The sequence below is a fragment of the Shewanella sp. SM101 genome, assembly GCF_025654465.1.
GTDB lineage: Bacteria > Pseudomonadota > Gammaproteobacteria > Enterobacterales > Shewanellaceae > Shewanella > Shewanella oncorhynchi.
In genome coordinates this window covers 1-57,671 of record NZ_JAKKRH010000010.1, presented here as the reverse complement: position 1 = coordinate 57,671, position 57,671 = coordinate 1, and the positions used below count along the sequence as shown (strand labels likewise).

Below are 57,671 nucleotides of genomic sequence, written 5' to 3'. Positions count from 1 at the left end.
CCCAATGAAACCAGGTATCCACCCAACATACGCTATCATCACTGCAAACTGTACTTGTGGTAACGTTATCAAAGTAAACTCTACTGCTGGTAAAGATCTGCATTTAGACGTATGTGGTGCTTGTCACCCATTCTACACTGGTACACAAAAAGTTGTTGATACCGGCGGTCGTATCGACAAATTCAACAAGCGCTTCGCAGTGCTTGCAAAGAAATAATTGCGATTGCAATGTTTCTAGAAAAGGCGCCTATGGCGCCTTTTTGCTTTTTGTTATTCGTCGATTTTCTTTATTCCGCTTATTCTACATATCTAGCTGGTACGACTTCACTCAATAAATCGTCAACTTATTCTGTATTGAGAGTTCAAGTGTATAATTCGACTTATTTATAGCAATTAACTATAAGATAAATATGCTAGTCGCCATATATTGTAATTTAACCAACATTTTTGAGATTAAGTCGCTACAACTAGCGCAGTAACTACAAAATATATGTTTGTTTCCTACAAAACATATTAAGAAATGCAGCTTTATTATAGGAGATAAGTTTATAAAACTAAGCTTAGAGGGTCTATTTGGCGGCTAAAGTGAAATTTATGAATCTCTTATTTATAAATTCCCCTTATTGGCGTATCTTACCCCGACCAGCCAGACTATTGACATCACCCTTTGGTGAGACTAGATGTGTGTTGGTAGGTCTTACTCTCATAAATTATAAATGTCGCATTTCAGGATTTTAAAATGTCAGATATTCGTCAACAAGCACTCGATTATCATGAATTTCCCATACCAGGCAAAACCGCAGTTTGCCTTACCAAACCCGCCGAAACGAGTCACGATCTCGCCCTAGCTTATAGCCCAGGTGTGGCTGAGCCAGTACGCGAAATCGCTGCAGATCCTGACAATGCGTATCGTTATACCAATAAAGGTAATACGGTTGCCGTGATTACCAATGGTACGGCTATCTTAGGTTTAGGGAATTTGGGCCCTTTGGCTTCTAAACCTGTAATGGAAGGTAAAGCATTATTGTTCAAGCATTTTGCGAATATCGATTCGACAGATATTGAGATTACGCATAATACGCCTGAGGAATTTATCAATACTGTTGCTGCTATTGCTGACACTTTTGGTGGTATCAATCTTGAAGATATTAAAGCGCCCGAATGCTTTGTTATCGAACGTGAATTGATTGCTCGTTGTAAAGTGCCAGTATTTCATGACGATCAACACGGCACGGCAATCGTGACCGCGGCGGGTATGATCAATGCGCTGGAAATTCAAGGCAAGTTGATAAGCGACGCGACTTTTGTGTGTATGGGCGCGGGTGCTGCTGCCATCGCTTGTATGACTATGCTGGTAAAATGCGGTGCGAATCGCGCCAACATTTACATGCTAGACACTAAAGGTGTTATTCATTCTGGCCGTACAGATCTTAATGAATATAAAGCACTATTTGCGAATGATACCGAGAAACGCACGCTTCTTGATGTTATTAAAGGCGCAGACGTATTTTTAGGTCTATCAGGTCCTGACGTCATTGGTGCAGAAGAAGTCGCGCTGATGGCCGATAAGCCAGTGATTTTTGCGTGTTCTAACCCAGATCCTGAAATCAAACCTGCACTTGCTCATGCAACGCGTAGTGATTTGATCATGGGTACGGGTCGTAGCGACTATCCAAACCAAGTCAATAATGTATTGTGTTTCCCATTTATTTTCCGTGGTGCATTGGATGTGCGTGCGTCTTGCATTAATGATGAGATGAAAATTGCGGCAGTTCATGCAATTGCTGCACTGGCGAAAGAGCCTGTGCCTGCGAGTGTGTTGAAGGCTTATCCTAATGTGACTTCACTGAGTTTTGGCCCTGAATATGTGCTGCCAAAACCTATGGACCCACGTTTATTGCCAAATGTTGCCCGTGCGGTTGCACAAGCGGCTATCGACTCTGGTGTGGCTGCGATCACCACTTTACCTAAATACGCCGACTAGGCTAAAAGTGGTAAAAACATTAAAAAGAGGCTAATTAGCCTCTTTTTTGTTTTTAAGTGGACATTAAAGTCACAGCGTCTTAGTTGCCTTTTAGGTTATGCTACTGAATAATCAACGGACAACTTTTGTTGAACTTCTGTTAAAATCGCACAAATAATTATAATAATCCTGCAGGATAGCGGATAGATGAAATTCACCCGAATGTTAACTACAAAATTAACCAGCTTTTGGTTAATGTCATTAGCCGCTATCGCCTTCGTATTTTTGCTGAGCGCTATGATGAGTTTCGTGCAGCTGACCTATAAATTTCAGCAGCAAAAAGTAGCTGAACTCGAAACTATGTTAGTCGATCAGTTCCAACACCAACCTGATTGGGAGTTAGAGGCTTGGCTACCGCCTATGCTGCTTGCTTACAATGCCGTTAATTTTCGGTTGACCTTGAAAGATGAAGTGTTATTTGCCTATGAAGGCAACCTTTCTACGCAAAATGCGATGGTGTATGACCATGTGCTAGAGCCGACATCTGGCTTGCGTATGCAGTTAACCTTGACTCAGCCCTTTGAACATTACACTTTCAGTTGGTATGAAATTCTGATTTTGTTGGTCGGTATCTTAGCCGTGGCTGCCTTAGTGCGTTTTGGTTATTTATGGTTTTCACAGCAGCTCGATGGCATTGAAGAATTAGCCTTACGCAGTCGATTGATTCTGCAAGGTAAGTATGAGCAAGCACTCGCTACCCCTGGAAATGGTAAACCAAGGCTGATTAACCGTGCTTTGACTAAGTTGTTAGAAGAGTTACAAGACGCTCAAAAGGAGCGGGGGCGTTTCGACAAATTCATCCGTTCTAATACCTTTCTCGATGCGGAAACTCGCATTGGTAACCGACTCTTTTTGAATAATCGTCTCGACGCCCTTAGTCATAATCAGGCTATGCTTGCCCACGGGGTAATCTATTTATTAGAAATGGATGATCTGGATTTATTGCAGCAATCCCAAGGTGAAGCAGTGACGAAAGAGCTATTAAACTCGACTGTTAATGCGATAAGTCAATTACTGCAAACTCAAGCTAATAGTATTTTTGCCCGTCGCTCCCATAATCAATTTGCCATAGTCGTGCCGCAAATCTCCTTAATTGAAGCGGATCAATTTGCCAGCAAGTTACTCAAGATATGTCTAAGCCAGCCTTTGCCTGATGTTGAGAATCGCGATAACTTTTTCCACCTCGGATGCGCTTATTTTACCGCCGGCGATAATGCGGCTCAGTTAATTGAAGAAGCTGATATGGCTTTGAGGGCGGCACAATTACAGGGTAATAGTAATTGGTTTATGTACGACAAAGGCGCGATTGATGAAGAATTTGCCAAAGGCTCAGTGCGTTGGCGAAGCTTTTTAGAAAACGCGTTAGTGCAGCGGCGCTTTTTTCCCTTTAGCCAACCCATAATCGACTCTGATGGTAATGAGCACCATAAAGAGATATTTACGCGGGCTCGGGATAATCAGGGGGCGTTAATCCGTGCCACACTCTTTATTCCTATGGCGAATAAATGTGGCTTAATGCCACAGGTCGAACGGCAAATTATTGAGCGGGTATTGTTATTATTGTCGAATGAATTAGCAGACGGCGTATCGAATGCTCAAACAATTAATAAATCAGCGCCACAGATATACAGTATTAATCTGAGTTTGGATTCGCTAATGAGCCGAGCCTTCACTCAATGGCTAAAAACGACGCTATTAGAATATCGCCATTTAACCACGCGACTGATTTTCGAAGTGTCTGAAGATATCGTTATTCAACATCAAGAAAAGTTGCAGCCTAAATTAGATATGATCCGTAAAATGGGCGCGAGATTATGTGTCGATCATGTGGGTCAGCAGGTTGTTGGTACTTATTACATTCGCGAATGCCATTTTGATTTAATTAAGTTACACAGATCCATTGTGCGTCATATTCATTTACGACCAGAAAACCAATTATTTATCCGCAGTTTGATTGGCGGTTTATATCGAACGGAAGTACAAGTCTGCGCCGAAGGGGTAGAAGTCTTTGAAGAGTGGCAGACACTGCAAATCCTCGGTGTTGGCGCAGCGCAGGGAATGTATTTCAGTGAACCCATAGAGGCTAAGTAAGGGAAGTTCAGTGTTTGGGTGATTAATGTCGTCTTAGAGACAAATAGATCCTATTATTCACGTATTTATCTATAAAATACGAGCATTTGCGGCTAAACTAGCCAGTGCCAAAAATATGACGTTTGCGGTTTTTATTCTGTATCGAGCAGGTCATAGGTCAAGGAGCACTGGAGAGTGGAGTGACAGGAAGTTTGTGCGAAAGAGACTACTCAAGCTTTTAAATTCAGTTGGTTATAGGCATCTTTATGGAAAAAAGTCTTATAGGTCGATTAGCCTTTTGGCAGAAGAGAACAGAACCGACTAGCCTTGGTGTCTATGTCTGCGCCGATAAATTATGGGTTTACGCACCTGCCCAAAAAGAAAATGCTGAGCAGTGGCTACCCTTTGAGCTGAAAGATGATCACTGGTCATTGGCGTTTGCTGCTGTGGCTAAATCCTTTCCCAATGCACAGTTACAGCTGATTTTGGCTTCAGGCCTTTATCAATTACTGCTGACCGATAAACCGAATGTCGATACTGTCGAATTATCCCAAGCCTTGCTATGGTCAATTAAAGACATGGTCACGCTACCTGTACCGCAAATCCATTTGGATTACTTTGAGTCACCCATTCCGAGTAATAAAATCAATGTTGTGGTGGTGGATAAAGCTAAGTTAGTGAGCATGGTGCAGGCCATTCATGAACAAGATTTACAACTTTTCGGTATTAGTATCGAAGAGTTAGCCGTAACTAACCTATTTAATGATGACAACCAAGCGCGTCTGGTAGTAAGCCATAATCCCGGTCAAGAATTGCTACTGACTGTGGTTAAGCAAGGTCAGCTGTATATGCAGCGTCGCGTGCGTGGATTTACTCAATTGGATAAGACTCAAGCGGATGAGTTAAGTTATGGCATGGCAGACAATTTAAGCTTAGAAATTCAGCGTTCTATGGATTATTTTGAAAGTCAATTGAGACAGGCTCCGGTATCTTCTATCGAACTCCTCGCCGATGGTGCCGTGGATACTTTAGCTAAGTTAGTCTCGGCAAACTTCAATCAAGCTGTGAATGTCATTGATAAAAGCTGTGTTGGCGCGCGAATGGCGGGATTAGCCTTTGCTGAATTTTATCGAGGTACAGAGTGATTAAATACCGAGTCAATCTTTACACTCCTTCATTATTGCCCCCGAAGCAAAGATTAACCTTTGCGCGTTTAAGTGCTTACGCCTTGGTTTTTGCGATCTTATTTGCGGTTTTAGGTGGTTATATCTACTGGCAAGTCAGTGAGTTACAACAGGCCCAGCAGTTGGCTGCCCAACAAAAGCAGCAATTCGATACCCAAAAACAGGCATTAGAAGCACAAATTGCTGCGCGTAAACCCGATGCCGATCTTGTTGCGCGAGTCGATTTAGCGGAACAACAGTTAGAGTTGAAGCAATTACTCATGGGAGAATTGAGTCTTAGGACTTCTTTAACTAGCCGTGGTTTTGCGCCAGTTCTTAAAGATTTAGCCGTCGTGTCGGATGCGAGTGTTTGGCTTAGTCATATCGTCATTAATGAGCAAGATTTTATGTTCGAAGGTTTTGCCGACCATCCTCAAAGCATTCCGCAGTGGATTGGCAAACTCAAAACTACGCAGACTTTAAAGGGGCAAGCTTTCTCGTCGATGAGCATGGATCGCGGTGAAGATAAACCTTTGGCCTTTACCTTGAAAAGCGATAACAAGGAGGAAGCCGCGCAATGAAGCAAAAGTTAGCCCAATTAGGACAACAGTTTGATGCGCTAAGTCGCCGTGAGCGAGTGTTGATCTCAGTCGCCATTCTGGCCGTGGTCGGCATGCTGAGTTATTTACCCTTAGAGTCCCTGTGGAAAACCCATGTGGCTGTTTCACAACAGCTAAAAGCTTTAGAGCAGGAAAACGCGATTTCGGCTCAGCAGGTTGACTTGTATCAGCAACGTTTAGCGTTAGATCCCAATCAAGATTACCAACAGCGTTTAGTGTTGTTGCAGCAACAAAATCAAGCCCTAGATGCCCAGCTCGATGAGCAGATGGTGGATATGGTGCCGGCTGACTATATGCCGCAGTTGCTGGGTAATTTACTAGGACAAGTGCAAGGGATTAAATTAATTAAGTTTATGTCGATAGCGCCCATCCCTTTGTTACCCGTGGGTGAAGAGAAAAAACTCAATCTATATAGCCATGGTATTCGCTTAAGTCTAGAGGGCGATTATTTTTCTGTGTTGCGCTTTGTTGAAGCCGTTGAGGCCATGCCAGATAAACTTTATTGGAAGCGTCTCGACTATAAAGTCGCAGAATATCCAAAAGCGACCGTTGAGATTGAACTTTATACCTTGAGTATTAATAAGGACTTCATCAGTGTCTCTAAATAAGTCTTATATTATCAGTGTGTTGTTATTGGTTAGTAGCCCTATGGTGTCTGCTGAATCGCTGCGCGACCCGACTTTGCCCGGTAAAGGCTTTGCTGTGCAGGGTCATGCGAGTCAAACGCAGGATCAGGCGCTTGTACTTAACAGCATAGTAAGCTCAGGAAACACGGCTTATGCTGTGATAAATAACAAGATATTGTCTGTTGGCGACAGCGTTCAGGGGCTGAGTATCGTTAAAATTACCCCCACTTATGTATCGCTGTCCGATGGACGGAAATTGACATTGTTTCAAGCAATAACAGAGAGATAGGGAATACACCTCAGATGAAAGCGATTAAATACTTTACACCTCTGCTCTCACTTTGCCTTGTGGCGTGTCAGACCACAAATAGGCCACAGCCGGAGGCGAGTAAGGCAGAATTAGCGGCCTCAATGGCGACGGCAACGGCATCAACGACGCCACCGTCTGCGACTATGCCGGACGCGGTTCAGCGGGAATTGAATTCAGGCGCATTGCTATCAGGTTTGACCCCCACATTGGAAACTGAGCGTCGTTTCGATGTATCAGCCCACGATGTTGATGCTAAAGTATTTTTTCCAAGCTTAGTCCAAGGTACACCACTGAGTGTCGCCGTACATCCTGACGTGCAAGGTACGATCTCATTATCCCTTAAAGGTGTGACGTTAACTGAAGCAATTCAAGTGGTTGAAGATATCTACGGCTACGAAGTGAGTCGCGAAGGGCGCATCCTAAGAGTGTTTCCTGCTGGGATGCGTACCGAGACGTTTCCGCTGAATTATCTCTATATGGAACGCGATGGCTTATCTGTGACGTCAGTGAGTTCAGGACGGATTTCGGATAGCAATAATTCCAATAGTAATTCGAACAATAACAATTCAAACAATAGCGGCTCGAATAATAACAATAATTCGAACAGCAGTAATGGCAATAACTCGAGCAGTAATGGCGGTAGCGATAGTAGCAACGGTACTTTTATCCGTTCGCGTACTAAGACAGATTTTTGGGGGGAGTTGAAAGAGACATTATCCTCGATAATCGGCGAAACAGGTGGCGGTCGTCAGGTTGTTGTTACGCCGCAGGCGGGTTTAGTGACCATTCGTGCTTTTCCTAGTGAATTACGTCAAGTGCGTACTTTCTTAAATTCCGCAGAAAGTCATTTGCAGCGCCAAGTGATTTTAGAAGCGAAGATCCTCGAAGTCACCTTATCCGATGGTTATCAGCAAGGTATCCAATGGGATAATGTGCTGGGACATGTTGGCAATACGAATGTGAATTTTGGAACATCAGCGGGCCCTGGTTTAAACGATAAAATCACCTCGGCGATTGGTGGTGTGACCTCGCTGAGTATTAAAGGTTCTGACTTTACGACCATGATCAATCTGTTAGATACCCAAGGCGATGTGGATGTATTGTCTAGCCCAAGGGTGACTGCATCGAATAACCAAAAAGCGGTGATCAAAGTCGGTACTGATGAGTACTTTGTCACCGACGTTTCATCGACCACAGTTGCGGGTACAACGCCTGTGACCACTCCACAAGTCGAGCTTACGCCATTTTTCTCGGGCATTGCCTTAGACGTTACGCCGCAAATTGATAGTGACGGTAATGTGTTATTGCACGTGCATCCATCCGTTATCGATGTGAAAGAGCAGACTAAAGACATCAAAGTGAGTGACGCTTCGTTGGAGCTACCTTTAGCGCAGAGTGAAATTCGTGAGTCTGATACTGTCATCCGCGCCGCCTCCGGTGACGTAGTCATCATCGGTGGCTTGATGAAGAGTGAAAACATTGAAGTGGTATCGCAAGTGCCTTTGTTGGGTGATATTCCTTTCCTAGGTGAATTGTTTAAAAATCGTAGTAAGCAGAAGAAGAAAACTGAGCTGATTATTCTGTTAAAACCTACGGTAGTTGGCGTTGATACCTGGAAAACTGAGCTACAACGTTCTAAGACCTTATTAGATCGTTGGTATCCGGAGACAAAGTAAGCTTCTATGTATCAGAAGCATTTTGGCCTAAGCCAAGCCCCATTTTCACTGACACCCAATACCGGATTTTTTTTCGGCCTGTCGCCACATGTGGAAGCCTTGCAAGTGTTGCAAACCGCGCTGCAAACGGGCGAAGGCTTTATCAAGGTGACAGGGGAAGTGGGGACTGGCAAAACGTTGATTTGCCGCAAGCTTATCAACGAGTTGCCGAGTCAGTTTCATTGCGCATATTTGCCTAATCCTTATCTCACTCCTACTGAATTACGTTGGGCGGTAGCGAGTGAGCTGGGCCTTAAATACACCAGCAATATCGACCAGCAGCAACTCACTGGACTTATTCAACAGCAGCTTTTAGCCTTGAGCGCCCACGGGCACGCCATCGTATTGGTACTCGATGAAGCGCAGGCATTGCCGGACGACAGTCTTGAGGCGCTGCGGTTATTCACTAATCTGGAAACCGAGACACGCAAATTATTACAGGTAGTGTTATTTGGGCAACCCGAGCTCGATGACAGGCTTAAACGCCAAGAATTTAGGCAATTAAGACAGCGTATTACTTTTAGCTACAACCTTCGCCCACTGACATGGGATGAAACCGACGCTTATATTCGCCACCGATTAGCTATCGCTGGGCGTGCGGGCGAACCACTCTTTACATCACGGGAAACACGTCAGATAGCCTATGCGTCCCGAGGGATCCCCAGATTGATCAATATTCTTGCCCATAAAGCCTTGTTATTGAGTTTCGGCGAAGGCGCTACTCGTGTGCAAACCTCCCACGTTAAAGCCGCAATTCAAGACACCGAAGATGCGAGTGTTCGCCGATTATTATCGTGGAAATGGTTGCCTTTTTTCACTTTGATGACAGTGGCTTTCGGTTTGGGATTACAACACTTTTTCAGGGGTGTTGTATGAGCGTGATCAACAAGATGCTGCAGGATCTCGACAAGCGTCAGCAGGGGCATGAGCTCAGCAACGTGGCTCAGCCACAGGTGCAATATTTAGCTCGCAAGCGGGCTCCGTTTAATGGGCTGCTGCTCTGTGGTGTGTCATTGCTATTCGGTGGAGGCGCGGTTTATGGCTGGCAATTATTCACAGCAAAGCCTGCAGAAGCGACTATTTCGGCTCAAACAAATGGGCAAAATGAATCTACTCAGACTCAAATCGAGTCTGTTCAGATAGACAAGATTACCTCGAGACAGTCTCCAGCAAGCGTCGATGTCGTCGAAGAACCGCTTAAAGTTGCGACTACGCAGGAGTTTACGACTAAGAATGAAGAGCTTGAACCCAGTGTCGACGACGTTGTACTTAATCAGCCGCAAGAATTTGAATCAGAACATGATGTTGAACAAGAGTCACAACGGCAACAAGATGAGAGCTCAGTACTCGCAGATGACCTAGTCAATACGTCAAGCGAGCCAAGCCATTCACAGTCAAATCGTGTGACATCGAGTGTGCGAAGCGCCGAGGTCACTGCTGCCGCACCCTCTGCATTAATGATGTCAGAACGTGCCAGTGTTGCCGCCGATAATGAACTTAACGCGAGCAATGAGCTTAAAGTACAAGAAGTTAAAGCTGATGCAGGCACTAATCGACTCACGCCCCAACAGCAAGGGCAAATGGCGATTACTGAGGTGGAGTTGACCCCAAAGCAGCTGGCGCAAAAGCGGTTTACCTTAGCGAGCGAGGCTGAAAGGGATGGCAAACTCAAAGATGCCATTAGTTATTATGAGCAAACATTAGGCTTTGATCCCAGCATGCATGAAGCGCGCAAGCAGTTAGCTGCGCTGCATTATGGGCAAGGTCAATTAGCCAAAGCCAGTGAAGTGTTACAGCAAGGCATGCTGTTATTCCCACAGCAGTTAGACTTTGCCTTATTGCTTGCTCGGGTTCAGCAAGCCTCTGGTCAGGCTGATCTCGCATTAGTGACGTTAGCCAACATACCTGACACGCATTCACTGGCGAGACAAAAGTGGATGGCACAATCGGATTTGGCGCAAAAGTTAGGACAGTTTTCGTTGTCAGAACAAGCCTATAGACAATTATTGCAACAAGAACCTCAACAGGCTAAATGGTGGATGGGGCTGGCCTATGCGCTCGATTCGCAGCAACAATTTCCTCAAGCACGCCAAGCCTATCGGACTGCTTTAGGCCATAGAGGCTTATCGGCGCAAGCGAGTGCCTTTATCGAACAACGTTTGACTCAGCTAGGAGATAGCCAATGAAACCCAGATTAAAAATGCGTTTGGGCGATCTGTTAGTTCAAGAAGCCATTATTACTGAAGCGCAGTTGCAACAGGCGTTGGCTGAGCAGCGCAATACGGGCAAAAAACTGGGTCGTACTCTGATTGATTTGCAATCGATTACTGAACATCAGTTACTGCAGTTCTTGTCGCAACAATTGAATGTGCCTTTGCTGGATATCAGTAAAATGCCAATCCCAGCGGAAGTGGTGCATCTTATTCCTGAGGTGCAAGCACGACGTTTCCGCGCTTTAGCGGTTGAAGACAGGGGCGATAGCGTATTAGTTGCAATGAGCGACCCCGCGGATTTGCAGGCGCTCGATCACCTCGAAATGCTTATCGCACCTAAGCGTTTGAAGTTAGCGGTAGCGCCCGAGCAGCAACTGCTGCAAGCGTTTGATAACTTATATCGCCGTACAGACCAAATTGCCCAGATCGCCGGTAAGCTCGAAGAGGAATACGCCGCCGATGAGATGTTCGATTTAGCCAGCCTCACGTCGGGTGACAGTGACAATGAAACCACAGTGGTTAAGTTGCTGCAGTCGATTTTTGAAGATGCGGTGCAAATGCGCGCCTCGGATATTCATATCGAACCCGGTGATAAAGCCTTACGTATTCGCCAGCGTATCGATGGTCAGCTACATGAAACGATTCTGAATGAAGTTAATATTGCTGCGGCTTTAGTATTACGACTTAAGTTGATGGCAGGTCTCGATATTTCCGAGAAACGTTTGCCGCAGGATGGTCGTTTCCATATGGAAATCAAAGGTCATCATATCGATGTGCGTATGTCGACTATGCCGATTTACCACGGCGAATCTGTGGTGATGCGTTTACTCGATCAATCAGCGGGTTTATTGACCTTAAACGAAACCGGTATGCCGCCTGCTATTTTGGCGCGTATTCGTAAACAGATTAAACGTCCCCACGGCATGCTACTGGTCACAGGTCCAACGGGTAGCGGCAAAACGACCACCTTGTACGGTATTTTGAGCGAGCTCAATACCGCCGACCGTAAGATCATCACGGTCGAAGATCCGGTCGAATATCAATTGCCGCGGATCAACCAAGTACAAGTTAACCATAAGATTGGCTTAAACTTTTCAAATGTATTACGCACCACCTTACGTCAAGACCCCGATATCATCATGGTGGGGGAAATGCGTGACCAAGAAACCGTGGAGATTGGTCTTAGGGGCGCATTAACGGGTCACTTTGTGCTATCGACCTTGCACACCAACGATGCGGTCACCAGTGCGCTGCGTTTACTCGATATGGGCGCCGCCAGTTATTTGGTCGCCAGTGCCTTAAGGGTGATTATTGCCCAGCGTTTAGTGCGCCGAGTCTGCCATAACTGTGGGGTAGAGTATCAACCGACACCGCAGGAAAAAGCCTGGCTGAGTAGTGTGAGCCATAAAGATTTTACCCATGCGAACTTTAGAATCGGTACAGGCTGCCAGAGTTGTAACGGCAGCGGTTATCGTGGCCGTATTGGTATTTTTGAGATCCTCGAGCTCGACGAAAAGATGATCGATGCGATGCGTACCGGTAATCCGCAGGATTTCGCCAGAGCCGCGTTGCAGAGCCCTAACTTTACCCCGCTCGCCGAGTCAGCGTTGCAATATTTGAGCGAAGGCATGACGACCATTGAAGAGGTGGCTAAGCTGGTAGAGGACGTGAGTGAATCTCAGATACCTTTGTCGAAGGATATTATTAGCCAACAAGGCGTTGAGGCGTAATTATGCCGATTTATCAATACCGTGGACGCAGTGGTCAAGGTCAATCCGTTACGGGACAATTGGATGCCGCGTCGGAAAGTGCCGCTGCTGACATGCTATTGGCGCGTGGCATTATCCCCCTTGAAGTCAAAGTCGCCAAAGTGGCTAAGTCGTTCTCACTGACTAAGTTATTTGGTGGCAAAGTCGCGTTAGAAGAATTACAGATTTTTACCCGACAAATGTACTCCTTGACCCGTTCTGGCATTCCTATTTTGCGGGCGATTGCAGGCTTATCTGAAACGGCGCATTCCCAGCGAATGAAAGATGCGCTTAATGATATTTCTGAGCAGCTCACCGCAGGGCGACCCTTGTCATCATCCATGAATCAACATCCCGATGTGTTTGATTCTTTGTTTGTTTCTATGGTGCACGTGGGGGAGAACACGGGTAAGTTAGAAGATGCCTTCATTCAACTTTCAGGTTATATCGAGCGTGAGCAAGAGACGCGGCGACGAATTAAATCGGCCATGCGTTATCCCATGTTTGTATTGATTGCGATTGCGCTCGCTATGGTGATCCTCAATATCATGGTGATCCCTAAGTTTGCCGAGATGTTTTCTCGCTTTGGCGCCGACTTGCCGTGGGCGACAAAAGTGTTGATTGGTACATCAAATCTATTCGTGAATTATTGGGCGCTGATGTTGGTGGCGCTGATTGGCACTATCATTGGCATTCGTTACTGGCACCATACGGAAAAAGGTGAGAAGCAGTGGGATAAGTGGAAGTTACACATTCCCGCCGTAGGGTCGATTATTGAGCGTTCGACGTTAGCCCGTTATTGTCGCAGTTTCTCTATGATGCTCAGTGCGGGCGTACCGATGACGCAGGCCTTAAGTTTAGTGGCCGACGCGGTAGATAATGCCTACATGCACGACAAGATAGTCGGTATGCGCCGTGGCATAGAGTCTGGCGACTCTATGCTGAGGGTATCGAATCAGAGCAAGTTATTTACGCCACTAGTGCTGCAAATGGTGGCTGTGGGGGAAGAAACGGGGCAAATCGATCAATTACTCAATGATGCGGCAGATTTCTATGAGGGTGAAGTAGACTATGATTTAAAGAACCTCACCGCGAAATTGGAGCCAATTTTGATCGGTTTTGTGGCCGTGATTGTCTTAGTGTTGGCCTTGGGGATATACCTGCCAATGTGGGATATGCTCAATGTGGTCAAAGGCGGTAAGTAAGCGATATGGATAATATTTATTTCCTATCTTATACGTGGGACTGAGGTTAAATGCAGACTCAGCAAAAGGCTGAAAGCGATCTATTACGTATCTATGGACGTATGATCGCCATTGGAATTGTGTTGGTTATCATGGCGGTGATCGGAGCTAAGTACTTTTTTACGCTACCGCAAATTGCGGCTCGTGGATTGGAAGTGGAACACGCTCGTTTTTTAAATGTGCTGGTGATGGTGCGTTCCCAGTGGTTGTCTTTGGGTAAGCCGGCGCAATTGCAGTTGAACTGGGAGGTATTTGATAATCCCTCCCTAGAAACTGAGTCGAGTGTTGTCGATATCAATGATTTAGGATGGCCACAACCTAAGCACTTAAATGCTCAAGGCTGCCAAGATTTGTGGCAACAGTTAATGGGCGCTGAAACTGATAATTTAGGTCTAGAGGCGGATTATTTGGCTAAGGATAATAGCTGTCACTATCGGTCTAAAAATGGCGATAGTTTAGGCTATCAACTGAACTCTGGCAGGGTCATTTTTTTGACTGCTCCGTAAAATATTGTTAACTCAATGGCTTTTTAAAATTGATTTAACTGTTAGAATAAAATTTCTGAGGTCTGGGGACATATATATGAAAACTAAGCAAACAGGGTTCTCATTAATCGAACTTGTGATTGTGATTGTGATTTTGGGTTTACTCGCCGCAACTGCGATCCCACGATTCTTAAATGTCACCGATGATGCTGAAGATGCCAGTGTTGACGGTGTGGCGGGTGGTTTATCGACTGCAGTTAGCTTTGTGCGTTCTCAATGGGAAGTCGATGGGCGTCAAAATAGCAGCGTTATCCTCGACGGTAACACAGTAAATGTCGATACACGTTTTGGCTATCCAACGGGAACTTCAGTAACCAGTGCGACAGCTATGACAAATGCCAGTTGCCAAGAAGTGTTTAACACTGTGTTGCAGAGTGCTCCACGTAACGTATTATTTAACCAAGATGCACGTAATCAACGTTATACCGCTCGTGTTATTAACGCCGCAGGCGGCAGTGCTAACTCAATTACTGGTGCAGTCGTCGCAGGTTTAGATTTATGTGTTTATCACCAAGTGGCTTCACTGGTGCTAAATCAAACGAATGGTGTACCCACTCCTGCCCCTGATTTAACAACGGTAGGTGCTAAGGGAATAGTGTATAACCCAGGCACAGGCAGAGTATTAAGCTTCACCCAAACACCATTTGTACCATAGGCCGTAATTAATAGTTTTATTTTGTTCATGTTTTAAGTAGCTTAGTTTAAAAGTAATCGAGTCTAAAAGTGACTTAACTTAATTAGTACTCACACGAGTACTCACTTAGAAAGAAAGGTAGTTTTATATGAAAAGACAACAAGGTTTTACCTTAATTGAATTAGTCGTAGTGATCATTATCTTAGGTATTCTTGCTGTCACAGCGGCACCTAAGTTTATTAATTTGCAAGGTGATGCCCGTGCTTCTGCAATCCAAGGTATGAAGGGGGCTATTCAAGGTGCAAATAGCTTAGTTTATTCAAAAGCAGCATTAGCAGGTAAAGAGACAAAAGCAACTGATACATTGGATATCGCAGGTACTAGCGCAACTACCGATGATGTCGCCATTGTTTATGGTTATATGGATGCGACTAAAGCGGCCTTAGAAGCTGGCATGGATGTTAAATTTGATGCTGGTACAAGCCCCACTGCTACTGGTTCAAATGATTGGGTTATTAATGTTGATACCACTGCCAAAACTGCAACTATATGGCAACGTGGCGCACCTGCCGATGTCGCTTCTCCTGCAGCAAGCTGTAAGATTGTATATCAAGCACCTGCTAGTGCTGGCGCTTTACCAACGATTACTCTTACAGATAATGGTTGTTAATTTGAATTATGGAAAAAGGCCTGCCTAGCAGGCCTTTTTTTTAGGTAAAATGCAGTTCTTACAGGATTTTAAAGAAATGAGTCCGCCAAGGATTTGCTGACATTTATTTGCGTTAATCATACCGTTGGCAGAAACTGAACCTAGCACTTGAAATCAGCAATTAACCCGAGCGATGCTTAACTTCTCTATGTCAAAACAGGCCGGATTTACCTTAGTCGAATTAGTGACGACCATCATCTTGATTTCAATTCTTGCTGTGGTTGTACTGCCTCGCCTGTTTACCCAGTCTTCCTACAGCGCTTATAGCCTACGTAACGAGTTCATTAGCGAGCTGCGTCAAGTACAGCAAAAAGCGCTCAATAATACTGACAGGTGTTTTCGTGTAACTGTTTCTGGCACTGGTTATCAAGTGAGTCAATTCTCTGCCAGAAATGGAGCAGCTTGTTCTGGTACTGAATTATCGCCAAACCCGCTTTATACCCAAGCTTTTCAAGGTGGTGCTCAATTAGTGCTAGTAAGCCCTAACAGTACTAACAGCAGCAACTTCAGCCTCGATTTCGATATCGATGGTAGCACTTCGTTGGCTTGTAATGGGCAATGCATTAATGTGATTGCTAATGACACTGTGATGATTAACGTCTCCAGCGAGGGTTATATTTATGCGAATTAATCCTCTACTGTTTTCAATAAAAAAATCAATAAAAGCATCCCAAAAAGCCAAACCACAGCAGGGTTTTACCCTTATCGAATTAGTGATTGGCATGTTGGTGATTGCCATTTCGATAGTGATGCTAACCAGTATGTTATTTCCACAGGCGGATCGTGCGGCTAAGACTTTGCATAGAGTGAAGAGTGCCGAGCTTGCTCATTCGGTGATGAATGAGATCTGGGGCAAGCGTTACGATCAAAACACTAATGCCAATGGTGGTACGCCAGCCTGCGGTAGTCCACTTGGAAGCAATTGTTCCATTTCCTTGGGTCCTGAGGTGGGTGAGAGTCGTAACGACTTTAACGATGTGGACGATTACAACGGCTTAAATGAAACCGCGACTATGCTCAACTCAACCCAAACCTATGCAAATGCTTATCCTAACTATCGCTTAAGCGTCACCGTTGCTTATGGCGCAGTGTCCAATACTAAGCTAGTGACGATTAATGTGACTACGCCCGACAACGAAGTGATTACTTACAATATGGTGAGGAGTAATTACTGATGGCCTCACCTTTATCTACGGTTAATAAAAAATCCACACTAGGTTTTACCTTGGTCGAGATGGTCACCGTTATCTTGATTCTGGGGATTCTTGTGGTCGGGGTGAGTAGCTTTATTATTTTTGGTACGCGGATTTTTGTGGAGTCGAGTTCAGTCGATCAGGTACTCAGTCAGAGCCGTTTTGCCGTTGAGCGAATGACCCGTGAGCTACGTAGTGCTTTGCCCAACAGTGTGCGTCTTAATAGCGATTCGCTGACCTATCAATGTGTTGAATTTGTACCGATCGAGGCCAGCACGACTTATCTTGCTATGCCAATTATCCCCGCTGCGGCCGCGAGTACTGGCATAGTTATTCTAGATAATACCGCGAGTGCGATTCGCGTGAATCAATTCGCTTGGATCTATCCCTTGGTTGACGCCGATGTGTATAGCAGCGCGAGACAAAAACGAGCACAGATTAAAACACCTCCTCTGACCTTGGCTAATCAAGTGACACTGACTTTTACTGCGCCAACACGTTTTGCCGAAGCATCACCACGACAAAGGATCTATTTTGGTTCGAGTCCTGTGAGCTATTGCTTTGAAAAGGGGGCAAGCGGTAATGATTTGCAAATAGTGCGTTATGCTGGTTATAACTTTAATACCGTTCAACCAAATCCAGCCACTATGGGCACGGGCGTGCTAATGGCGCAAAGTGTGGCAAATGTTTTAAATAATGGTGCTGATTTACCGCTGATTTTAACGCCATCTAGCCTAGTGAATAATGCCATGGTGCATTTACAACCGCGGTTTAATGTAAATGGTGAGACGTTCCAATATCGACATCAAGTGCAGGTGATCAATGTCCCTTAATTCACATTGTCGCTCGGTAGGGCGTAACTCAGCATCCAGATCATCACTATCAAGATCGTCCTCTCACGCTCTGCCTGCGCGTCAACACGGCAGTGCATTGATTATTGGCGTATTTGTGATCACTGTGATGTTTCTACTGGCGTCAGCCCTGATCAATATTGTGCAGGATGGGGATACTGGATTAACCCAAGAGGTGTGGGGGACTCGTGCCTTTGCTGCCGCGAACAGTGGCGCCGATGCCGCATTGGCAACATTGTTCCCATTAAATGGTTTAGTTGGCATTTGCCCTGCAACGAGCACTTGGAATCCTCCTAATGTAACCGGTTTCCATGCCTGCACTGTGACCTTGACGTGCAAAGCCTATGCGGTAGGTACAACCACCCAATATCGAATCAACAGTAAAGCAGTATGTGAAAGCGGCGAGACCCGTGTTAGCCGACAAGTTGAGGTAGAAGCTCGTGGGAATTAATCTTTTTTATCGTGCCATATTGGCAGCACTTATCTTGAGTTTTCCCTCGTCAGTGATGGCATTCGACCCTATTGACCAGACTGTTATTTTTGCCAAGGTTGCTCAAGGACACCATGGTGATAATTCTAATGTATGCCATCAAATATCATCGGCACAGCTGATGATAAACGGTAATGGCATCATTAATGGTACTGGTGGTGCTAGATTAGATTATTGTTCGAGTAACGATGGCAGCGGGCTTGCTGATAACAGTTGTGATAACGGGTCTGGTGGAGTGCGAAAATGTACTATTGATGGCAGTGATATTCGAGGGTTAAATTTAACTGGGAACAACGCTTTTTTATCGAGTAGCGGCGCTGGTGGCGGTTATGGTTCTTGTAATACTGGCGAGCAATTAACGCTTGGTGGTAATGGGCAAAGTCAGTTTAGCAATGTTTCGCTTTATTCTGCTTGTACTCTGACTCTATCGGCAACTCAAAATGAGTATCGATTTAACGCTATCGCTATTGGGGGTGGCGCGACACTCGTTTTACCTGAAGGGGACTATTGGGTAGATAGTTTTACTTTGAATCAAGATGCTAAGGTGATTTTGCAAGGCAATGTCCGCATTTTTATAAAGCAACAGTTTGAATTAAATGGCAGTAAATTCAATGAAAATAATGCTGCTTCTGCTCTTATTATCGGTTATAGCAATATTCAGCTAAATAGTGATGCTGTACTCAATGGGCGAGTTTATAGCGATGCAACATTAAGTCTAAATAATAACTCGATTATCAATGGCCGAGTCACCAGCCGTTATTTGGTTATGAGTAGTGGTCGTATTAATGATTATGTACCGGTATTACAGTGTTTTAATGACACTTTCTCCCAAAGTGCATTAAGTAGTGATTGGGTCGTTTCCCGTAGCAGCGGCACTTTTACTCCATCTATTCGGAGTGGTCGATTACGCTTAACCGAAGCTAAATCTGACCAATCTACGGCATCTACCTATCAAAGACTCTTTCCTGGAAAAGCTAACTTAGTGGAGATCCAGTTTGATCACTATGCCTATGGTGGCAATGGTGCCGACGGCATTGCGGTGGTGTTATCGGATGCTTCTATAACGCCGCAGCCTGGCGCCTTTGGCGGTCCATTGGGTTACGGTTATAAACCTGGTATTAATGGGTTCGCGGGTGGTTGGCTTGGGTTTGGTATTGATGAGTTCGGTAACTTCTCTGGTGAAGGCGGTAGTTCTAATGTCGGCCAGCGACGCCAGTCCGTTGCGGTTCGCGGTTCGGGTGTCGGCACGTCAGGGTATAATTATTTACGCGGCGCTTGTAGTAATGGCACTACTAATACGAACGGTAGTTGCTTATCGCCTGCGGTAGACGGCAATAATGTGTCGCCTGCGCACAGGTATAAAATCACAATTGATTCGCAAGCCGCGAATCAATCTATTGTGAAAATTGAGCGTAATACAGGTTCTGGTTTTGTGACTTTAGTTCCCGCATTTAACGCCGCAGCACAAAATGGTCAGGCGGCCATTCCAAGTGATTTTTTATTGTCTTTAACGGGCTCAACGGGGGGCTCAAATAACAACCACGAAATCGATAACGTGCAAATTTGTGCGTTAAAATCGAATCCTATTGGTGCTCAGATCGATCATTTTGAGTTTGATCATACGGGTCAAGGTCTGACCTGTAATGCTGAGACGGTAACGATTAGAGCCTGTGCAAATGCGAGTTGTAGTCAACTCTTTACTGCACCTCTTAGCGCAATCTTATTACCTGATTCTGCGGCAGATGGCGTATGGGTTGGCGGTAATCAAGTGAGTTTTAGCGGTGGCACGGCGCAACTGCAACTGAGGCGAAATACTCCCGGTGTAGTGACTTTAGGCGTGAAGGGCTCTAATCCCACCACTAAACCATTAAGCAAAACCCTTTGTAGAGTTGGCTCAGGATCCTTGAGCGAGAATGCTTGCTCACTGACTTTCGCCGACAGTGGGTTTATCTTCGACGTGCCCGATAAATTGGCCAATAAACCTATTAATGTGTTGGTCAAAGCTGTGAACAAATCCGATGAGACTCAGCAGTGTGTTCCAAGCTTCCAAAGCCAGACCAAAACGCTGAATTTCTGGAGCAGTTACCAAACGCCAAGCGCGCCTATCTCGTCTAAAGCCGTCACCATCAACAATACGGCAATTGGCACCTCGAGTGCCTTGCCTACGGCGGTGAACCTGCTGTTTGATACCAACGGACAAGCAAGCATTTCAGTCAATTACCCTGATGCAGGTAAATTACAATTAGATGCAAAATATACAGGTACTGGTGATGAACAGGGCTTAGTCATGGCAGGTTCAGACCAATTTGTCAGCGTACCAGCGGGATTGTGTGTTAAGCCTGTAGATGCCAATGCTAGCTGCTCAAGCGCGAATATGACGTGTAATGTTTATCGTAAAGCGGGTCAAACCTTTGGCATGACAGTACAAGCGATGGCATGGGAAAAAGATGGCGATCCGGACTTTTGTTCGGGCAACTTACCCACGCCTAACTTTAGTGATGCGCAGATGAAGCTTGCCAGTAAAGTCGTTGCGCCAAGCATTGCCAACGGCGGACTTGATGGGGCGTTAGGCGTGGCATCCTACAGCCACTCGGCACAGGCCAATAATCTCAATACCTTAACTAATCAGACGATTAGCGAAGTGGGGGTATTCCAAATTGCGGCGCAGGCGAGTCCTAACTATTTAGGGACGGCAAGCAGCTTAAATATTCCAATTGGCTATTCTGCTAATATTGGCCGTTTTGTGCCCGATAGATTTTTAGTCAGTAACGTATCGGTCATACCTGCCTGTGGCGGCTTTAGCTATATGGATCAGCTGTTCCCTATGTCGATGGAGCTCAGTGCTTTAAATATCGCGGGGGATATAACGAAAAACTATTTCCCGCCATTTTCCCTCGCCACTGCCAAATTAGTGGGAGAAAACAACAATAATGGTGTCGATTTACAGAGTCGCTTAAGTGCCTTACCTATAAAGGCTGATAGTTGGAATCAAGGTGTGGCGATGGTCGATGCTTCTTACCAAGCTAACTTTAGTCGGGTGACCCCAAATGTGGCGACGAATCTGTATCAGGATGGCCCCTTCGAGCTGCTCGATATTGGCGTGCAATTGATGGATAACGATCCCCGGCCGAATGGGCTTTACAGCTATGTGGCCTCACCAGACATGGATGCGGCATCTACAGGCACTTGCACTAACTGTAATGCTAAGAAAATCAGCACTCAAACCCTCCGTCATGGCCGTGTGGTGATGGATAACACCTATGGCCCTGAGACAGAAATACTGCGTATGCCGACTCGGGCCGAATATTGGAATGGCAGCAGTTGGGCCTTAAATACTGCCGATAACTGCACAACGGCAGTGTATGCTTTGGGTTCGAAGGTTGATCATTCCGCTCTGGGTTACAATTTTGATCCCGACTTAGTGGTGGGACAAAGTGTTGTGCGTTCTGGCGGGACTGCAACATTCCAAGCTGGCCAATTTGAGTTGCTCTGGCAAGCCGTTACAACAAGTGGGTTGCCATACCGCGGCCAAGTGACGGCGCCCTTGGATGTGTCGACATGGCTAGAATGGTACTGGAATTGGAATGGCGTATCACCAACAGCGGTCACTGAACCGCGGGCAAGTGCGTATTTTGGTCGTTATCGAGGGCATGACAAAATAATCTATTGGCGTGAGGTAAACTAATGTGAGTTATTTCTCTCATTAAATTGAACTCAGGCTTTCCCTTGAAATGGGCTGCCATTTCACTTATTGGAAGTCGACGAAAACGCTTGTAACAGATTCTAAATGCAATGCCTTAGTTTGATATTTGTTGCTGAATTGTGTGTTTACTCGTTTTTTGTTGCTGATATTTTCGTCAATAAACAGTATTTTCCGCTTAAATACTGTTTTTTACGTGGCGATTTGAAAAAAAATCACTTCATTAGCGATTGTTAACCTCCTCGGTCTTGTGGAATCAGGGTGGCATTGATAAAGTTAGCTGATTTTTCTTTTCTTCTGACTCCACAGAATACAGGCTAGTTACATGTTTAAGAAGCTACGCGGCATTTTTTCTAATGATCTATCGATCGATTTGGGTACAGCTAACACATTAATTTATGTTCGTGGCGAAGGCATAGTCCTCAATGAGCCTTCTGTTGTTGCTATACGTGGTGAGCGTAGTGGCTCCGGTCAGAAATCTGTTGCCGCGGTCGGCACAGAAGCTAAACAAATGCTAGGCAGAACGCCTGGCAATATCCAAGCTATCCGCCCAATGAAGGACGGTGTTATTGCAGATTTTTATGTGACGGAGAAAATGTTGCAGCACTTTATTAAACAAGTGCACAACAATAGTTTTTTTCGTCCAAGTCCACGCGTGCTTGTGTGTGTGCCCGTTGGTGCTACTCAAGTAGAACGCCGTGCGATTCGTGAATCAGCCATGGGCGCTGGTGCTCGCGAAGTGTATTTAATTGAAGAACCAATGGCAGCTGCGATTGGTGCGGGTTTACCCGTATCTGAAGCGACCGGCTCTATGGTGGTGGATATCGGTGGTGGTACCACTGAAGTCGCGATTATTTCACTTAATGGTGTAGTGTATTCGTCTTCGGTACGTATCGGCGGTGATAAGTTTGATGATGCGATCATCAACTATGTCCGCCGTAATTACGGGAGTTTGATTGGTGAAGCCACGGCTGAGCGTATCAAGCACACTATCGGCACTGCTTATCCTGGCGATGAAGTGCTCGAGATCGAAGTCCGCGGCCGTAATTTGGCAGAAGGTGTACCTCGTAGCTTTACACTGAACAGCAATGAAATTTTAGAAGCCTTACAAGAGCCATTATCTGGCATCGTAAGTGCTGTGATGGTGGCGTTAGAACAATCTCCACCAGAATTAGCTTCAGATATTTCTGAGCGCGGTATGGTGTTAACTGGCGGCGGCGCTTTATTGCGTGATTTAGACCGTTTATTAATGCAAGAAACCGGAATTCCTGTAATGGTGGCGGACGATCCATTGACCTGCGTAGCACGTGGCGGTGGTAAAGCCCTCGAAATGATTGATATGCACGGCGGCGATCTGTTCTCCGAAGAAACCTAATTTAACTTCGGTATGGGGCGGTTAATCACCGCCTTAGCTTTCCTATGAAGCCAATTTTTGTTCGTGGTATTTCAAACCAATTCCGTCTGACACTGGCAATTATTTTGTCGGTGGCTTTGCTCGTGGCTAATCATCGCCTCGATCCTGTACGGCAATCGTTATCCTCTTTTTTTAGTCCATTGCAGTATTTAGCGAGCGTGCCCGGTGTTGCGCTTGACTGGTCGTCTGAAAGTTTTGCCACCCGCAATATGTTAGCGTTGCAAAATAAAGAGCTGCTCAGGCAGCAACTGCTGATGAGTGAACGCTTACAGCGTTTCGAACACTTACGCCAAGAAAATGAACGTTTACGCGCACTGTTGGGCTCACCAGCCTACCTTGATTCGCGCAAAATGGTGGCTGAAGTATTGGAAGTTGCTAGCGATCCTTTCCATCACTATGCGGTGTTAAACCATGGTTCACGCAGTGGTGTATTTGTTGGGCAGCCTGTAGTCGACGCCCAAGGGGTTGTTGGCCAAGTGGTACAAGTCAGTGAAATGACCAGTAGGGTGCTATTGCTCTCCGATGTATCACACGGATTACCTGTGCGTATCACCCGTAATGATGTGCGCCTTGTTGCCAATGGTACGGGTGAGTTAGATGAAATAGAGCTGCGCCATGTGGCCAAGAGTACTGACATTCGTGTCGGCGATTTGCTGGTCACCTCAGGTTTAGGGAATCGTTTCCCGGAAGGTTATCCGGTCGCGCGGGTAATGGAAGTGTTGACTGAAGATGGTCAAAGTTACGCTCGAGTTACCGCCCAGCCTTTAGCGGCTTTAGATCGTATTCGTTATTTATTGTTGATTTGGCCATCCCCCGATTCTGGTGTGACTTTACCGAGTCAGCCTACCGTGTCTGCTGCGGATCATTCATCGAGCGATAATGTACCAAAAGCAGATAGCGCTGTTCCTGCTGGCGGAAGTGTCACGCCAGCAGAGGCTTCTAAACCTGTGACCGCGCCTGCGACCAAATCGTCAACGGAAACCACTCCTCCTGTGGCTGAGGTGCATTAATGAGTTTTCAGGCCGCCAATGGGCGCTTTATTGTTTGGGTGACATTATTTATCGGCGTGATCAGCCAGATCATGCCTTTGCCAAGTGCTGTTGATGCTTGGCGTCCAGACTGGCTATTAATGATTGTTCTCTATTGGTCTATCGCATTACCCCACAGATACAACATCTTAACCGCATGGGTTTTAGGCCTAGTATTAGATATTTTATTGGGAGCCACCTTAGGTGTGCGCTCTTTAGCCATGTCTTTGGTTATTTATATCGCTATCTTGCATTGCCAGCGTTTGCGAAACTTCCCTCAATGGCAGCAGTCGTTAGTGATCATGCTACTGATTTGTATTTATCACTTAGTGATTTACTGGGTGGAATTTGTGATGCAAGAGGCTGTTTTCAAAACAGATCTATTTTTACCTGCGATTTCAGGATTAGTGATCTGGCCTTGGATATTTTGGATTTTACGTCGGGTTCGACGTCATTATAAGGTTCGTTAACTGTGGATTTAGTTTTAGCTTCAACTTCGCCACGTCGCAAAGAATTATTGGCACAGATTGGATTCGGTCGTCCTGAGTTTAGTTTCACGCAAGTGGCACCTGATATTGATGAAACTGTGCAACAGGGCGAAGCGCCAAGGGATTATGTACGACGTTTAGCCGCTGAAAAAGCCCAAGCTGGACTGGCATTATGCGCAGATATGTCACAGCCTGCAGTATTAGGTTCTGATACTATCGTAGTGCTTGAAAATCAAATCTTAGGTAAACCGCTGGATGTGGCCGATGCTAAGCAAACGCTCAGTGAACTGTCTGGCCGAACGCATACTGTGATGACGGCTGTGGCACTGACCTACAAAGCAGGCGAGTCTGACTCAACCTTAAAAACCTCAGTGCGCTTAGTCGAAACACAAGTGCGTTTTTGCGTTTTATCGGCAGCTGACATTGAGGCTTATGTGGCTTCAAAAGAGCCCATGGATAAGGCGGGCAGTTATGGCATTCAAGGGCTCGGCGGTTGCTTTGTGGCTGCAATTGAAGGCAGTTATTCTGGCGTTGTAGGTTTACCTCTGGTTGAAACGCGTGAGTTGTTAGCCGAAGTTGGCTTTATTTAACTGCTGCTGGTTGCTTATATTGCGATTTTGGCTTGAGGTTAGAATGAACCTTATTGGCGTTTAGGGCTCTGAATCGAGTACTCCAATGACGTTGACCTTGTTCCTTTATTCGGTTTTCATGCTTAGAGAGTTTGTAACTTCGATTAATTAATCTAGTTTCCCGAATGGGGTGAGTCGTGAATACCAGTCGCTTAAATCCAAATAAAATACAGCGCAAGATGGGTTCAGAATTACTGATCAACGTAACTCCATCTGAGGCGCGCGTTGCTTTAGTTGAGCATGGTGTGCTGCAAGAAGTCCATATTGAACGCCGGATGAAACGGGGTTTAGTGGGTAATATTTACAAAGGTAAAATCAGCCGTGTGCTACCCGGTATGCAAGCCGCCTTTGTCGATATTGGCTTAGATAAAGCGGCTTTTTTACATGCGTCCGACATAGTACCGCACACTGAGTGTGTCGCCGATGTTGAGAAAGGTCATTTCGTTGTTCGTGATATCGCCGAGTTAGTCCGTCAAGGGCAAGACATTATGGTGCAAGTGGTTAAAGATCCGCTGGGCACTAAGGGCGCACGCCTAACGACCGATATCACGCTGCCTTCCCGTTATTTGGTCTTTATGCCAGGTTCTAGCCATGTTGGTGTTTCCCAGCGTATTGAACTAGAAGAAGAACGCAGTCGCCTCAAACAAATTACTTTGCCCTATGTTGATGATGACGGTGGTTTTATTATCCGCACCGCCGCCGAAGGCGTAGGGGAAGATGAGTTATCCCAAGATGCGGCATTTTTACGCCGAGTTTGGTCAAAGGTGAGTGAGCGACGTAAACGCGGTGGTGTGTCGCTCCTGTATCAAGATTTAGCCTTACCTGTGCGCATTGTGCGTGATTTTGTCGGTACTGAGCTGGACCGTATTCAAGTGGATTCTCGCCGCACTTTTGCCGAGTTGCAGTCTTTTGCGCAGGAGTTTATGCCAGAGATTGCCGATAAGATTGAGCACTATTCAGGACCTGCGCCTATTTTTGATCTCTACGATGTGGAGAACGAAATTCAACGTGCACTCGGCCGTAAAGTCGAGCTCAAGTCTGGTGGCTATTTGATCATAGATCAAACCGAAGCCATGACGACTGTGGATATCAATACCGGCGCCTTTGTGGGGCACAGGAATCTTGAAGAAACCATTTTTAATACCAACCTCGAAGCGACCCAAGCGATAGCGAGGCAGTTACGTCTGCGTAATCTCGGCGGTATCATTATTATCGATTTTATCGACATGATGACGGCGGATCATAAGGCTCGTGTTCTTAGTAGCTTAACCAGCGCTTTGTCTAAGGATAGGGTGAAAACCAATGTGAGTGGTTTTTCGGGGTTAGGTCTAGTCGAAATGACCCGTAAGCGTACCCGCGAAAGTTTAGAGCATGTCGTCTGCGGCGAATGTCCGGCCTGCCATGGCACGGGGAGCATGAAGACAGTCGAGACGGTTTCCTATGAGGTCTTTCGCGAAATAATCCGTTTAAACCGTGCCTACGATGCTGATGAGTTCCTGTTGTACTGTTCGCCTGCCGTGTATCAAAGTCTGCATACCGATGATAATCATCTTATTGCTGAACTTGAGGTTTACATAGGTAAGCGCATCCGTTTGCAAAATGAGCCTATGTACTCACAGCACAAATACGATGTGGTGATGATGTAGTGGCTACGCTTTTTACTGCAAAAAAATTTAGCCGTTTTTGTTGGCAATTTCTGGCGCTTATTTTGGTCTTGTTTGCGCTTGCCGTCAGTTTGATCCGTGGCTTATTACCGCAGGTTGATGAAGTTCGCCAGCAACTGGTTAATTACGTAAAAAGCGAATATAAAGTCGATGTGCAAGTGGGGGAGTTATCCGCCCATTGGCAGGCATTTGGCCCTGCAATTAACATCGATGACTTAGTGATCCCGCCACAGGAACAACTGCCTGTGACCTTGATGATCAAGAACGTACAAGTGAAGTTAGATTTTTGGCAATCGCTGCTCACACTCACCCCGCGAATCGAAGATGTCAATTTTGAGGGTGTCCATGTCGCTTTAGACATGGATAAGCTTACCGAGAACGATCCCGCCACAATCAATAAAGCCCCGCAACTCGATTGGCTCTATGCCCTGTTGCTCAAACAACTCGATAGATTCTCCTTAACCAATGCCACAGTGCAATTGCTGAGCATGCACCAAGAGTTTCGCCCGATCCATATCCGTCATTTGAACTGGCGCAATCAGGGTGAACGTCACCGCGGTGCGGGAGAGTTGTATCTTGATAGTCATGCCTCTGAGCATGAATCTCTCGGATTACAGTTAGATATCAAGGGCGATGGTGCAAATCCCGACAGTTTGACTGGGCAGATTTATTTGGCGGCTAACTCTTTAGACTTAGGTGAATGGGCTTCACGTCAGCCTAATCCCTATGATTCTACTCAAAAGTTACCCTTAGAAGGGGTTGTCAATCTTAAGGCTTGGCTTACGTTTGCCGACCGCAGCATCAGTTCTGCTATGGTTCATTTTGAGCCGAGCTGGCTGCAATGGACATTAAAGCAAGAGCCGCAGAGATTTGAAATTCAAGCGGGTGACATTGTTTGGCAGCCAAAGGCGCCGGGTTGGGAAGTGCAAAGTTCAGGACTGGATTTTGTCACCAATGGTGAGCATTGGCCTGCATTAACGCTGGCCGCGAAGCGTCAAAACGATGAATTATTTGCCTATGTGAATCAAGTTAATACTCAGAGTCTATTGCCGCTGCTGCCGCTATTCCCAGGAGTCGATAAAGCTGTATTGCGTCAATGGCATGCGTTAGCTCCCGAGGCTAATATTGGACCAATCCGCCTGTATCAAAAAGCCGACCAGCCTTTGCTCGCCAGTACCGAAGTGAAGCAGTTGCATTGGCAGAAGGTCGAGGGTATTCCCAATACTCATCCTGTAGATGTGAACCTGCGCTGGCAAGATAAGACGCTGTATTTCTCTCTACCTGAACAAGTGTACACTCTTGATTTTGGTGATGAATTTTCGGCGCCATTAGTGTTCAATGGGGCGCCAATTGATGGTCAATTCGATACTGAACATCTGAGTTTAAATGTGCCTCAGTTGCAGCTTGAAAACGAAGATATCGGCGTTGATGCGGCATTGAATTTGGACTTTAGCGGTGCTGCACACATGGCGCTGGCGGCCAATGTTCGTATCAACAATGTGGCTAATGCCGACAAGTATTTCCCCAATAAGGCGATGGGTGAATCACTGGCCGAGTATTTGGATACTGGGCTTAAAGCGGGTCAGACCCAAGATGCGCAAGTTGTTTGGCGTGGTCCGTTAAGTGGTTTTCCCTTTGACGATAATAGCGGCGTATTTCAGGCAGCATTTACCTTAACAGATGCCAAATTTCAGTTTCAACCCGACTGGCCTGCGGTCACAGATCTGTCCCTTAACGCTTTGTTTGAAAATACCCGCATGGATCTTTGGTTAAACCAAGGCAAGCTGATGAATGTGGATGCCACAGGGGCCCATGTATTTATTCCCGCCATTGGTGAACAGACGCTGCTAAGGATTGAAGCCGAACTTGCTACTCAAGGCAGTGCGGCGACTAAGGTGTTACAAGCCTCACCTTTGGCGAACTCAGTAGGTAAAACCTTAGATGTCGTGCAAGTGCAAGGTGCTGTCACTGGCACTTTAGACATCAGCATTCCACTGTATGAAGGTGAAGCTGAAGATATTCGTGGTCAAATCCGTTTTGATAACACACCGGTATATATTGCTCAGCCAGGGCTTCAACTTCATGGCGTGACTGGTGTAGTCGACTTTGCGAATGAGGTTGTGACAGGAAAAGGCATCAAAGCGCGCTTGTTCGAACAACCGCTTAGTTTAACTTTCGACACTCAGCCTAAAGGTAAAGATTTTGGCCTTAATCTTTCGCTGAAAAGTCGTTGGGATCTCAGCCGTCTCCCCGATGAATTACACAATCCCTTGAGCGATTTTTATCAGGGGAAAATCAGTTGGGACGGTGCTATGACTATGCTATTTACTGAGCAAGGTTATCAAATCCAAGCCAAAGTGACTTCGGATATGCTGGGGACGCAACTGTTACTCCCAGGATACTTTGCTAAACCCGAAAATGAACCACGACCTTTAGTCGCTGAGTTTGTTGGCGATCAAGATGATGCGACGCTCGATGTCAAACTTGCCAGTCATGCCGAGTTTATCGGTGGTTTCGATGCCGATAAAGGCGCAAATTTTAGTTATTTTGACTTGTTATTGGGGCGTTTATTTGGTGAGGATGAAGCCAGAAATACGGAACAAGGTCATATTCAAATCGATCTCGGTAAGGCCAAATTAGCCGAATGGTTACCTGTGATTAATGCCTTTGTTGGTCAAGAGAAAATACCGAAAACGGGCATTTTAGTTGATGATATTCCACATAAAAGTTTATTTCCCGCGGTGGCGAGTATCGATTCTCATATCGGTCGGCTCGATCTTTTAGGGCAACAACTGACGGAGCTTAGGCTTAATGCTAAGCCTAACGAGACGGGATGGCGTTTTAATACCGTTGCCAACGAATTTGACGGTTGGATCGATTTCTATCCAAATTGGAAAACTCAAGGTCTCAAAGTTGTGGCGAATAAATTCTATTTTTCACCTGAGGTAAAGCCGAACACGGATGCCGATTTTGCCAGTGATCAAGTGCTCACTAACTTGCCGCCAGTTGCAGTGAATGTGGAAGATTTTCGTTTCTTCGATAAATCCTTTGGAAAGCTCGTTTTGCAGGCGAGCCCACAAGCGGCAGGATATAAGATTCAAACATTGTCTTTGACTACGCCCAATGTCAATTTGCAGGGCAGTGGCATTTGGCAGCAACAGGCTGGACAGAATAAAACTGATCTCAGTGTTGAGTTAAATGCCACTCAGTTTAGTTATCTATCTGCTCAATTGGGTATAGAGCCTGGCGTTAATGAAGCCCCCTTGAAGGTTAATGCGGACTTATCTTGGCAAGGTGCTCCCTATGCCTTCTCCCTCGAAACCTTAAATGGCAAGGTGAAATTCAACTTAGGCAAAGGCCACTTATCTCAGGTGAGTGACAAGGGCGCACGGATTTTCTCCCTGTTCAGTTTAGATTCTCTGGTGCGTAAACTGTCGCTGGATTTCACCGATGTCTTCGGTCAGGGCATGTATTTCAATTCTTTCAATGGCAATTTGCAGATTGATAATGGCGTTGTGAAAACCACTGACACTGAAATGGATGCCATCGCGGGTAATATGAAGGTGCGTGGCTATACGGATCTCACCACTGAAAGTTTGAATTACGATATCCGCTTTGTGCCGCAATTGGCCTCAAGTGTGCCAACTGTCGTATTGCTCAGTACAAGCGCTTGGACACTGGGTCTGGGAGCCTTTGCCCTGACAAAAGTGCTTGAGCCTGTGATTGAAGTGATTTCAGAAATTCGTTTTCGGGTGACTGGGACTATGGCAGAGCCTGTGGTCGAAGAGTTAGAGCGTAAGAGTAAAGAGATTGAAATTCCAGAATCTATTTTACCTGTGGTTGGCGTTGAGCGCCCAGCGGTGCCGACCGAAGCCGCGAGTCATAACGCCGATATCACTCAGCCGGTAGAAACTAAATCGACCGAGGCTGAATTAACAGAAGCTAAGCCAACTGAAACTAAGTTAACTGAAGCTCAGTCAACTGAAGTTAAACCAAGCAACGCTAAATCTGAGCCACAGCTTCAAGCAACACAACCAGATGCGCTCGAGCCACAAGACGTTAAGCCTGAAGAGGCCAGATCTGAAGAATCAAAGTCAGAAGAGCTAAAGCCAGCAACAGATCAAATTAAAGTGCTCGATTTAAAGCGGGAGCAACCTCAAGCGACGCCTTCGCCTGAAGCGCCGAACACGCATGCCATACCAGAGCATCGCGAAGCAGTAGAACCGATTAAGCAAATTCAGGGAGAGCAAAATGCACATCAGCCTGTTGCAATGTCAGAGCAGTCGCGACGTCAGCGCCAATCTGCAGTTTATCGAATCGCAGCTTAACGAACTCAAACGGGATGCCGATGCGCCCCATTTAGTCGTGTTACCCGAATGCAGTTTACTGTTTGGTGGCCACGAAAGTCAGCAACTTGCCTATGCGGGTGATGTTCATCAGAGTCCGCTCAAATCGGCGTTAAGTGCACTGGCCGCCAAGTATCGGGTGTTTATGGTCGCGGGGACTATTCCGGCGTTGGCTGAGGATGGTCGTGTCTATAGTCGCAGTTATCTGTTTGATGATAAAGGTGATACTTTAGGGCATTACGATAAACTGCACCTTTTTGATGTGGATGTTGCCGATGGTACAAAACAATATCGCGAGAGCGAAACCTTCTGCCCCGGTGATCACATTAGTGTTATTGATACACCTTTTGGCAAAATTGGCTTAACCATCTGTTATGATTTACGCTTTCCCGACTTGTTTAGGGCGATGCGCCTTGCGGGTGCCGAGATTATTACTGTTCCTTCTGCCTTCACTAAGGTGACGGGGGAAGCCCATTGGCAAGTATTGTTACAGGCAAGAGCGATTGAAACCCAATGTGTGATTCTCGCAGCGGCGCAATGGGGGCAGCATAATGAAGGGAGCCGAGAAACCTGGGGGCAGAGCATGATAGTCGGTCCTTGGGGGAATATTTTGGCTGAACTCAAAACCGGTACGGGTTGGGTACAGGCTGAGGTCGACTTAACCGAACTGCACAGTATTCGCAGTAAAATGCCCGTCATGCAGCATAATCGTTTCCTTGAACCAAGCTTGAAATAATGTGCCAGTAGCCAGCAGACGAGTTGAAATGCTGAATTTGCGCTTGAGTCGATATGCAGCATTAACACATAGAATTAGTACACCGAATTTACACTCAGAATATCAAGATCCTTTGGGGTCAAAGAGAGCATAGATGCCATTTTTAGCACAAGTAGAGCAAAGTTTATTGAAGAATGGGTTAGCGTTAGATGGCCTGCAAACCTATCTAAACACCATACATCAGCACAAAATCGATTATTCCGATCTCTATTTTCAAGGTAGTCGCCACGAATCTTGGGTGCTGGAAGACGGCATCATCAAAGACGGTAGTTTCCATATTGAACGCGGTGTGGGTGTGCGGGCCATCAGCGGTGAGAAAACGGGTTTTGCCTATGCCGATGATATCACTCTTGCCGCCTTAAGCGCTGCAGTACAGGCTGCCCGTGGCATTGCTAGTGCGGGTGAGCAGACTCAAGTGCAAGCCTTTAAACGTCAAAAAGCATTGGCGTTATACGACAGCTTAGATCCGATTGCGGCGATGGAAGAAGTCAAAAAAATCAACCTGCTGAAAGAAGCCGATGCTTTTATTCGCAGTCTAGATAGCCGGATTATTCAAGTGGTGGTTAGCCTTGCTGGTGTGCACGAAGAAATCCTCGTTGCTGCGAGTGATGGCACTCTTGCGGCCGATATCCGTCCTCTGGTGCGTTTTAACTGTAGCGTGATTTTGGAAGAAAACGGTAAACGTGAACGTGGTGGCGCCGGTGGTGGTGGTCGTCATGACTACGGTGTTTTAATGGCAAGCGATGACACAGGTTTACCTATGTGTTTCGACTTTGCCCGCGAAGCCGTGCGTCAAGCGCAAGTTAACCTTAACGCCATCGATGCACCAGCGGGTGAAATGCCTGTGGTGTTAGGTAATGGCTGGCCCGGTGTATTGCTCCACGAAGCGGTTGGACATGGTTTGGAAGGCGACTTTAACCGTAAGGGCAGCAGTGCCTTTAGCGGCAAGGTTGGTCAGCAAGTTGCGTCTAAGTTAGTGACAGTGGTCGACGATGGCACCTTGCCTAATCGTCGTGGTTCACTGAGTATCGACGATGAAGGTGTACAAACCCAAAGAACCGTATTGATTGAAGACGGTATTTTAAAGGGTTACATCCAAGACAAACTCAATGCTCGCTTAATGGGTGTTGCGCCAACGGGTAATGGTCGCCGCGAATCCTACGCACATTTGCCTATGCCACGTATGACCAATACTTATATGACGGCCGGTGAGTCAGATCCCAGTGAGATTATTAAGTCAGTGAAGAAGGGTATTTACGCCCCTAACTTTGGCGGTGGCCAAGTTGATATCACTTCGGGTAAGTTTGTGTTCTCAGCATCCGAAGCCTATTTGATTGAAAATGGTGAAGTTACTCAAGCCATTAAGGGTGCTACTTTAATCGGTAATGGCCCTGAGGCTATGAGCCAGATTTCTATGGTCGGTAACGATATGGCTTTAGATCAAGGTGTGGGCGTTTGTGGTAAAGATGGTCAAAGTGTGCCTGTGGGTGTGGGTCAACCGACCCTAAAACTCGATAAGCTCACCGTGGGCGGAACAGCATAAAACCTAGAACCTTACGTCTATGGGTTCTAGTCGCTACCCATCATGAATGTTATCATTCGCAAAGGAAATTAGAGTAACTACTCTAGAGGTGTTAATGAAACTATCACGTGTGGTATGGCTGTGCCTATTATCATTGCCTTTGGCTGGCTATGCCCAGCCGATTAGCTTTACTGATGCTTGGCAGCAAGTGCTGAAGGTGAGCGACAAGTTGCAAGCGCAATCGCAGGAAGTTAACCGCGCTAAGGGTGAACAAGAGGCGGGCGAGAGCTTAAATTTTCCCTCATTAGACATTCGCGGTAACTATATTCATTTGGATAAACCGATTGAGTTTGATCTGAAAGAATTAAATTCTGTGGTTTCTATCCCGCCATCGCTTGGCGGTATTATTGCGGGTATTCCGCCGCTGCCCTTAAGTGAGCAAGATATTTTTAGCGCCAGCTTACAGGCAATGTGGCCGATTTATACGGGCGGACAGATCACTGCGGCTCAAGGTATACACGCGGCTATGGTGGCCGAGAAGCAACAAGAATTACAATTGGCAACGCGTGATTTATTTACCCTGCTGGTGGATAGATATTACGCTGTCGATGTGACGTTGGCATTGGTGAATACTCAGACTGATCTGGTTGGATCGTTAGCTAAGCATGTTGATCATGCTTTAGCACTAGAGCGCGAAGGGCAAATTGCGAAGGTTGAGCGCCTCAATGCGCAGGTCGCCCTAGAGAATGCTAAAGTCAATTTAGGCAGTGCTCGTCGGCAACACGAAATGGCAGTGATCGCGCTGGCACGTATGCTACAGCAAAGTCAGGTGAGCACAAATTCTCCCTTATTTGTACTGCCACAGGCTCCTTCATTCGCTCAACTCAGCCAAATTACCCTGAGCCAACATCCGGCGCTCAAATTACTCGAAGCGAAAGAAACGCAAGCGAACGGTTTAATAGCGTTGGAAAAAGGTAAATACCATCCAACGGTTTTCCTCTTTGGTAACTACACCTTGTATGAAGAGGACACTCTCTTGACGAGCATCACACCTGACTGGATGGTTGGGGTTGGGGTCAATGTGCCACTGATCAGCCGCGATGGTCGTAGCGGTAAGGTCGAAGCGGCGAAAAGTGCACTCTTACAAGCTCGTTATACCAAGGCACAAACTAAACAAGACTTGAGTCTGCTGGTGGATCAAAGCTACCGCCAATTATTACAGGCCGAGGAAGAAGTGACGGCGCTCGATACTTCGCTCGAACTTGCTATTGAAAACCTGCGTCTTAGGGAAATCGCCTTTAATCAAGGGCTTTCAACCTCTATCGACAGAGTCGATGCGGAGCTGAAACTAAGCGCGGTGAAAACTCAGCAATTGGCTGCCCGTTATCGTTATGTGCAAGCCTATGCCAGATTAATGGCCATTAGTGGTCAACTAGATGAATTTATCGGTCGTACCACAGCCCCTACCCAAGTGCAGGAGACAAACAATGCGCGCTAACAGAATACTTGCCCTTGTGGCGTTGGTCGCATTAGGCCTTATCTTAGCCTATGGACTCAAGCTCGCTTATAGCCCGCAGCCGAGTTTGTTGCAGGGCCAGATTGAAGCCCGTGAGTACAATGTTTCGTCCAAGGTGCCAGGCAGAGTCGAGCAAGTGCTCGTGCGCCGCGGTGATAGTGTGGCCCAAGGGGATTTATTATTCGCGATCCGCAGTCCTGAGCTAGATGCAAAGTTAATGCAGGCCGAAGGTGGTCGTGATGCCGCTAAGGCGATGCAGCTTGAAGCCAACAACGGTGCTCGCAGCCAAGAAGTGATGGCAGCCAAGGAGCAATGGCTCAAGGCGCAGGCGGCGGCAACGCTCGCTAAAACCACTTATACCCGAGTCGAAAACTTATTTAACGAAGGTGTGGCGGCAAGACAAAAACGCGATGAAGCCTTTACCCAATGGCAAGCGGCAAAATACACAGAACAAGCGGCCTTAGCCATGTACCAAATGGCCGAGGAAGGTGCGCGGGCGGAAACCAAAGTGGCTGCGGCAGGTAATGCCCGTAAGGCTGAAGGTGCAGTGAAAGAAGTTAGCGCCATTATGGAAGATAGCCAAATGCGCGCACCTAAATCGGGTGAGATCAGCGACGTGCTGTTACAGGCGGGTGAATTGGCACCCAGTGGTTTTCCGATTGTTAGTTTGATTGATATGCAGGATGCTTGGGCCGTGTTCCAAGTGCGAGAAGACCAACTTAAACGTTTCAAAAAAGGTCAAACAATTCAATTAACGATTCCGGCACTCGGGCAGGATGTGGATTTTACTGTGTCCCATATCAGTGTGATGGGTGAGTTTGCCACTTGGCGTTCGACTGAAAGTGGCCATGATTTTGATATGCGAACCTTTGAAGTGGAATTGCGTCCAAACCAGCCGATTACCGATCTGCGTGTCGGCATGTCTGTGCTGCTGCGCAGTGAGTAAAAGTCGTGACTGAACGTACGCCTCACGCCAACGCGGCGGACAAGATTAAGGGCGAATCACAGCCATCGAGCATAAGCTTTATGGCGTTGCTCACAGCGTTAGTTCGCCGTGAGCTGCGTGCCCTATGGCATGACCCTTGGCAGTTAGCGCTGATAAGTTATATTCCACTACTGGGGATTTTATGCTTATGGTGGTTATTCAGTGCAGGTCTGCCAAGGCAACTGCCCGTGGCGATTGTCGACCAAGATCATAGTCAATTGAGCCGCATGTTGACCCGTCAGCTTAAGGCAAACCCAGTTACCGATCCGCAAAGTTTTACCGACTTATCCTCGGCGATAAGCGCGATGCAACAGGCGAAAGTCTACGCTATTGTGGTTTTTCCCTATGATATGAAAAAGGATTTACTTACAGGCCATAAGCCTACAATTGATGTGCGCTACAACAGTCAATTTTTGCTGGTGGGTAAGTTACTCTCAAGCCAAATTCAGTTGAGTTTAGGCGACGGATTACAGCAAGTGGCGGGTTTAAAGCTGCTCGCAAATGGTACACCGAAATCCCAAGTTGCAGTGAATTTAAGCCCTGTCAAAAGCCAAACAACAGCCCTGTTTAACCGAAATAACAACTACATAGGTTTCTTAGTACCGCCAGTGCTGATTGCGCTGTGGCAGTTGTTATCTATGTTAGTGATGGCAAACAGCTTAAATCGAGAGCTGCATTTAGCGCCTACCACTCAGGCCGATGGCATGTCGAATCTCTTAACTGAACATTTTTGGCCTAAGGTGTGGGCGAAAATGGTGCTGTTTACGCCGATATTGATGCTGCAGTGCGGCTTTATTTTAGCTTGGTTGTATTTGTATCTTGCTCTGCCGATGGCGGGGAGTTTAGCCCTATTATTGCTCGCGCAATTAGTCATGTTATTGGCAGTCTGGAGCTTAGTGTTATTAATATTTGTAGTGATGCGTGATAGTGCGCGGGTCATCAGCTTTTGTACCGCTTTATTTGCGCCAGCGTTTGCCTTTATGGGCATTACTTTTCCGACTCACGAAATGCCGCAATTAGCCCAGTGGTGGCGACTTATCATGCCATCGAGCCATTATATTGAGTCCCATGTTAGTATCGTGAGTTATGGCGCCACTTGGCCAAGTGTAGCGAGCCAAATTACCAGTTATTGGGGCTTTATCTGTCTGATACCTTTGATATATTTCCTGTCGCGTAAATTACTGCCTATCACAGTTAACACCAATGCTTCAGTGACGGTTTATGACTCGGACGCAGCTATATCTGCGAAGGGGCAATAGGATGAATTTATCCAATAGCGAACACGCAAACACACCACGTCAGCTCAGTCTGTGGCGACTGATCCTCACTGAATTTAAGGCCATTATTAGCGATAAAGCGATCGCAGTGACCTTATTTGGCGGTGTACTGTTTTATTCGGTTTTGTATCCTTTGCCCTATTTGAATCAAGTGCCGACCGAGCAACAACTGATCGTGGTGGACTTAGATCATTCTTCCCTAAGCCGTCAATTGATCCGTCATGCCGATGCCAGCGCAAAAATTCAAGTCATAGGTCAAGTCGGTTCGATTACCGAGGCGAAGCGTTTTATTGAGACGCGTAAGGCCCACGGCTTACTCGTGATCCCAGAAGGATTCCGTCGCGATTTATTGCTCGGTAAAGGTGTGACGCTAAGCTATGGCGGTGATGCTAGTTACTTTTTGATTTATTCCGCGGTTGTTGAAGGCTTAGTTAGCGCTGGAATGGATGCGGGTAAACAAGTGCAATTGATTGGCATGCTTGCTCAAGGACAAAATCCTAAGCAGGCCCAAGAGAGTTTAAACTCGCTTCATCTTAACAGTGTGCCAGCCTTTAACCAGAGCCTAGGTTATACGCCCTATGTAGTACCTGGACTGTTCTTGCTGATTTTGCACCAAACCTTACTCATAGGTACTGGCATTTTGGGGGCAGGGCAATGGCGGCATAAAGGGTATTGGCAGCAGGTGTCTCCGGTGCAATTAGTCTGTGGCCGTATCCTTGCTTTCATGTTGATTTATATCTTCTTTACCAGCTTTTATGTGGGCTATTGTTATCACTGGTATAACGTGAGTATTCAAGCGAGCCTTGGCTTAGTTGCGCTGTGGTTATTGCCGTTTTTACTGGCTACCGCCGCCGCAGGTGTTGCCATGAGCACCTTATTCACTCGCCGCGATTTACCCACCCAAGTGCTACTGCTGATCTCTATGCCTATTCTATTCGTGTCAGGTTTTGTGTGGCCGATAGCACTGATCCCAGAACCTTTAGTACTCGGCTCACAGTTTATTCCCGCCGTGCCCGCGATCATGGGTATGTTAGAACTCAATCAAATGGGCGCAAGCTGGGCGAGTGTGATGCCCAAATGGCTACAACTCTGGGGCTTATTTGCGGTCTTTTTCGGCCTAGCGATGTTGGGGATTAAGCGTCGTGCTAGGTTATTGTTGGCTGTCGCGAACTAGGTTTTAGATGCAGGTTGCGATTTACACATGCTGATTTTTAAATAAAAAATCAAAGTTGTGGGGTTAAGCCCACAATCTAAATCCAAACTAAATTTGGGTTTAGGTTCTTTTCGGCCGTTAGGCTGCACAGTTAATCCAAACGGAATTGAGGTCAGCAAAACCCACTATCATCTGCAAGATATCAAAAGAAAACTTCATTTTTACTTCTTTATATTCATTTAAATCACTCTCACCGTACTTTTGGGCAGCAAAGTCCCCTTATTGGGTTGTCTTCTTGTTGGTTTTGGGGGAGAATGCGCGCCGAAAAAATAACCGAGATACTCAGTATCTCGGTTATTTTTTATTTATGGCGTATGTGTTTTAAAACAATTGAGGCCGGTAAACATCCGGAAATGATATGAGGTTCAGTTGAACCTATTTTACTGAGGAAAGACCAATGGGGCTGTTGTGTACCGGATTGTCGGTAGTTGTTGTAAATCAAGTTGTTGCGTTAGCCATTAAACCTAGAGTGCAGACGGTTAGCCGCAAGCAAAAACTAATTGCAGATGCGTGCTTAGGTGTTCAACCCTGTAGAATGGGGGTGTGCTGATGAGCCAACAAAATCTGGGTTTGAAGCAGACCCTCAACTTATGGCAAGTGGTGGTGATGGGGCTTGCCTATCTCACGCCTATGGCCGTTTTTGACACCTTTGGTATTGTTTCCGAGATCACCTCTGGCCATGTGGCTACGTCTTATCTATTCGCATTGGCGGGGATTTTATTTACCGCGTTTAGTTACGGTCATTTGGTACGTAAATATCCCTATGCGGGTTCAGCCTACACTTATGCTCAAAAAACCTTTAGCCAGAATGTTGGTTTTATGGTGGGTTGGTCATCGCTGCTGGACTATATGTTTATGCCAATGATCAATATGTTGCTCGCAAAAATCTATTTAACCGCCATGTTTCCCAGCGTCGAACCTTGGATCTTTATTTTCGCACTTGTGACCATAATGACCTTGCTTAATCTCAAGGGGATTGATCTCGTCGCGAACTTTAATGGGGTGATAGTGTTTGCACAGATCGCCATTATTGTGGTGTTCATTGGTCTAATGGCCTATAGCATTTCCCTCGGTGAAGGCGAAGGTGTCGTCGCGAGTGTGCGACCATTTTATGCCGATAATATGGCGATGGCGCCATTATTCACAGGGGCGACGATTCTGTGTTTCTCCTTCCTCGGCTTTGACGGGTTAAGTTCACTGACTGAAGAAACTAAAGATGCGCAGCGTGTTATCCCTCGCGCGATTGTGTTGACAGCTTTGCTCGGTGGCGTGATTTTTGTTGGCGTGTCTTATTTTTTGCAGCTCTATTTCCCCGATATTTCCCGCTTTCAACAGCTTGATGCGGTATTGCCTGAAATTGCACTCTATGTGGGTGGTAATCTATTCCAGTCCATCGTATTAGTGGCGACCACAGTTGCCGTATTGGCATCCGGTATGGCTGCCCATGCTGGGGTTGCACGGATTTTATATGTGATGGGGCGGGATAATATGTTGCCACGTAAAGGGTTTGCTTATATCCATCCTAGATGGCGAACCCCAGCATTTAATGTCTTGTTGGTGGGTGCGCTTGCGCTGTCTGCCGTTTCATTTGATTTGGAAATGGCGCTAGCCTTAGTGAATTTTGGCGCTTTAGTCGCTTTTACCTTCGTAAACTTATCCGTGATTGTGCAGTTTTACCTAAGGGATCGACGTAATAAATCTTTTAGAGACCACTTACAATACTTAGTATTGCCCCTGTGTGGCGCCGGCACTATTGGCGTGCTTTGGGTGAACTTAGAGCCACAATCACTAGAGTTAGGGCTTATATGGGCGGCAGTGGGAGCATTGTATTTGGCTTTACGGAGTTTCCGTTTACGCCGTGCAGTAGAGCTATAAAATTAAGAGTTATAAAATTAGTGAGAGTCATGGCTCATAGATGCACAGCTATAACTAAAGATGTGTTGTAGATCTAAGGGCTGTGAGTTGTCATCCTCTAACAAAATATTCCAATAAAAAGACCCGCATTAGCGGGTCTTTTTATTATCTATCAGTTCGTTATTATTGCAGCAACACATTGAACTTAAGCAAGGTTTCAACACCACTTGGTGTATTCACTGTTAGTACCACTTGGCTGCTAGCGGTTTCAGTATTCTTGAGGTAAAAGTCCGCCATACTTGCATTAGCATCATTCGTTTTAGGCACAGTATAAGGCGTTGACAGTAATTCCCCTTTATCCGCATCGATATTAAGCGTTGTGCTAGAGGGCAGAATTTGATCGGCACTGTCGTAGAACTTTACGGTAAATTCGGATGTTTGCCCTGCAGGAATTGCCGTTAAAGACTCTAGATTGTTGAGAATATTTTGACCTAGGCGATCTTCATATACTTTGACACCATCTTGCCATAGGGAGAAATAGGCTTTTGAGCCAGACATTATCATCACAACTGCTTTACGAACATAAGTCTTATTCGCTTGTCCTGTCCCGCAGAGTGCGCCTTGACATTGAGGGCCGTTAAACTTGCCATCGGCACCTTTATAGGTGTCGCTAGCGAGGTTATCGAAATAGCGTTCACCACTATCATAGGCGAAGTTTTCGTTATCATCGCGAAAGGCTGTCGGCAGATCGCTAAAGCCTGAGCTATGAAAGGTTTCAATATCTAAGCCGTTACCACTGCAAGCCACAGGAACGCCATTTATCAAGCAAGCTTTTGCAATGGCGCTACCATCGGGTGTATCAAATTGGTTGTTACCATTGGTGTCGAAAAAGGTTTCGTGACCTAAAGCGTAGGCTAATACTGTTATGCGATGGTCTTGAGGTCTTGGATCGCTTGATGTCCAAGTCACACTGCAGACACCATTTTGAGTTAAGCAGCTTGGCTCTATTTGGCCGCCTTCACTGGTGAAGTTGACTGTTGTGTCATTGGGCGCAGGGTTGCCAAAACTATCAGACAGTCTTGCTGTCACTGTGACTTTCTCACCATCAATATTGCCCGCTTCAGGGTTGGCATTACTCGTCGCTAAACTAAATCCAAGTTGTTGAGGTAGACCAGTATTCACGGTTAACTGTTCAGATTGGCTAGTGATGACTTCTTTAGTATCAGTATCAACAGCAGTGGCAACCACGCGTACTGGCGTGGGTACTGTACCGGATAATACGCGCACACTGGCGATACCTTGGGAGTTAGTCAGGCTTTGCGCATTCGCAGTGCCATTGGCAAAACTTAAACCACCGACAACCGTATCTAAGGTAAAGCTGACCTTTTGCTGCGCTGCGGGTTGGCCATTGGCGCTGGTGACTTTGAAGCTGACTAAAGAGGATTCGCTTGAACCTGTGCCGCCCGCACCTTTAATGCGAATTTGTGCCGGCTCTGCCGACTCAAAACTTAAGCTGGCAAGCGTTTGACGTTGCAGAGTAAATGGGAAATTCGCCGTTAACGTCTGATTACCAGCCACTGTTGTGGCAATGATTTGGTCGCTACGTTCACTGTTGCCACTGCAACTTGTGTCTTGGAAGGTCGAGCTCGCATTACCCGATAAGGTTGTAACTGGGGTATCGAGTGTGGCGCTATTGTTTGTGGTGCAATCTGAGCTAAAGCTGATGGAAGAGGGTGTTTGTACTCGCGTAACCGTGCCGTCATTGGCCTCTAAGACTAAACTTGCACTTACACCGAAACTACCGCCTGCACTGATTTTATATTTGCCATTGGCATCGGCCGTTAAGGTGCTCGCCAATTGACCTTCGGTAAAGACAGCACCATTGAATGAGCCGATTTTCAGCGTACCTTCTTGATTGACGGCATCTTTACTCAAGACTTCATACAAACTGCTGGTTTGCAGCGATTGACCTTGATAGTCCACAGTGACTGTTAAGGCATTTGCCCCTAATTCAGTTGCACTTGGCGTATAGGGTACCTGCGCAATACCTTGAGTGTTGGTCAGCGCACTGGTTGGATTGAGTGCCGCTGAACCTGCAGTAAAGGTGACTTTAGCGCCTTCGATACCTTTGCTTTCGCTATCGAGCAATATGGCTTGTAATTGCACCGACTCATCGACTTTAAAGCGAGTGACTAAGGCTGAGCTGCTTAAAATACTGGCGCTGAGTTTGGGTGTTTCAATGGTGTTGCCATTGCCTGAACCAACGAACTCGTAGTTACGGCTTGCAGTTAATGCGTCTGCATCAGACGGCGTATAGCTCGCCGTTACCGTACCAGCTTCTGCTGTTAATGTCGGGTTAGAAATGATGACTTCAGCAACGCCATCTGCATTGGTGAGTTTTGTTGCTGGCGCAACAGTACCTAAGGTCGCAGCGAAGCTAATCAGTTGGCCGCTAAGTTTACTCGAACCCTTTTTTAAGGTAGCGACGGCACAAAAACTCGTATCGGAGGCAAAGCTTAAATTGGTGGTTGCATCGGCGCACTTGCCGTTAACTACAGTTTTATAGCCCAGCGTTAAGCTGTAGCTGTCTGTTGTTCCGTCAGTGTCGGTGCCATCAGCGGCGCCATTACAACCACTGAGCGCTAATGCGCCCAGTAATGCCCAAGAAAATACCGATAACGTTTTGCTAAGTCGCATAAGCAACATCCTTGTGGGGCTGAAGTTAATTAGTCTTGGATTTCGCTGCGTAGATATTTAAACAGCTCTTTAGATGATTTTGATTCTGGGCTTTTGGCCAGTTCTTTGGTGGCTTGACGCACCAAAGTACGCAGTTTTTGTCTGTCTAATTGCGGATAATGCTCGACGACAGTTTGAATCTCATCATCACCTTGGGTGAGTAAGCGTTCACGCATTTTTTCGAACATTTGTAACTTAGCGGTCTCGTTGTTGTTTTTATTCAACACGATAGCGAGTGAAGCCTTGATTGGCTCAATATCAAAATTACGCATCAATTTGCCGATATACTGCATGTGGCGACGATACGCCTCAGTATTGACCTTGATTTTGCGTGTTTGCAGGATAGCGTCGTACAAAAACTCATCCAGCTCGATTTTATCTAGCTGAGTCTTGCTCAGTGAAACAAGCTCCATACCGACTTTTTGCACGGCTTCGCTATCACGCTTGTCCGTTGTTTTGCTGCTGACATAATCTTCATCTATGTCGTAGGGCTGTTTAAAATGTTCTGAATCACCAACAATCTTCATATAGATAAAACCTCAAGTAATTTACTGGCTAATAATAACATCTCCAGCCAAAAATCGCCTAGGTGAATGTGTTTAGGATACGCTCTCAAGCCTAAGTCAGCCGCGAATAATTAATGTGAATGGGATTTGTGTTTGTTATGCTACGGCAATTGCCGACAACGAAAGAGTAGCTTTGTGTCTTTGAACAGAATCGATAGTGAATTGGGCGCGCTGAAAGATGCGGTGGCCGTGGCGCTGGAATATGCCAACAAATTAGGAACGAACGCTGCCGAAGTGGCGATCAGTAAACAACAAGGTTTGTCGGTTTCTACCCGTTTAAAAGAAGTTGAAACCGTTGAATTTAATAAAGATGGTGCCTTAGGAATTACGGTTTACCGCGATGGTTGCAAGGGCAGTTCATCGACGTCGGATTTAAGTCCAGAGGCCATCGCCCTCGCGGTAAAAGCGGCCGATGATATCGCCCGTTATACTTCTCCGGATCCATTCAGTGGTCTTGCCGATAAAGCCTTGATGGCAAATCAGATCCGCGATCTTCAACTGTATTATCCACAAGATATTTCCCCCGATGAGTTAGCGCAACTGGCAATCCGCGCTGAAACTGCGGCGCTCGATGCCGATCCACGTATCAATAATTCCGACGGCGCCAGTGCCAATGCTCACACTGCGGTTAAAGTGTATGGCAACAGCCACGGTTTCTTAAACGGTTATTGCAGCTCGCGTTATAGCTTAAGTTGCAGCGTGATCGGTGAAGATAGCGAAGGCAATATGCAACGGGATTACGATTACACTATCGCCCGTAAATTCAGCGAGATGCTTGCACCTGAAACGGTAGGTTTAAAGACCGCCGAGAAGACAGTAAGCCGCCTCGGTGCGCGCAAGATCGCGACGACGCGTTTACCCATTTTATTAGCGCCAGATATCGCCACAGGGTTAATCGGCCACTTTATCGGTGCGATCAGCGGTGGCAGTTTATACCGTAAATCCAGTTTCTTATTGGATTCGATCAACACCCAAATCTTCCCCGATTGGTTTAATATCGAAGAACAGCCGCATTTACTGGGCGCATTGGCAAGCGCGAACTACGACAGTGAAGGCGTGGCGACCCAAGACAGACGCATTATTGACCGCGGCATGTTAGAAACCTATTTGCTGACCAGTTACTCGGCGCGCAAGTTAGGCTTAACCAACACGGGCCATGCGGGCGGTATTTATAACTGGACGCTCGGCCACACTGGCCAAACCTTCGACGAATTGGTGAAAGACATGGGCACAGGTTTGATTGTGACCGAAGTCATGGGCCAAGGCGTGAACATGGTAACGGGCGATTATTCCCGTGGTGCGGCGGGTTTCTACGTTGAAAACGGTGAGATCCAATATCCAGTGGAAGAGATCACTATTGCGGGTAACTTAAAAGAGATGTTCCGTGGCGTGCAAGCCGTGAGTAAGGATTTTGATCTGCGCTCATCGATTCGTACCGGCGGTATCTTGTTATCTGAAATGAAGATTGCGGGTAACTAATCCATAGTGTCACTCGTTCCGCCGTGCTGCATAGTGCGCTTAAGTCGTCTCAGTGCTTTAGTGCTAGTACTTTAGTGTTAGTAGCATGAATGTGGTTTGAGCATAAAAAAGGGCAAGTGATTAATCACTTAATCTGCTCGCCCTTTTTGTTTAACGTTCGGATTAGATCTGCTCGACCTAAAAAGCCGTGCTGTTAAAAACCATGTGGTTAAAAACTATGTTGTTAAAAACAGTGCCTTTAAAATCAGTTGTTAAAACGCATAGCTTGCGCTGAGTTCAAACGAGCGACCTGCACCGGCAATCTGGTTAAAGCCATTGGTATTATCGGCCTTAAATTCCGCCACACTCACGCCGCCCAGTGGCAGCTCATAGTAGCTGTCGAACAGGTTATTCACGGCGAAGGTAACAGTCAGATCCTGCCATTTCATACTGCTGTTCAAATTGAGCAAGGAGTAGCTGTCTGTTTCATTTTCAAGGCGGCGGTCATCTACGCGATCTTTGGTCGCAACCCATTGCCATGAAAGACTGTTTTCCCATTGACCTAACTGATGTTGCAGTGCCAGCTCTGTTTGCAACGGCTTGATTTGATATAAAGGTTCATCACCTTCATCTCGCTCGCCACGGGTTACATTCACTTTGCCTAACACTTGCCATTTACCTGTGCTGGTTTCGGCAAACTTATAGAGCGCATTAAAACGTGCGCCATAGAGATTGGCATCTAAGTTAGTGAATTGGAGAATATTGCGTTTGCCATCAGGCGAACTGGTGCGATTGAAGCTACCAATGACTTCGGCATCGACATAGTCAGTCACAGCTGTGTACCAAGCTGTGGTCGAGACTTGCCAGCTATCATCGTTATATTTGTAGGCTGCGCTCAGGGTATGGGCGGTTTCTGGTTTAAGATCCGGATTACCCACATAACCATTACCATCACCATACCAACCTATCATAGTGGTCGCCATAGTGCCGCGGCCCCAGCTGTAACGTTCGTATAGATTCGGAGCACGATTCTTGCGGGCTAAACCAAACTCAAGCTGTTGATTGGTCGATAATTGATAGCGCGCCAGTAAGGTGGCATCGATCAGATTATCATCACGTTTTCTGTCCATTGCATTAAAGGCTTTTGCCGCTTCTGCGTCGACATTGGGCATGCCCATCATAGGCATGTTGCTATAGGCTTGGACTTCACCAGTATTGGTGGTGACATACTCAAAGCGAACACCCGCCGATAACCACCAGCTTTGACTTAAATCTTGCTGCCATTCTCCATAAACGGCGGCGCGTTTTCGCTGGCCATCGTTGATATTGATGTAGTCATTGGGCGCCATCATAGTGCCAGGCACCGCAGGCCAAACATCGTCGAGCTGGTAGCTATAGTATTCTTGGCCGACCAGTAAGGTGCTGTCATCACCTATTGGCAAACGCCAGTGCAGTTGATAGCTGTAGTCATCACCTTCAGTGTTCATTGGCATCTTGCCGGTTTTCTCTGGGGTGAAAAAGCCCATCTCGTGCTTCACGCCGTGCCAATTGAATTGGGCGCTGAACTCGCCGTCATCGTCGAGTTTAAGTTGATAACGGGCGAGGGCACCGTAACTCTTGTTATCTGTCATATCCATGTATTGGTTAGCAAAACCTTGAAATGGAATATTCTGATGGGTCAGTTTGATGGCAACTTCTTGAGTGTCGTCACGCCATGCGGCGGTCAATGCATGGTTTTGTGCGCGGTATAGAGTATCTATGACTTTATCGCCATTGCCATCTTTATAGCTGTTGGCATCTTCATAGGCGCCTTGATAGCTTAGGCTGATATTTTTGCTGGCAACTGTGGCATTGGTGCCCAGTAGCAAGGTGTCACTCACGCTGCGGTATCCCGTTGAGATATCGCCGCTATTCCACTTGATGCTATCGCTTTCGCCAAATTTAGGATTAAGGCTGCTGACTTTGATCACCCCCGCGATATTGTCGCCGCCCGCGCTGACTGGCGATACACCCGCAATCACTTCGGCTGTGGTGACTTGATTGGCGGAAATATATGACAGCGGTGGATTCATTTGATTGGCGCAGGAAGCGGTAATGTCCGCACCATCAACTAACACTTTAATGCGATCGCCCATCATGCCATTGAGAATAGGCAGAGCTGATACGCCACCCGCTTCGGAGAAATCTACTCCTTGTCCTTTCAGCAGGTTTTCAGCCGAACCTAGCGTGTTGCGGTTGTCGGTCTGTTGGCCGTGGACTTCTAAGCGTTCGATATTGGCTAATTCGCTGTCATCGGCCATTGCCTGTGGCGCTAGCGATAAGCCCATGGCGATTGCGAGGGATGAGGAAATTACTGAAGTGTTAAACGGGTGAGATAAATACACAGAATTTGCAGCCATCTTATTGTCTTCCATTCACTTGGATTAATTGCGCTGCATTATAAAGAGCATCTCAGTGTGGCAGGTGCGGCATATTGTCGCAGAGGGTAACAAAGCGAGTTAAAACATCAGAATATGGCTTGAGCAGAAGACAAGTTTTCCACTTTTTAATCAGTTAGGCATGATTCTCTTAGCTCTTTATTGGTACCTCAATTGATAAGAGGTCCAATAGAACTCTGCGTTAGCGGTACTTTTGTGATTTAAGCTAACCCAAATGAGGCATTTTAATTTCTGGGATTTAAGCTAGCCAAAATACTTACTATACAAGCGCTGAGTTTCACCTTGGGAATCCATAGCGGCGAGTGCTTTGCCAATTCAAAGACTTTAGAATCTGGTGTTAACACTGTGGGACTGTTATCTGGGCTGATGGGGATATCAGCGCGATAGTTGGGGTTGTGTCTACCGCGGTAGTGGCGGCTTTTTTTCGAGAAACCGAGGTACATTTCCTGCGGTAATTCGCTGTAGTGATAGTGGAGTTTAAACTGGCTTTGGTCACGATTTTTAAGGTAATAATGCAAAGTGGTTTGATCATAAATAAAAAAGTCCCCTTGGTTTGAAAGCAAATAATCCAAGGCTTTAGGGACGGTTAACTCAGGCGGTTTGCGTACCTTGATTTTGTCGGGTAAGCCGCCAAAGTCGTAACTGCCGGGGGCGATTAAGAGGGTCATCTCATTATGGGCTAACTGTTCAATGGAGCGAATATCGGCGGCGCCAGCACGGCTAATGCCAATCGCACGTTGTGAAAGTCCATTGGGGATAAAATACGCGTATTGAGCCCGCTCTTCGGTGAAATTAAGGCCGGGATAAAAATCGATATTGCCGAGTTTGAGATCCCGCAGAATACGTAATTTAGGTGCGCGCACCACATTGAGTTTGCAGCCAATCTTGTCCGCCGCCGCTTGGTAGAGTTCGTGATAAAATCCCGTGTTATTGGACTCGTCTCCGATAAAGGGTAAGCGTTCGCTGGTGCGATACCCCATAGTCATCACGCAGGAATCTGAACTGGAAAAAGCACTGGCAAGCGGGGCTTGAAGCATTATCAGTAAAAACAGTGCGCCGAGCCAAGGTTGAGCGACTAACACGGATGTCAAATTGATCTCCTTATCTGTCGATTACAAAGTGTAACCTGAGTGCCAATAAAGGTTATGGCAAAGTCCACTCACTAAACCTATTAATAAAATCTTATTGATTATTAAGCTAATATATTATTTATGTTTGAATAATCTATCATACTTTCCTACTAGTAAAAGCCATTTTTTATGTTGGAGTGCACAAACTCTGTACATCTGATTTGATTGCGTTATAGTTTGCGCTGTTAGGCTATGGGCTTAACTTTCATTAAGCAGTGAGGCATAAAATGACTAAGCAAAAACCGCAAAATATGCCCTTAGAACACGAAAGTGGTCGAGGCACCATTACCGATAACGCACTAAAAGCGTTAGTGACAAGTCCCTTGTTTAGGACCCGCACCGAGAAAGCGAAAAAGGGCAAAGGGTCTTACAACCGTAAAGGAAAGGCATTTAAAATGAGTAACCGAGAGGGGTATCAGCACAGGGGCGATACCCCTTTCGACTTTTTACGGCTGAGCTTTTGTTAATCTACGACTATTTGGATCTGCTTTTTACTCGTCATTCACCCTGCTAGTGCCTGCCTCAATATCCATCTCGACACTCAATCATCTCTAGGCTTCACTCATCCTCAGTTCGATAGTCTCTGTTGTTCAAACTTATTAGCCTGGCATTAATTAACCGGGGATAAATTGTACTTTTTCCTTGAGCGAGTATGGTTAACCTATAGCGAAGGAGATACATATGGCACAGCAATATCGAATCGAACACGACACTATGGGTGAGGTGAAAGTCCCCGTCGATTGTTATTGGGGCGCACAAACCGAGCGTTCGCGGCAGCACTTTCGTATTGGTGCTGAGGCATCTATGCCTGTCGAAGTGATCCACGCTTTTGGCTATTTAAAGAAAGCCGCCGCCATTACCAATCAACAGCTTGGCGTCTTGCACCAAGATAAAGCTCAACTGATTGCCCTAGTGTGCGATGAGCTGATTGCAGGCGAACTCGATGCGCAATTTCCTTTAGTGATTTGGCAAACGGGTTCGGGCACGCAAACCAATATGAACGTCAATGAGGTGATTGCCTATCGCGGTCATGTGCTCTCGGGCGGGCAACTCTCCGATACGGTTAAATGTTTGCACCCCAATGATGATGTTAACCGCTCGCAATCCTCCAACGATACTTTCCCCACCGCCATGCACATTGCCGCCTATCGCCAAGCGGTTGAGCTCGTTTTGCCCTGCATGAGGTTATTGCAGCAGAGCTTGCAGGATAAGGCCGATGAGTTTGTGCACCTAGTCAAAATCGGTCGCACACATTTTATGGATGCAACACCGTTAACGTTAGGCCAAGAGTTTTCGGGTTACGCCGCGCAGTTAAGTCATGCCATAGAAGGCATTGAGCACAGTCTCAAGCGGGTGGCTGAGTTAGCCTTAGGTGCGACCGCCGTCGGCACAGGGCTGAATACACACAAGGATTACGCCGTTAAGGTGGCGGACAATATTGCAAAACTCACGGGTTTGCCCTTTGTGACGTCGCCGAATAAGTTTGCTGCCCTTGCTGCCCACGATGAATTAGTCTCCCTGTCGGCGGCCTATAAAGTGGCGGCGGTCAGTTTAATGAAGATCGCAAATGATATTAGGATGTTAGGTTCTGGTCCGCGCTGTGGTATTGGTGAGTTATTACTGCCTGAAAATGAACCCGGCTCGTCGATCATGCCGGGAAAAGTGAACCCTACTCAGGTCGAGGCTATGACTATGGTGTGCGCGCAAATCATGGGTAATGATGTCGCCGTTGGGATTGGCGGCAGCAATGGTCAGTTTGAGCTCAATGTGTTTAAGCCGATGATTATTGCCAATGTGCTGCAATCGGGGCGCTTATTGGGGGATGCTTGCCAATCGTTTAATGATCATTGCGTGGTCGGCATAGTGGCGAACGAGCCACAAATCGCGCTGCATGTGGAAAATTCACTCATGTTAGTGACGGCGCTGAATCAACATATCGGTTATGAAAAGGCCGCTAAGATAGCCAAAAAAGCCCATAGCGAGCATAAGACACTGCGCCAAGCGGCATTAGAACTTGAGTTTGTGACAGCAGAAGAGTTCGAGCTGTGGGTCGATGCCAATAAGATGTTGGGACCCGATGCTTAATGCTTAATTCAAAACGTCTCATCCTAGCTGCTGATAAATCAGCGAAATTGAGGCTGGCAATGAATCAAGATAGTGAGCCGAGATAATGAAAAGAAATAGTGTGATGAGATAGCGAGAAGAAATAGTGTGATGAGTTAGTGAGGCGAAGCAGTGGAGTAAAGATGGTGAAGCATTCGCAGTGTTAATGCTTACGAAATGATAAAAACAAAAAGCGAACCAGAGGTTCGCTTTTGAGTCATAGCCTGTCCTATATCAGAACGGCTTAGTCTTGGGTGTCAGCATCTACCACTTCAGCCCACAGATCGTGTTCATCTGAATGGGTGATGCGGGCACGAACCAACATACCGGGTTCCAGCTCAGTTTCACCATTGATAAACACCATGCCGTCGATTTCTGGTGCATCGGCGAAGCTGCGGCCAATGGCGCCTTCTTCGTCTACATCATCAATCAGAATATCTAAAGTACGGCCAACGAAACGGGCTAAACGCTCGGCGCTGATCTCGGCTTGGAGTTCCATAAATCTGTGGTATCTGTCTTCTTTCACTTCTTCGCTGATAAGCTCAGCGATGGTGTTGGCGACAGCACCATCGACTTCAGAATACTTAAAGCAACCTACGCGATCAAGACGAGCTTCTTTTAAGAAATCGAGCAGGATTTGGAAATCCTCTTCGGTTTCACCTGGGAAGCCGACGATGAAGGTCGAGCGGATCACTAGATCTGGGCAGATTTCACGCCAGCGTTGAATCGCTTCTAACTGACGGTCAACACGGCCTGGACGCTTCATCATCTTGAGGATGCGCGGGCTTGCATGCTGCATTGGAATATCCAAATACGGCAGGATTAAACCTTCGGCCATCAAGGGGATCAAATCGTCAACCCATGGGTAGGGATAGATGTAATGCAGACGCACCCAAGCGCCCATTTTACCCAGTTGGCGCGCTAGGCTAGTAATGTCTTGCTTGACTGGCATACCGTTCCAAAAATCGGTACGACCGCCTTTGTCTTTGCCGTAGGCCGAGGTGTCTTGGCTCACAACTAGAATTTCTTGTACGCCTGATTCCACTAAACGCTTAGCTTCATCTAAGATGCTGCCCGCTGGGCGGCTGTCGAGATCGCCACGTAGCGAAGGGATGATGCAGAAAGTACAACGGTTGTCGCAACCTTCTGAAATCTTTAAATAAGCGTAATGCTTAGGCGTTAACTTAACCCCAGTTTGTGGGATTAACGAGGTGAAAGGGTTGTGCTCTGGCTTAGGCACATATTTGTGAACGTGCTTTAACACGGCTTCGTAGCTGTGTGGGCCAGTGATTTCTAACACATCTGGGTGAACTTCGCGGATTTGGTTTTCTTTAGCGCCAAGGCAGCCAGTGACGATCACTTTGCCGTTTTCTTCTAAGGCTTCACGCACAGCATCCAGAGACTCTTCCACCGCAGCATCGATAAAGCCGCAGGTATTGACGATAACTAAGTCGGCATTGTCGTAGCTGTTAGTCACTTCGTAGCCGTCGATGCGTAACTGAGTCAGAATACGCTCTGAATCCACGAGGTTTTTTGGGCAGCCCAAAGACACGAAACCGATGCGATTCCCAGTGGCAACAGCATTAGTGCTTGCTGCTTCTAATGTTTTGACTGGGATATCAAGCGTGGTCGTTTGCTTGGGTTTAAAAGTTTCAACTGTCATGGTTTCTCGCTGAGGTATAAGCCGCCTTAAAAAAGTTGGCGGATTATACCTGAAGTGATTAAAAGGTACAGTAGCTTTGGCTGAAAAGTGTACAACTGGGGCGCTGAATATGCCAGTTAACCCTAAGGCCTATTCTGGGTGTGGATATAGGAAGATAAGCCAAAGATCCATGGTCGAACTCATCTGGATAAAAAGCGCTAAACATTTTTCAGAAAAATTAACCCTTTTTAAAATTGGCCGCGTTTATAGGGGCAAGAGACAATTTCTTGATGCTGTTACATATTGGCACAAGTATTGGCACTTTTTACTGATAGCCTAAGCACTAAATAAGCGACACAGTCGTTTTAGCCGTCTCGTTTTGAATATGCGTTCTATTTGAAGTGGTTTAGGTATAAGCACATTATTTTGGAGTAAGTTATGAAAAATTCTCTTTTAGCGGTATTGGTGGCGGGTGGTCTTTTTTCTAGCGCGTTTATGGCGCCAGCAGTGCTCGCCGCTGAGGTCGATTTCCCGCATATTGAAACCATGGGTGTGAGTCAAATCCAAGTCGAACCCGATATGGCGGATGTGAATGTGGAAGTGGCCGTGACCGAAAAAACCGCTAAAGCCGCCAAAGATAATTCCGATGCCGCTGTGGCTAAGTTTATCGCCCGTCTCACCGCAGCGGGTGTGACTAAAGATCAGATCCAGAGCGCGAATTTAAATCTTCAACCGCAATATGTGTATATGCAGGATAAGGCTCCTGAGCTGACGGGTTACACCGCCAGTCGCCAAATTACCGTGACGGTAACAGACTTAAGCCGCTTGAATGCAATCTTAGATTCAGCCTTAGAAGAGGGCATGAATCGGGTCAATAACATCGCCCTTAAGTCGAGCAAAGAAGCTGAATACGTCGCCAAAGCACGTCAAGCCGCGATTGTGGATGCCAAACAAAAAGCCGAATCTTTGGCTAAAGGCTTTGGTGAAAATCTCGGTAAGATCTGGCAGATCCGTTATTACGATCAACGCCCTGTGCAACCTGTCATGTTGCGTATGAGTGCTAAAGCCGATGCCATGGGCGCCGCCGAGAGTTATCAATATGGTCAAGTGAGCATAGAAGATAGAGTTGAAGTGATTTATAAACTGAAGTAAATCAGTCTGAGGCATATGGTGATGGATGAAGCTCCTATTGGGATTCATCCATTTTTTTATGCCGTTTACAATCGTTTTATATTTTTGGAAATAGCATTCTTCACTCTATATGTGATGGATTTTATTAGGATGAACAGTAAAAACTGGCAAATTTAAGTATTTATCCTCACACTAGTAAGGTTAATGTTTAGGAGGCCGTTTATGGATTTTCCCGCTCGAATAAAGCAACAAACTTGCATGGATTGCTTAAGTGGTAAGTCATTAGGATTTGAAATTCGAATGGCATTTCAACCTATTATCCATTGGCCTAGTCGTGAGATTAGCGGTTATGAAGCTCTGGTCAGAGGCCCTGATGGTGAAGGGGCTGCGTGGGTGTTTGAGCGGATTAATGAAAATAATAAATACTATTTTGATCAGGCTTGCCGTGTAAAAGCGATAGAAACCGCTTCAAAGCTGGGACTCGATAAGATGCTCAGTATCAACTTTTTACCTAATGCCGTATATAACCCTGAGACATGTATCCGCGCGACGATTGAAGCCGCCGACATGTATGGGTTTGATATTCACAAAATCATGTTCGAAGTGACTGAGGGCGAGCAAATTGTTGATCGGGCAAAATTAGTCCGTATCTTCGAGAGCTATGCTAAGCGTGGTTTTATCACGGCAATCGATGATTTTGGCAGTGGTTTTGCTGATTTAAGCTGGCTCGAAGCCCTGCGCCCTCAAGTATTAAAACTTGATATGACCTTGATCCGTGATATCGATCTCGATAGAGAAAAGCAGTTAGCCGTGGATGAAATACTGCGTATTTGTTTAGAGCTTAACACAAGAGTTTTGGCCGAAGGCATTGAGACTGAAGCCGAACTTAATTATCTCGCTGGAATAGGGATTGAGTATTTTCAGGGGTATTATTTTGCCAAACCACAACTCGAATATTTAAGTTCCTATGAAGAGCTGAGCTTTCACGCCCCAAAGTAAATGGTTAGGTGGATTGATATTGTTGCACGATTAGAGAGATAACACGTGCTGAGACTCGATGGATAATTCGTTGTTTCTGATATCGGCTAACTGATATATCATGCGCCACCTAAAATTGCCCTTGTTACCTATTCGCTACTATGTCTTCCAACGCGCTCTATACCGATTTATCCGGTTATTACGATTTAATGTGTTCCGATATCAACTACCAGCAACAGAGCGCGAGTATCCATCGTCTGCATCAGTTCCTCGGCAATAATGGTAAGCAACATCTTGATTTAGCCTGTGGCACTGGTCCGCATGTGCGGCATTTTATCGACCTTGGTTATCAGTGCAGTGGCCTTGATATTAATCAGCCTATGCTAGACATGGCCATGCGTCGTTGTCCTGAAGCTCAGTTTAACCTCCAAGATATGACGGCTTTTTATTTAGAAGAGCGCGTCGATTTGATTACCTGTTTTTTATATTCCATCCATTACAGTGCTTGTATTGAACGCCTTAAAAGCTGTATCGCCAGTGTGCATAGCGCACTTAATGACGGTGGGCTGTTTTGTTTTAATACTGTCGATAAGCACAGAATCGATAACACAAGTTCGGTTAAGCATTTTGCTGAGTTTGATGGTAGCCATTTCGCCTTCGAATCCGGCTGGCATTACAGTGGGCAAGGTGAAAAACAGTCATTAAAGTTGAGTATTGCCAAAAGCAGTCAGCCGTTTGCTGAGGTCTCGCCTTTACCTGTCTCTGATATGAAAGGCTTAGGCTCGCTGGAAGCTGGGTTACACGCCGCAGGTTTGCAAGAAGTGGGTTTACAAGAAGTCCACAGTATTGAGCAATGGCAAGATCAACATGCTATGGTCGCTACCAGCTTCACTGAGCTGCAGGAATTGTTAGCGCCCTATTTTGAAGTGCATGTTTTCGAACACGATTATGAAAGAATTGTCCCGTGGGATCTAGCATCAGGTAACGCGCTGTTTGTTTGCGTGAAGATTTGACCTTTTGTTGAAGGTTGGTAACAGAAGGTCTGCTCATAATGTCAGTGTGACTTGTTTAATCTCGCTTCTCTTTCAGTCTGTTTTTATTTAAAGCCAAATTAAAGTTGTAGGCTTCACTCTTGATTTTTCATCAAGAGTCGACCAAAAGGGGAAGGTACCAGTTCCCCTTTTGGATATTCCTTGCCAAATAACGTCCATGTTTAACAATCAGTTCGTCATCCATAACTCTTGTTCATAACGCTGCGGCACAGTATTCCCGTTAAAGCTTGCTTTAATAAACTTGTTTTAATAAGTAAGTCGCACAATATAAATGATAATGTAATTAATTAAATGTAATAATTTTGTGTGTTTATTTTGTTACCTATGAAATAGTTACAATTTCACAGGCAATAAATACATTAAGACAGAATTGGCACGGCTTTAGTGTAAGTATGAAAAAAGTTTCATGTGTTTTATAAAAATAGTTAACTTGAATTTAAAATATTAAAATAAATATATCGCATTGATAAGTAAGGTTATTGTTTTCATTATGTATTGAACTGAGTGTGGTTTTGCGAGGTTGGCATTATTTTTGTAATGTCCTTAGTGTATTTAAATAATTAACTAGGAGTACTTTATGAAAAATCCCATTCTTACTTTAGCTGCCATTATTTCTTTAGCCTCTTTTAGTGCATATTCTCATGCAGATAACATGAGCAACAGTGATGCCGCAGAAAACGGAATCTATGTCGGCGCTAACTACGGTTATTTAAAAGTCGATGGCGATGATGATTTTGATGATAATAGTGATGTAATGCAGGGCCTTGTTGGTTATAAGTTTAATAAATACCTTGCTCTTGAAGGTAGTTACATTAACTTTGGTGATTATGGTAATGGTTTAGCAAATGCCGAAACCGATGGTTATACGGCAGCCCTTAAAGTCATGCTTCCCATTGCAGACCGAGTAGAGCTATATGCTAAAGGTGGTCAGTTATGGTATTCGACAGATTATGACGTCGTCGGTTTTTCTGGCAATGACGATGGTGAAGGTGTATTCGCCGGCGCCGGTGTGGCATTTAAAGTCACAGATCGATTTTTAATTAATGCTGAGTACACTTGGTATGATGCAGATATTAATGCGGATAATGTAGCTAATGGTGCAAATACAGAAACGGACTTTAAACAAGCAAGTTTAGGTGTTGAATATCGATTCTAGATATTTTTAATACTTAAAATTAAAGTACTAATCATCGAGGTGTAACACGCTAAGTGTTATACCTTTTTTACTTTAATATTATCTTGATGGTAGATGTTATTGGATTTAATAAGAAATGTTGAGAGCTATTTACAAACAACAATATAATGCACTTTCCATTTTTGCCTACAATCTGTTATGGCGAAAATTGCTTGAACGAGTACCATTAAAAATGATGGGACGATATAGTGGAAAAAAATCAAACTAATTCATTAAAAAAGGCGTTTTTAAACATGCAAACCCCACCGATTTTAGGCATGGGAGGATTGCCTATCGTCACTAGGACGATGACAATCAGTACATTTATATCGAAAGCCTTGTTCTAAAAGAGCAGAAATCTGGTATCGTCTTACTATGGTCAAATACAGATAATTCATGGTGATAGTCTCTTATATCTATGGTTAACATAAGTATGCTTTTGAGTAAACCGGTGTTTTTCAAGATAGTTGTCACTCTTTGTTTAAATATTAAGCTGCATTTATTACGCCTTCTTCTGGTGCCTTATCTGGGTTGAGTGTTACAGCGCCAACCGCTTCACAATTTCTGATCTCTGTAGACCAACGCATCGGTTTTCTTTCCTTCGCCGCCTCAAGCACTTTCTTGCGCTTCGCTAAAATAGCGCCATCTTGCAGTGCATGACGTTGCCCTGGTGAGACAAAATTTAGCTGGCTGTGTTT

At 45.9% G+C, this 57,671-nt stretch carries 44 protein-coding genes and 3 pseudogenes; 40 read left to right on the top strand and 7 right to left on the bottom strand.

Features of this window, described 5'->3' with window-relative positions:
* Positions 1-4 precede the first annotated feature (4 nt).
* The 33 genes from rpmE (at position 5) to L5M38_RS07250 (ending at position 40,586) form a co-directional block, all read left to right on the top strand.
* Positions 5-217: a 50S ribosomal protein L31 gene (gene rpmE / locus L5M38_RS07410; RefSeq protein ID WP_063883331.1), complete on the top strand. Its 213-nt coding sequence runs from the start codon at positions 5-7 to the stop codon at positions 215-217.
* Between the two features lie 522 nt (positions 218-739).
* Positions 740-1,984, top strand: coding sequence for a malic enzyme-like NAD(P)-binding protein (locus tag L5M38_RS07405; RefSeq protein WP_168825695.1), 1,245 nt, complete (start codon positions 740-742; stop codon positions 1,982-1,984).
* A gap of 186 nt (positions 1,985-2,170) precedes the next feature.
* Positions 2,171-4,114 (top strand): RNase E specificity factor CsrD, encoded by a 1,944-nt coding sequence (gene csrD / locus L5M38_RS07400; RefSeq protein ID WP_263178683.1) that lies wholly within the window; start codon positions 2,171-2,173, stop codon positions 4,112-4,114.
* A gap of 245 nt (positions 4,115-4,359) precedes the next feature.
* Positions 4,360-5,238, top strand: a complete 879-nt coding sequence (locus L5M38_RS07395) for an MSHA biogenesis protein MshI (protein WP_263178682.1) — start codon at positions 4,360-4,362, stop codon at positions 5,236-5,238.
* Positions 5,235-5,837, top strand: coding sequence for a fimbrial assembly protein (locus L5M38_RS07390; RefSeq protein ID WP_263178681.1), 603 nt, complete (start codon positions 5,235-5,237; stop codon positions 5,835-5,837). Before L5M38_RS07395 ends, L5M38_RS07390 begins: the two co-directional genes overlap by 4 nt.
* Complete coding sequence (locus L5M38_RS07385) at positions 5,834-6,484, top strand: MSHA biogenesis protein MshJ (RefSeq protein WP_198573053.1); 651 nt, start codon at positions 5,834-5,836, stop codon at positions 6,482-6,484. Before L5M38_RS07390 ends, L5M38_RS07385 begins: the two co-directional genes overlap by 4 nt.
* Positions 6,471-6,791: an MSHA biogenesis protein MshK gene (locus L5M38_RS07380; protein WP_263164322.1), complete on the top strand. Its 321-nt coding sequence runs from the start codon at positions 6,471-6,473 to the stop codon at positions 6,789-6,791. Before L5M38_RS07385 ends, L5M38_RS07380 begins: the two co-directional genes overlap by 14 nt.
* A gap of 14 nt (positions 6,792-6,805) precedes the next feature.
* Positions 6,806-8,488: a pilus (MSHA type) biogenesis protein MshL gene (gene mshL / locus L5M38_RS07375; RefSeq protein WP_263178680.1), complete on the top strand. Its 1,683-nt coding sequence runs from the start codon at positions 6,806-6,808 to the stop codon at positions 8,486-8,488.
* Positions 8,489-8,494: 6 nt separating this feature from the next.
* A complete protein-coding gene (locus L5M38_RS07370) occupies positions 8,495-9,403 on the top strand; it encodes an ExeA family protein (protein WP_263178679.1) in 909 nt (302 codons plus the stop codon).
* Positions 9,400-10,713, top strand: a complete 1,314-nt coding sequence (locus L5M38_RS07365) for a tetratricopeptide repeat protein (protein ID WP_263178678.1) — start codon at positions 9,400-9,402, stop codon at positions 10,711-10,713. The genes L5M38_RS07370 and L5M38_RS07365 overlap by 4 nt, the downstream gene beginning before the upstream one ends.
* Positions 10,710-12,470 (top strand): GspE/PulE family protein, encoded by a 1,761-nt coding sequence (locus L5M38_RS07360; RefSeq protein WP_263178677.1) that lies wholly within the window; start codon positions 10,710-10,712, stop codon positions 12,468-12,470. Before L5M38_RS07365 ends, L5M38_RS07360 begins: the two co-directional genes overlap by 4 nt.
* Positions 12,471-12,472: 2 nt before the next feature.
* Positions 12,473-13,693, top strand: a complete 1,221-nt coding sequence (locus L5M38_RS07355; protein WP_126491075.1) for a type II secretion system F family protein — start codon at positions 12,473-12,475, stop codon at positions 13,691-13,693.
* A 50-nt stretch (positions 13,694-13,743) separates the two neighbouring features.
* Positions 13,744-14,238, top strand: coding sequence for an MSHA biogenesis protein MshF (locus L5M38_RS07350; protein ID WP_263178676.1), 495 nt, complete (start codon positions 13,744-13,746; stop codon positions 14,236-14,238).
* A 76-nt stretch (positions 14,239-14,314) separates the two neighbouring features.
* Positions 14,315-14,932, top strand: coding sequence for a prepilin-type N-terminal cleavage/methylation domain-containing protein (locus tag L5M38_RS07345; RefSeq protein WP_105251278.1), 618 nt, complete (start codon positions 14,315-14,317; stop codon positions 14,930-14,932).
* Between the two features lie 127 nt (positions 14,933-15,059).
* Positions 15,060-15,581, top strand: coding sequence for a type II secretion system protein (locus L5M38_RS07340; protein ID WP_263178675.1), 522 nt, complete (start codon positions 15,060-15,062; stop codon positions 15,579-15,581).
* A gap of 172 nt (positions 15,582-15,753) precedes the next feature.
* On the top strand, positions 15,754-16,251 hold the full coding sequence (locus L5M38_RS07335; RefSeq protein ID WP_199850901.1) for a type II secretion system protein: 498 nt from the start codon (positions 15,754-15,756) through the stop codon (positions 16,249-16,251).
* The gene (locus L5M38_RS07330; RefSeq protein ID WP_263178674.1) at positions 16,241-16,795 is read left to right on the top strand and encodes a type II secretion system protein; all 555 of its coding nucleotides are present in this window, start codon (positions 16,241-16,243) and stop codon (positions 16,793-16,795) included. Before L5M38_RS07335 ends, L5M38_RS07330 begins: the two co-directional genes overlap by 11 nt.
* Positions 16,795-17,646 carry a PilW family protein gene (locus L5M38_RS07325; RefSeq protein ID WP_263148052.1) on the top strand — a complete coding sequence of 284 codons (852 nt, stop codon included), beginning with the start codon at positions 16,795-16,797 and terminating at the stop codon, positions 17,644-17,646. Before L5M38_RS07330 ends, L5M38_RS07325 begins: the two co-directional genes overlap by 1 nt.
* Entirely contained in the window at positions 17,636-18,115 is a 480-nt protein-coding gene (locus L5M38_RS07320) for an MSHA biogenesis protein MshP (RefSeq protein ID WP_263148054.1), read from the top strand. Before L5M38_RS07325 ends, L5M38_RS07320 begins: the two co-directional genes overlap by 11 nt.
* Positions 18,105-21,839, top strand: coding sequence for a DUF6701 domain-containing protein (locus L5M38_RS07315; RefSeq protein ID WP_263178673.1), 3,735 nt, complete (start codon positions 18,105-18,107; stop codon positions 21,837-21,839). The genes L5M38_RS07320 and L5M38_RS07315 overlap by 11 nt, the downstream gene beginning before the upstream one ends.
* A 340-nt stretch (positions 21,840-22,179) precedes the next feature.
* Positions 22,180-23,229 carry a rod shape-determining protein gene (locus L5M38_RS07310; RefSeq protein WP_105251284.1) on the top strand — a complete coding sequence of 350 codons (1,050 nt, stop codon included), beginning with the start codon at positions 22,180-22,182 and terminating at the stop codon, positions 23,227-23,229.
* A gap of 44 nt (positions 23,230-23,273) precedes the next feature.
* Complete coding sequence (gene mreC / locus L5M38_RS07305; protein WP_263178672.1) at positions 23,274-24,278, top strand: rod shape-determining protein MreC; 1,005 nt, start codon at positions 23,274-23,276, stop codon at positions 24,276-24,278.
* Complete coding sequence (gene mreD, locus L5M38_RS07300; RefSeq protein WP_105251286.1) at positions 24,278-24,766, top strand: rod shape-determining protein MreD; 489 nt, start codon at positions 24,278-24,280, stop codon at positions 24,764-24,766. The genes mreC and mreD overlap by 1 nt, the downstream gene beginning before the upstream one ends.
* A 2-nt stretch (positions 24,767-24,768) precedes the next feature.
* Positions 24,769-25,374: a Maf family protein gene (locus tag L5M38_RS07295; RefSeq protein ID WP_219250667.1), complete on the top strand. Its 606-nt coding sequence runs from the start codon at positions 24,769-24,771 to the stop codon at positions 25,372-25,374.
* A 218-nt stretch (positions 25,375-25,592) separates the two neighbouring features.
* A complete protein-coding gene (gene rng / locus L5M38_RS07290; RefSeq protein WP_263178720.1) occupies positions 25,593-27,059 on the top strand; it encodes a ribonuclease G in 1,467 nt (488 codons plus the stop codon).
* Complete coding sequence (locus tag L5M38_RS07285; protein ID WP_263178671.1) at positions 27,059-31,405, top strand: YhdP family protein; 4,347 nt, start codon at positions 27,059-27,061, stop codon at positions 31,403-31,405. Before rng ends, L5M38_RS07285 begins: the two co-directional genes overlap by 1 nt.
* Complete coding sequence (locus L5M38_RS07280; protein ID WP_168825669.1) at positions 31,329-32,159, top strand: carbon-nitrogen hydrolase family protein; 831 nt, start codon at positions 31,329-31,331, stop codon at positions 32,157-32,159. The genes L5M38_RS07285 and L5M38_RS07280 overlap by 77 nt, the downstream gene beginning before the upstream one ends.
* A 133-nt stretch (positions 32,160-32,292) precedes the next feature.
* Positions 32,293-33,741: a metalloprotease TldD gene (gene tldD / locus L5M38_RS07275; protein WP_263178670.1), complete on the top strand. Its 1,449-nt coding sequence runs from the start codon at positions 32,293-32,295 to the stop codon at positions 33,739-33,741.
* Positions 33,742-33,835: 94 nt separating this feature from the next.
* On the top strand, positions 33,836-35,218 hold the full coding sequence (locus tag L5M38_RS07270) for a TolC family protein (protein ID WP_263178669.1): 1,383 nt from the start codon (positions 33,836-33,838) through the stop codon (positions 35,216-35,218).
* Complete coding sequence (locus tag L5M38_RS07265) at positions 35,208-36,182, top strand: HlyD family secretion protein (protein ID WP_173247150.1); 975 nt, start codon at positions 35,208-35,210, stop codon at positions 36,180-36,182. The genes L5M38_RS07270 and L5M38_RS07265 overlap by 11 nt, the downstream gene beginning before the upstream one ends.
* An 80-nt stretch (positions 36,183-36,262) precedes the next feature.
* Positions 36,263-37,480: an ABC transporter permease gene (locus tag L5M38_RS07260; protein WP_263178719.1), complete on the top strand. Its 1,218-nt coding sequence runs from the start codon at positions 36,263-36,265 to the stop codon at positions 37,478-37,480.
* 1 nt (position 37,481) lies between these two features.
* Positions 37,482-38,672: an ABC transporter permease gene (locus L5M38_RS07255; protein ID WP_263178668.1), complete on the top strand. Its 1,191-nt coding sequence runs from the start codon at positions 37,482-37,484 to the stop codon at positions 38,670-38,672.
* A gap of 588 nt (positions 38,673-39,260) precedes the next feature.
* On the top strand, positions 39,261-40,586 hold the full coding sequence (locus tag L5M38_RS07250; protein WP_263178667.1) for an APC family permease: 1,326 nt from the start codon (positions 39,261-39,263) through the stop codon (positions 40,584-40,586).
* Positions 40,587-40,748: 162 nt separating this feature from the next.
* Here the strand turns inward: L5M38_RS07250 and L5M38_RS07245 are convergent, their stop codons facing one another.
* Together L5M38_RS07245 and yjgA are read right to left on the bottom strand one after the other, a co-directional pair.
* Positions 40,749-43,262, bottom strand: coding sequence for an Ig-like domain-containing protein (locus tag L5M38_RS07245; RefSeq protein WP_263178666.1), 2,514 nt, complete (start codon positions 43,260-43,262; stop codon positions 40,749-40,751).
* A gap of 29 nt (positions 43,263-43,291) precedes the next feature.
* On the bottom strand, positions 43,292-43,828 hold the full coding sequence (gene yjgA / locus L5M38_RS07240) for a ribosome biogenesis factor YjgA (RefSeq protein WP_198573074.1): 537 nt from the start codon (positions 43,826-43,828) through the stop codon (positions 43,292-43,294).
* Between the two features lie 174 nt (positions 43,829-44,002).
* Between yjgA and pmbA the strand changes: the two genes are divergently transcribed.
* Positions 44,003-45,346, top strand: coding sequence for a metalloprotease PmbA (gene pmbA / locus L5M38_RS07235; protein WP_105251299.1), 1,344 nt, complete (start codon positions 44,003-44,005; stop codon positions 45,344-45,346).
* 251 nt (positions 45,347-45,597) lie between these two features.
* Here the strand turns inward: pmbA and L5M38_RS07230 are convergent, their stop codons facing one another.
* Both L5M38_RS07230 and L5M38_RS07225 read right to left on the bottom strand, forming a co-directional pair.
* Positions 45,598-47,724 (bottom strand): TonB-dependent receptor, encoded by a 2,127-nt coding sequence (locus tag L5M38_RS07230; protein ID WP_263178665.1) that lies wholly within the window; start codon positions 47,722-47,724, stop codon positions 45,598-45,600.
* A 282-nt stretch (positions 47,725-48,006) separates the two neighbouring features.
* Positions 48,007-48,854 (bottom strand): annotated as a pseudogene (locus L5M38_RS07225) (substrate-binding periplasmic protein).
* Between the two features lie 266 nt (positions 48,855-49,120).
* On the opposite strand from L5M38_RS07225, the gene L5M38_RS07220 reads away from it, so the two are divergent.
* Together L5M38_RS07220 and fumC are read left to right on the top strand one after the other, a co-directional pair.
* Entirely contained in the window at positions 49,121-49,360 is a 240-nt protein-coding gene (locus L5M38_RS07220; protein WP_263178664.1) for an alternative ribosome-rescue factor A, read from the top strand.
* Positions 49,361-49,574: 214 nt separating this feature from the next.
* Positions 49,575-50,978, top strand: a complete 1,404-nt coding sequence (fumC, locus tag L5M38_RS07215) for a class II fumarate hydratase (RefSeq protein ID WP_263178663.1) — start codon at positions 49,575-49,577, stop codon at positions 50,976-50,978.
* A 262-nt stretch (positions 50,979-51,240) separates the two neighbouring features.
* Here fumC and rimO read toward each other — a convergent pair whose 3' ends face one another.
* Complete coding sequence (gene rimO / locus L5M38_RS07210) at positions 51,241-52,659, bottom strand: 30S ribosomal protein S12 methylthiotransferase RimO (RefSeq protein WP_219250655.1); 1,419 nt, start codon at positions 52,657-52,659, stop codon at positions 51,241-51,243.
* Positions 52,660-53,076: 417 nt separating this feature from the next.
* Between rimO and L5M38_RS07205 the strand changes: the two genes are divergently transcribed.
* The 4 genes from L5M38_RS07205 to L5M38_RS07190 all read left to right on the top strand — a co-directional run bounded on the left by L5M38_RS07205 (position 53,077) and on the right by L5M38_RS07190 (position 56,955).
* Complete coding sequence (locus tag L5M38_RS07205) at positions 53,077-53,790, top strand: oxidative stress defense protein (protein WP_263178662.1); 714 nt, start codon at positions 53,077-53,079, stop codon at positions 53,788-53,790.
* Between the two features lie 201 nt (positions 53,791-53,991).
* On the top strand, positions 53,992-54,768 hold the full coding sequence (locus tag L5M38_RS07200; protein ID WP_113940061.1) for an EAL domain-containing protein: 777 nt from the start codon (positions 53,992-53,994) through the stop codon (positions 54,766-54,768).
* A 140-nt stretch (positions 54,769-54,908) separates the two neighbouring features.
* Positions 54,909-55,760, top strand: a complete 852-nt coding sequence (locus L5M38_RS07195; RefSeq protein WP_105251307.1) for a class I SAM-dependent DNA methyltransferase — start codon at positions 54,909-54,911, stop codon at positions 55,758-55,760.
* A 616-nt stretch (positions 55,761-56,376) separates the two neighbouring features.
* Entirely contained in the window at positions 56,377-56,955 is a 579-nt protein-coding gene (locus L5M38_RS07190; RefSeq protein ID WP_263178661.1) for a porin family protein, read from the top strand.
* A 305-nt stretch (positions 56,956-57,260) separates the two neighbouring features.
* Here the strand turns inward: L5M38_RS07190 and L5M38_RS24575 are convergent.
* Both L5M38_RS24575 and L5M38_RS07185 read right to left on the bottom strand, forming a co-directional pair.
* A pseudogene (locus L5M38_RS24575) lies at positions 57,261-57,371 on the bottom strand (IS30 family transposase); the annotation flags it as partial.
* Positions 57,372-57,461: 90 nt separating this feature from the next.
* A pseudogene (locus tag L5M38_RS07185) lies at positions 57,462-57,671 on the bottom strand (IS3 family transposase); the annotation flags it as partial.

Excerpts from the sequence above, each read along its gene's own strand:
- tldD (WP_263178670.1), top strand. The coding sequence starts at position 32,293 with ATGCCATTTTTAGCACAAGTAGAGCAAAGTTTATTGAAGAATGGGTTA.
- rpmE (WP_063883331.1), top strand. The coding sequence starts at position 5 with ATGAAACCAGGTATCCACCCAACATACGCTATCATCACTGCAAACTGT.
- rimO (WP_219250655.1), bottom strand. The coding sequence starts at position 52,659 with ATGACAGTTGAAACTTTTAAACCCAAGCAAACGACCACGCTTGATATC.
- L5M38_RS07195 (WP_105251307.1), top strand. The coding sequence starts at position 54,909 with ATGTCTTCCAACGCGCTCTATACCGATTTATCCGGTTATTACGATTTA.
- mreD (WP_105251286.1), top strand. The coding sequence starts at position 24,278 with ATGAGTTTTCAGGCCGCCAATGGGCGCTTTATTGTTTGGGTGACATTA.
- L5M38_RS07360 (WP_263178677.1), top strand. The coding sequence starts at position 10,710 with ATGAAACCCAGATTAAAAATGCGTTTGGGCGATCTGTTAGTTCAAGAA.
- csrD (WP_263178683.1), top strand. The coding sequence starts at position 2,171 with ATGAAATTCACCCGAATGTTAACTACAAAATTAACCAGCTTTTGGTTA.
- L5M38_RS07200 (WP_113940061.1), top strand. The coding sequence starts at position 53,992 with ATGGATTTTCCCGCTCGAATAAAGCAACAAACTTGCATGGATTGCTTA.
- fumC (WP_263178663.1), top strand. The coding sequence starts at position 49,575 with ATGGCACAGCAATATCGAATCGAACACGACACTATGGGTGAGGTGAAA.
- L5M38_RS07265 (WP_173247150.1), top strand. The coding sequence starts at position 35,208 with ATGCGCGCTAACAGAATACTTGCCCTTGTGGCGTTGGTCGCATTAGGC.
- L5M38_RS07190 (WP_263178661.1), top strand. The coding sequence starts at position 56,377 with ATGAAAAATCCCATTCTTACTTTAGCTGCCATTATTTCTTTAGCCTCT.
- L5M38_RS07280 (WP_168825669.1), top strand. The coding sequence starts at position 31,329 with ATGCACATCAGCCTGTTGCAATGTCAGAGCAGTCGCGACGTCAGCGCC.
- L5M38_RS07365 (WP_263178678.1), top strand. The coding sequence starts at position 9,400 with ATGAGCGTGATCAACAAGATGCTGCAGGATCTCGACAAGCGTCAGCAG.
- L5M38_RS07255 (WP_263178668.1), top strand. The coding sequence starts at position 37,482 with ATGAATTTATCCAATAGCGAACACGCAAACACACCACGTCAGCTCAGT.
- L5M38_RS07355 (WP_126491075.1), top strand. The coding sequence starts at position 12,473 with ATGCCGATTTATCAATACCGTGGACGCAGTGGTCAAGGTCAATCCGTT.
- L5M38_RS07250 (WP_263178667.1), top strand. The coding sequence starts at position 39,261 with ATGAGCCAACAAAATCTGGGTTTGAAGCAGACCCTCAACTTATGGCAA.
- L5M38_RS07345 (WP_105251278.1), top strand. The coding sequence starts at position 14,315 with ATGAAAACTAAGCAAACAGGGTTCTCATTAATCGAACTTGTGATTGTG.
- rng (WP_263178720.1), top strand. The coding sequence starts at position 25,593 with ATGGGTTCAGAATTACTGATCAACGTAACTCCATCTGAGGCGCGCGTT.
- L5M38_RS07245 (WP_263178666.1), bottom strand. The coding sequence starts at position 43,262 with ATGCGACTTAGCAAAACGTTATCGGTATTTTCTTGGGCATTACTGGGC.
- L5M38_RS07370 (WP_263178679.1), top strand. The coding sequence starts at position 8,495 with ATGTATCAGAAGCATTTTGGCCTAAGCCAAGCCCCATTTTCACTGACA.
- L5M38_RS07260 (WP_263178719.1), top strand. The coding sequence starts at position 36,263 with ATGGCGTTGCTCACAGCGTTAGTTCGCCGTGAGCTGCGTGCCCTATGG.
- L5M38_RS07220 (WP_263178664.1), top strand. The coding sequence starts at position 49,121 with ATGACTAAGCAAAAACCGCAAAATATGCCCTTAGAACACGAAAGTGGT.
- L5M38_RS07350 (WP_263178676.1), top strand. The coding sequence starts at position 13,744 with ATGCAGACTCAGCAAAAGGCTGAAAGCGATCTATTACGTATCTATGGA.
- L5M38_RS07320 (WP_263148054.1), top strand. The coding sequence starts at position 17,636 with ATGTCCCTTAATTCACATTGTCGCTCGGTAGGGCGTAACTCAGCATCC.
- L5M38_RS07230 (WP_263178665.1), bottom strand. The coding sequence starts at position 47,724 with ATGGCTGCAAATTCTGTGTATTTATCTCACCCGTTTAACACTTCAGTA.
- L5M38_RS07310 (WP_105251284.1), top strand. The coding sequence starts at position 22,180 with ATGTTTAAGAAGCTACGCGGCATTTTTTCTAATGATCTATCGATCGAT.
- L5M38_RS07340 (WP_263178675.1), top strand. The coding sequence starts at position 15,060 with ATGAAAAGACAACAAGGTTTTACCTTAATTGAATTAGTCGTAGTGATC.
- L5M38_RS07270 (WP_263178669.1), top strand. The coding sequence starts at position 33,836 with ATGAAACTATCACGTGTGGTATGGCTGTGCCTATTATCATTGCCTTTG.
- mshL (WP_263178680.1), top strand. The coding sequence starts at position 6,806 with ATGAAAGCGATTAAATACTTTACACCTCTGCTCTCACTTTGCCTTGTG.
- L5M38_RS07325 (WP_263148052.1), top strand. The coding sequence starts at position 16,795 with ATGGCCTCACCTTTATCTACGGTTAATAAAAAATCCACACTAGGTTTT.
- L5M38_RS07330 (WP_263178674.1), top strand. The coding sequence starts at position 16,241 with ATGCGAATTAATCCTCTACTGTTTTCAATAAAAAAATCAATAAAAGCA.
- L5M38_RS07205 (WP_263178662.1), top strand. The coding sequence starts at position 53,077 with ATGAAAAATTCTCTTTTAGCGGTATTGGTGGCGGGTGGTCTTTTTTCT.
- mreC (WP_263178672.1), top strand. The coding sequence starts at position 23,274 with ATGAAGCCAATTTTTGTTCGTGGTATTTCAAACCAATTCCGTCTGACA.
- yjgA (WP_198573074.1), bottom strand. The coding sequence starts at position 43,828 with ATGAAGATTGTTGGTGATTCAGAACATTTTAAACAGCCCTACGACATA.
- L5M38_RS07405 (WP_168825695.1), top strand. The coding sequence starts at position 740 with ATGTCAGATATTCGTCAACAAGCACTCGATTATCATGAATTTCCCATA.
- L5M38_RS07385 (WP_198573053.1), top strand. The coding sequence starts at position 5,834 with ATGAAGCAAAAGTTAGCCCAATTAGGACAACAGTTTGATGCGCTAAGT.
- L5M38_RS07335 (WP_199850901.1), top strand. The coding sequence starts at position 15,754 with ATGCTTAACTTCTCTATGTCAAAACAGGCCGGATTTACCTTAGTCGAA.
- L5M38_RS07395 (WP_263178682.1), top strand. The coding sequence starts at position 4,360 with ATGGAAAAAAGTCTTATAGGTCGATTAGCCTTTTGGCAGAAGAGAACA.